Origin of the sequence: Meridianimarinicoccus marinus (assembly GCF_040689105.1) — a bacterium.
Classification (GTDB): Bacteria; Pseudomonadota; Alphaproteobacteria; order Rhodobacterales; family Rhodobacteraceae; genus Meridianimarinicoccus; species Meridianimarinicoccus marinus.
Window position 1 is genome coordinate 1 of record NZ_JBFBVU010000026.1, and the last position, 52,029, is coordinate 52,029.

The window sequence follows — 52,029 nt, forward strand, 5'->3', positions numbered from 1 at the left end:
CAGGCTCAAGACCCTCAGCGGGCTTACGCCTTACGAATACATCTGCAAGATCTGGACTTCAGAACCAGATCGATTCATCCCAAATCCGATCCACCAAATGCCGGGACTGAACACCTAGGAGGCGAAGTCGGGCACAAGGTACAGGCCCAGCAGCAGCAGGCAGTACAGCCCGAGCACCCAGTTGAACCCGGCCCGCCAGGTGGGCGCGCGCCACAGGCCCAGATAGCGCGACAGGATCACCCGCGCCTTCATCCAGCTCAGCAGCAGGATCAGCGCACCGACCACCACCGGCGCCACCGCCAGCGCATCCAGCGCGGCGATCAGGGTCGAGGCCGCGCAAAGCAGCAGCAGCACAACCCAGGCGCGGGTCAGCGGATCTGTGGGCAGGGGCGGTTTCATGAGATCAGGTAGATCACCGGGAACAGCAGCACCCAGACCAGATCGACCATATGCCAGAAGGCGGCGCCGACTTCGATGTTGTGGGGATCGTCCTTCCAGGCCACCAGCGCCAGAATGACCATTCCGGCCACCACATGGGCGGCATGGAACCCGGTCAGCAGGTAGTAGAAAGTGAAAAACGCATGGGATTCGATCCCGATCCCCTGCCCCGCCTTGTCGGCGTATTCCGCGATCTTCACGGCCAGGAACACCCCGCCAAGGGCGATGGCCGCCCCCAGATGCCAGCGCGCGGCGGTGCGGCGCGCGGCTTCGCGCAAGGCCAGCGCACGGGCGGCCAGAAACCCGCTGGTGACCAGCACCACGGTGTTCAGGGCCGCACTGGTGCGGTGCAGGTGGCTTTGGGCTTCGGCAAAGCCTGTCGGGTCGGTGATCCGCACCGCCAGAAAGGCCGCCAGCCCGGCGCCGAACACCAGCAGTTCGCTGATGATGAGCACCCACATCAGAAGCTCGCCGGGCAATTCGTCCAGCACGCTGGCAGGCATCTGGCCCCGCGCGTCCGCCATGCTCAGCCCCCCACGAGCTGGCGGTAGATCTGCGGCAGCGCCTGGGTCAGCTTGTCGGGCTCGGGGATGACCGCGAAGCCGCCCTGTCCGAACAGCCGGGGAAACCAGCTTTTGGCGCTGCGGTCGATGGTGACGCCGAACACCGACTGGCCTTGCCGCCGGGCCTCGCGCACTGCCATGCGGGTGTCCTCGATGCCGTGGCGGCCTTCGTAGTGATCCAGGTCGTTGGGCTTGCCATCGGTGATGACCAACAGCAGCTTACGCTGCCGTGTCTGCTTGGCCAGGTCCGCCGAGGCATGGCGCAGCGCCGCGCCGAGCCGAGTGTAGAACCCCGGCCGCAGCCCGCCGATGCGTTCCTCGACGGTGCGCGACATCGGCTCGCCGAACCGCTTGCAGTTCTGGATATAGACCCGGTGCCGCTTGAGCGAGGAAAACGCGTTGATGGCGAAGTCGTCGCCGCAGGCCTCCAGCCCCCAGGACATGGCGGCCAACGCCTCGCGCTCCACGTCGATGACGGCGCGGCCCGAGACGGCGCTTTCGGTCGACCGCGACACGTCCAGCAGGATCGACACCGCCAGATCGCGGGCCTCGGGGCGGGTCTGCAGCCAGATCCGCTCGCTGCCCTCGCCCGAGGCCAGCCGTTCGACCTGCGCGCGCACGGCGGCATCCATGTCCAGATCATCGCCTTCCAGATGGCCGCGCGTGGTGACACGGCCGGGGCGCAGCGCCTCGAACTGCCGCTTCACGGCGCGGATGCGCCTCGCGGTGCGGGGATCCCTGGTGAAATCGTCGAATTCCGCCCGCGCTTCGGCGACCGAGGCCAGAACGCAGACATGATCGGGCAGATAGGCGCCGGTGCGGGCATCCCATTCGGGATAGGTCAGTTTCGCCGACAGGCGTTCGCGGTCCACATCCTCGGGCGCCAGATCCAGATGCAGCTTCAGCCGGGTGGCAGGCGCTTTCGACACCTGCCCCAGCCCGATCTCGTCCTGATCGTCGGCGGCCTTCTTGGCGTCGTCATTGTCGTCGTCATCGACGCGGCGGTTGAGGTTCAGGAACTCGGCCCAGCTGAGGATGGCCTCGAACTTGTGCAGGATCAGGCTGTCCTGACGCTCGGCCAGATCGGCCTCGCGGCGGCGGGCGCGCACGGTCTTTTCCCCGGCTTCCTCGGGCGTGCCTTCGGTTTCGGGGTTCTCGACCTCGTCGCTGGCGGAAAACACCATGTCGCGCAGGTCGGGCCACAGCGGCACCGGGCGGAACTGGCGATAGCCGCGCGGCGCGGTGAGTGCAGACAGATCCTCCGCATCCAGCGCCGCCCGCATGTCCCGCGCCCGTGGCGACAGATCCGCCGGATCGCCCAGCATGTGCCGCAACAGCGCCTCGACATCGGCCTCGACCCCCGGCAGCTTGCCGCGCGGACGCTGATGCAGGGTGCCTTCGGACAAGGCCGTGTAAAGGTCCCGCAGCCCCGGCGCATTGTCCAGCGCCGCCGCCACCATCGCCTGTGCCGCCTGCAAGGCGCGCAGATCGGCGCGCAGCGGGTCATCCTCGGCTACCCGCGCGGGCGCATGGGCCACGGCAGCGGTCAGCCACAGGTACAGCGCGGCATTGGCCTCGCGCGTGGGAAAGACCGCCAGCCGCGACGGCAGGCGCAGGATTTCACCGTCGAAACTGGCGCGCGGCACAGTTTCCACCTCGGTGCCCAACCGGCGCCGAAAGCTCAGACGATGCGAAGAAAGTTCATCGGAGACCGAGCGGATTTCCACCGCGTGGCTGCCGCCCAGCCCCCGAAAAAGAACTGCCAGCCGCCCCACAACCTCAGAGAGGTCGACCGCGGCTCCATGATGCACCTGAGGCGCATCCAGACGGCTGGCAAACGCGTGCCACAGTTTCCCGACAGTTTCTTCGGGTTCCCATGGCTCGAAGTCGATCGTGCCCATATCGGCTGGCCTCACCCAAAGACAGCCGTGACAAGATCGAGGAGACCGCGTTTGACGTCCTCGTCATCCGTCAGCGGCTCGACCATCGCCGCCAGAATGGCCCGCTCCACGCTCATGCCCTGGGCGATCAGCGTCGCGGCATAAACCACAAGACGGGTCGAAACCCCTTCTTCCAGATCCTGGCCCTTCAGCGCGCGCAGCTTGCCCGCCAGACGCACCAGCGCCTTGACGCGATCGGCATCCAGCCCGCTTTCCTGGGCCACGACCCTGGCTTCCAGCTCGGGCTTGGGAAAGTCGAACTCGACCGAGATGAACCGCTGCCGGGTCGAGGGTTTCAGGGTTTTCAGGATGTTCTGATAGCCGGGGTTGTAGGAGGCCACCAGCATGAAGCCCGGTGCCGCCTCCAGCTCTTCGCCGGTGCGGTCGATGGGCAGGATGCGCCGGTCGTCGGTCAGCGGGTGCAGCACCACGGTCACATCCTTGCGCGCCTCGACCACCTCGTCGAGATAGCAGATCGCGCCCTCGCGCACCGCGCGGGTCAGCGGGCCATCCACCCAGACGGTTTCGCCGCCCTTCAGCAGATAGCGCCCGATCAGATCCGCCGCCGCCAGGTCGTCATGACAGGCGACGGTGTAAAGTTTCTTGCCCAGCCGTGCCGCCATATGGGACACGAATCGGGTCTTGCCGCAGCCGGTCGGCCCTTTCAGCAGGACCGGCAGACCGTTGGCATTGGCCGCCTCGAACACATCGCATTCATCGGCATGGGCCAGGTAGAAGGGGGCGTCCGCCGCCCCCTGCAGGTTTGTGGTTGTACCGTCCATCACGCTCACTCCGCCGCCACCGAGGCATCTTCCGAGATGACTTCGCGGCGCGGCACCCACATGGCGTAGATGAACAGCAGGGCGCCGATCACAACCGCCAGGCCCGAGCCGAAGCGCATCCAGTAGAACAGCGCCAGCTGGTCCTGAACGTCCATGAAGTATTCGCCGCCCACCCGTTGCAGGTGCGTCTGCAGCGTCCCTGCGAAGGTCAACACGAAGGTCATGAAGGTCATGCCCCCGGCCATCAGCCAGAACGAGGCCATGTTGAGCACCTGGTTGTACGGATCACGTCCGCGCAGGATCGGCATGGCATAGCTGAAGATGGCAAGGTTCAGCGAGACATAGGCGCCGAAGAAGGCCAGGTGACCGTGGGCCGCGGTGATCTGCGTGCCGTGGGTATAGAAGTTCACCCCGTGCAGCGTGTGCATGAAGCCCCAGACACCGGCGCCGAAGAAGGCCAGCGTGGCACAGCCCAGCGACCACAACAGCGCGGCCTTGTTGGGATGGTCCCGGCGGCCCTTCCAGACCATCACGAAGGCAAAGGCCATCATCGCGAAGAAGGGCACCACTTCCAGGGCCGAGAAGATCGATCCGATCCACTGCCAGTAGCCCGGCGTACCGATCCAGAAATAATGGTGACCGGTGCCAAGGATGCCCGAGAACAACGCGGCGGCGACAATGACATAGAGCCATTTCTCGACGACCTCGCGGTCCACGCCGGTCAGCTTCAGCATCAGGTAGGCCAGGATCGAGGCCATGATCAGTTCCCAGACGCCTTCCACCCACAGGTGCACGATGTACCACCAGTACATCTTGTCCAGCGACAGGTTGTCAGGATTGACGAAGCTGAACAGGAACAGCAGCGCCAGACCCCAAAGCCCCAGCAGCAGGATGTTGGTGATGGCGGTCTTCTTGCCCTTCAGCACCGTCATGGTGACGTTGAACAGGAAGATCAGCGCCGCAACGACGATGCCCGCCTTGACCCATTTGGGCTGTTCGATGAACTCGCGGCCTTCCTTGCCCAGCAGCCAGTTGCCTTCGAACAGGTTGAAGACATAGGTCAGCACCACGCCCAGCGTGCCAACCACGAGGATCAGCAGCTGAAGATAGGCCAGCTTGGTCGAGTACATCTCGCGTTCGGCCTCTTCCGGGATCAGGAAGTAGGCCGCGCCGAAGAAGCCGCACAGCAGCCAGACGATCAGCGAGTTGGTGTGCAGCATCCGCACGATGTTGAACGGCAGCAGCTCGGACAGGAAGTTGGGCGAGACGTAGATCCAGCCGGCCAGCAACCCGCCCAGCACCTGTACGGCGAACAGCGCCATGGCCACGGCAAAGTAGGCCAGGGCGATTTTCTGAGTTTTGTATTTCATTTTCTTTGTCCTCTCGTCCCTTAGCCCGCGTCGTTCGGCGGCCAGCCCTGGGCGTCGATATTGTCGGTCCAGATCAGGAAGTTGCTGAGGTCACGGATTTCTTCGTCGGTCAGATTGAACTGAGGCATCTGCCGACGACCTTCGATCCCGGTTGGCATGGCTTCCATCCACCCCTTGAGGGTCTCGAAAGCTGCGTCGGGATCGTCAAGAACGCCCCAGCGGGTCATCACGTTGCCGACCTCGGGGGCGAAGTACGCCCCTTCACCCAGGATCGTGTGACAGTTGATGCAGGCGTGGTGTTCCCACACACGTTTGCCTGCGGCCACGCTTTCATTCAGCGTGTTCGCATCCGTCGACTTGTTGACGATGTAATAGTGAGAGTGGACCGAAAGGCCCACAAAGATGAGGATGAAGAAAAGCGACCCGCCATAGAAGATATTGCGGGCCATGCTTTTGGTCATGACTTCGCGCATTGCGCGCTCCTTTGCGCCGCTTGATGATAGGGGGAACTTGCGGTGTGCCGGGCCGACTCGCCTTAACGAAAGTCAAGCGTTCGTGAACGCTATTGAAATCTGAATATGAAGAACTAGCAGCGGCCTGGCGGGCCGCCAAACCCGGTCTTGGCGCAAGGGCCACGGGTTCGAAAGGCTGCACGATTCCAGCTACTTGCGGGCGGATCGGGCGGGCCTGGCATGCCGCCCCGCCCCGGCCCGCCGGACCTCAGGCGCGGGACGGCAGCCTGACATTGGTCACCGCCGGCCAGATCGACACGGAATAAAGCAGAAAAACCGCCACCCACAGCACGCCCGACGCCAGCACCAGCGGAAAGTACCACTCCGCCGGCAGGGTCGAGGCCAGCCAGCGCAGCACCGCCGCCGCCGCCAGCATCAGATAGCCCGCCGCCACCGGGGCGGGCGCCACCAGCGGACGGCCGGTGTGCCCCAGCACCGCGCGGCTCATCACCGCCAGCGTCATGCCACCCACTGCGCCGATGCCCAGGATATGCAGGGCCGCGACCTCGCTGCCCGTGCCCAGCAGCGACAGCCCCCACAGGATCAGACCGGCCCCCAACATGGCCATGCCCAGGTGCAGCGCCAGCAGGATCGGCTGGTTCAGGGTCCAGCGCCATTTCCAGCGGGCGATCCGCAGCAGTTGCACCGCGCCCGCCAGAACCGCCAGCCCGCCGACCGCCGCCGCGGGCAGTCCGGTCAGCACCGCCAGCGGCAGCACGATGGCCAGGGCCAGCGCGGCCTTTTCCGCCAGCGGCACAACCACCGGCCAGCCGTCTTCGGACACGCCCGCGCGTTTCATGGCGTTGCGCGTGAACCCCGGCGTCACCCGTCCGCCCAGCACCGCGATCATCGCGCAAATCCCCAACAGCCCGCCGCGCATGCCGGCGTCCAGCGTCGCCTCGGTCAGCCCCAGCCATTGCAGGTGCACCATCAGGTTGGCGACCCAGATCATCGCGATGAACAGCAGGAACATCACGTTCTGCGGTTTGGGGCGGTGCCACAACTGGCTGCCGATCTTCACGGCAAGGATCGGCAGAAAGGCCAGGTCCAGCCCCGCCACCAGCCACAGCGGCAGCGTGCCCGAGCACCAGATCGCCAGCCGACCGGCCAGCCAGATCCCGGCCGAGGCGGTGATGAACCGGTGCCGCGCGGCCTGCGAGCCGGTCCAGTTCGGCACCGCCGTCAGCAGAAAGCCGCCAAGGGCGGCCCCGGCATAGCCGAAGATCATCTCGTGCGCGTGCCATTGGTGCGCCGGCATGGCGAAGGGCATCTCGCTGACCACCGGCCCAAGGTAATGCACCCCCAGCCACATCACCCAGACCAGCATCGACAGAAAGCCGAAGGCTCCCGCCGCGAAGAAAAAGACGCGAAACCCCTCGCCGAAGAACAGCGCCAGTCTGGAGGTCATGCTTCCTGCTCCTTTGCCGCGCGGGCGGCCCGCGCCTTTTCGATGGCCGCCTGCCGGGCGGCGTCACTGCGGGCCCGCTTCAGCAGCGTCGGGCAGGTCGTGTCGTCGTTGAAAATGACCTGGCAGCGCAGACAGAGCACGCATTCGTTGGGATTGATCCGGCCAAGGGCATCGATGGCGCCGACGGTGCATTTCTGTTCGCACAACCGGCATTCGCGGCCGCATTGCGACCGGCGGTGCAGCCAGTCGAAGATCTTCAGCTTCGCCGGAATCGCCAGCGCCGCGCCCAACGGACACAGGTAGCGGCAATAGAACCGCTCGATGAACAGCCCGGCGGTCAGGATCGCCAGCACCATCAGCACGAAGGGCCAGGCCCGGATCATCCGCAGCGAGATCGCGGTCTTGAACGGCTCCGCCTCGGCCAGAGTGATGGCGTGCGACATGGAATAGAAGGACAGCGCCAGGATCGACAGGAACAGCGTGTATTTCACCGTCCACAGCCGCTCATGGATGGCCTGCGGCACAACGATCTGCGGCACCTTCAGTTTCTGCGCGATGGCGTTGGTCAGTTCCTGCAGCGCGCCGAAGGGACACAGCCAGCCGCAATAGACGCCCCGGCCCCAGAACAGCAGCCCCAGCGCCACGAAGCTCCACAGGATGAAGATCACCGGCTCGATCAGGAAGGTTTCCCAGTGAAACCCGGTCAGCAGCGATTGCAGGAAGGCCACCACCTGCACCACCGACAGCTGACCGTTGACGCCCCAGCCCAGCCAGACCAGCGTCAACGTCAGAAAGCCATAGCGAAAGCTGCGCCACAGCCTGGGCCGGGCCACCAGCGCCTCTTGCGCGAAAAGCATCAGCGTCAGGGTGGCGATCATCAGGCCGACGCCGATCACCACGAAGCGTTTGTCGCGCCATGTCTTTTCCCACAGCGGCGTGGGCTCGGGCGGCGGGGCCAGAATGTACTGAGATGGCAGCGCGTAATCGACCGCGGTGACAAAGCGCAACTCGGTGCCATCGCTGGCCGGGCGCGTCGCCGCGACCTCGACCCGGAACGGCGCGATGGGATCGAAGCCGTCGCCCAGTTGGAACACGCTGCGTTCCTTCATCGGCGGCGCGTCCTGCAGCCCCAGACGATCGACGCGCAGATAGCCTTCGTCGGTCAGCGCGAAGCGCCGCTCGCCCTGCACCACGGTGATGCGGTCGAACACATGGCTGCGCCTCCAGCCGGTGCCGCGATGCGATTGCACCCCTTGCGAGCCGACGAACAGCGCCACCTGCCCGGCCCCCAGCCCACCCACTGCGCGAGTGTACAGGGTCTGGCCCAGCAGGTTCTGCCCGATGGTCGGCGAGTCCAGAAGCGCCACATACAGATCCAGGAACGGCGCGTCGCCGGGGCTGAGCGGCACCTTGGCCTCGGCAAAGGCGGCGGCGGCCTCGGTCTTGGTGGTGCCCGCATGGGCGATGGACCCATCGGCCAGCAGCGCGGCCCAGTCCTGTGGCGCAAACCCGGTGCGGTCGATCCGGCCCGCGTCGATCACCCCGCGATCCAACGCCAGCGCGCGGGCGCTGCGCAGGATGCCATCGCGGATCACCCCGGTCGACACCGTCGCGCGCGAGATCACGTCCGGCGCATTGGCCTCGGCGGCGGCGGCAGAGTCGCGCGGGGCGGTCAGATCAACACCGCCGAACCCGGCCACGAAGCGCGCGATATCGGCATCCGACAGGCCCAGCGTCAGGATCGGCTCGGAATGGCGCAGCAACTCGGCCCCGGCGATCGTGCCGTCGCGGCTGACCGCCACCAGCATCTCGATCGGGCGGCCGGAATAACCCACCGACCCGGCGATTTCCCAGGTCGAGCCGATGTAGCCCAGCGTTTCCCCCCCGGCGGTGGTGACCGCCCAGCCCGGTACCGCGCCCTCGTCGGCGCGCACCCGGATCGGCGCGCCCGGATCGAACAGCCGCTCGGCCATGGCTGTCAGAACCTGCAGCGAGGGCGCTTCGGCGCTTTCCCGCAGCAGCCCGGTCTGCGCCAGGGCCAGCCCGCCGTTCAGGACGAGGATCAGCAGGCAGGGCAGGAGAAGCGGGATGTGATGAAGCCGGATCATGATTTCCGGATACGAAGCGAAGAACTGTCCCACCTTAACCTAAGTCAAGGCGCTCACAGCAATGTGATTCCACCCTCGGCGTGCCTCACCAGCATAACGGAGACACCGTAATGACCTCGACACGAGCCATCTGCAGACCCGCGCTGTTTCTGAGCGCGGCGATGGCCCTTGGGCTCTCTGCCCTGGGAGCCGCTGCACAGGACAAGCCAAAGGACCACGCCGACGGCCCCGCCGCGGCGTATGAACCGTCCATGACCACCCTGGGACAGATCCAGGTGGAAATTCCCGGTCGCAAGGAAGGCGACCCGGTGATGACGGCAGAAGAGTATCAGGAAGCCAACCAGATCTATTTCGAGCGGTGCGCCGGCTGCCACGGCGTGCTGCGCAAGGGCGCCACCGGCAAGGCGCTGACCCCGGACATCACCCGTGCAAACGGCCATGAATACGTCCGCGACTTCATCAACTACGGCTCGCCGGCGGGCATGCCGAACTGGGGCACCTCGGGCGACCTGAGCGAAGAGCAGGTCGACATGATGGCCCGCTACCTGCTGCTCGATCCGGCCTCGCCGCCGGAATTCGGGATGCCGGAAATGCGCGAAAGCTGGAAGCTGATCGTCGCGCCGGAAGACCGCCCGAAAGAGAAGTTGAACGACATCGACATCGACAACCTGTTCTCGGTCACCCTGCGTGACTCGGGCCAGGTGGCGCTGATCGATGGCGCAACCTACGAGATCCACGCGATCATCGACACCGGCTATGCGGTTCACATCTCGCGCATTTCGGCCTCGGGCCGGTATCTGTTCGTGATCGGCCGCGACGCCCTGGTCAACATGATCGACCTGTGGATGGAAACCCCCGCAACGGTGGCCCAGATCAAGGTCGGCGCTGAAGCGCGGTCGATCGAGACCTCCAAGTTCGAAGGCTTCGAGGACAAATACGCCATTGCCGGGGCCTATTGGCCGCCGCAATACGTCATCATGGACGGCGACACGCTGGAACCGCTCAAGATCAAATCCACCCGTGGCATGATCTACGACGAGCAGACCTACCACCCCGAGCCCCGCGTGGCGGCCATTCTGGCCTCGCACTACAAGCCGGAGTTCATCGTCAACGTCAAGGAAACCGGCAAGATTCTGATGGTCGACTATTCGGACATCCAGAACCTGAAGGTGACCGAGATCGAAGCCGAACGCTTCCTGCATGACGGCGGTCTGGACAGCACCCACCGGTACTTCCTGACGGCGGCCAACGCCCGCGGCAAGGTCGTGGTCATCGACACCCAGACCAGTGCGCTGACGGCGATCCTTGAAACCGAAGGTGAAACGCCGCACCCCGGCCGTGGCGCCAACCTGATGCACCCGACGCTGGGCCCCGTCTGGGCAACCTCGCACCTGGGCGATGACACCATCGCGCTGATCGGCACCGACCCCGAAGGTCACCCCGACCAGGCGTGGAAGATGGTGCAGCAGCTTTACGGTCTGGGCGGCGGTTCGCTGTTCGTGAAGTCACACCCGACTTCGAACCACCTGTATGTGGACGCGCCGCTGAACCCGGATGCCGAAACCTCCGGTTCGATCGCGGTCTTCAAGGTCGACGAACTGGACCAGGAAGAGCCGGAATTCGTGACCCTGCCGATCGTGGAATGGGCCGAAATCTCGGAAGGCCAGCCGCGCGTCGTGCAGGGCGAGTTCAACCAGGCAGGAACCGAAATCTGGTTCTCGGTCTGGAACGCCAAGGACCTGGAATCGGCCATCGTGGTCGTCGACGACAAGACGCTTGAACTGAAGAAGGTCATCAAGGACCCGCGCCTGATCACACCGACCGGCAAGTTCAACGTCTTCAACACTCGGTCTGACGTTTACTGATCCTTTACGTCGTTCCCGGCAGGGGCGGTCCGCCGCCCCCGCCCTTTCTCACCAGCCAACCGCTTCATTTTACGGGGAAAGCGCAATGCCAAACCTGGGAAAAGTCTGTCTGATCGGCGCCGGTCCCGGCGACCCTGAGCTTCTGACCCTGCGCGCCCTGCGGATGCTGCAATCCGCGGATGTGGTGGTCTACGACCGTCTGGTTTCCGACGAAATTCTCGCGCTGGCGCCCGAAGGCGCGCGCCGGTTCTCGGTGGGCAAGGCCCCCAAGGATCACCCCGTCCCCCAGGACCGCATCAACGAGGTTCTGGCCGAATTCGCCCAGGCCGGCCTGTCCGTGGCCCGCCTGAAGGGCGGCGACCCGCTGATCTTCGGGCGCGGCTCGGAAGAGGCCGCCTATCTGACCGCCCTTGGCATCCCGGTGGACTATGCCCCCGGCATCACCGCCGCGCAGGGCGTGGCCGCCGCCACCGGCGTGCCGCTGACCCATCGCGGCCTGGCCACCGGTGTGCGCTATGTCACCGGCCACCGGCAGGCCGATGGCGCGCTGGATCTGGACTGGAAAGGCCTCGCCTGCATCGACACCACGCTGGTGGTCTACATGGGCGTGGCCAACATCGGCCAGATCGCCATGCACCTGATGGCCGAAGGCCTGCCCCATGACACCCCGGTGATGGCCATCGCCAATGCCACCACCCCGCGCGAACGCCGCCTGTTTTCCTGCCTTGGCCGGATCGCGCCCGACATCTGCGCCGCCGAGATGCAGGCCCCGGTCCTTTTCGTGATCGGCCGTGTCGTCTCCCTGTCCGAGGCCTATGCGGCCATCAGGCTGACGGCTGAAAGCGACGCGCCCACAACGGTTCGGGCGGCCCATGCGTAGCCTTGTTTTTCTGCTGGCCTCGACCCTCATGGTCTCGGCTTCCGACATTGCCGACCCCGACGCGCTGGAACATCTGGTGCGGCAGGATTGCGGGTCGTGCCACGGGCTGACCCTGAAGGGCGGGCTGGGTCCGGACATCCGCCCCGACGCCCTTTCCCACTACGATCCCGACACGCTGGCCATCGTGGTGCTCGACGGCATTCCCGGCACTGCCATGCCTCCGTGGCGGCCGCTGATTTCCGAGGCCGAAGCGCAATGGATCGCGGATTATCTTCTTTCAGGAACCCAACCATGAAACTGCTGATCGCCAGCCTGCTGGCCTCTGTCACCCTGACCGCCGCGCAGGCCGCAGACATCGTTGCCACCGGCGATCTGGGCCTCGTGGTCGAACGCGCCGATGGTTCACTGCTGCTGGTGGACCGTTCCGACCGCGCGGCCATTGGCCGGATCGAGGGGCTGGGCGACCTGTCGCACGCCAGCCTCGTCTATTCGCCCGACGAACGTTTCGCCTATGTGTTTGGCCGCGATGGCGGGCTCAGCAAGGTCGACATCGTCGAACAGGCCGTGGTGGCGCGCGTGATCCAAGCCGGCAATTCCATCGGCGGGGCGATCTCCGACGATGGCGCGCTGGTGGCGGTGTCGAACTATGACCCCGGCGGGGTGCGGATCTTCGACGCCGACACGCTGGAAATGGTCGCCGATATTCCCACCGGGTCGAAAACCATCGGGCTGGTCGACGCGCCGGGCCGCCGCTTCGTCTTCACCATGTGGGACAGCGGCGAAACCTGGATCGCCGACCTGTCCGGCGACACGCCCGAGATCAAAAAGATCCCCGACATGGGCGCCAACCCCTATGACGCGCTGATCACCAGCGACGGGCGCACCTATATCACCGGCCTGTTCGGCGAGGATGGAATGACCGCGCTGGACCTCTGGCAGGACGCCCCGGAACCGATCCGCGTGCTGCCAGGCTATGGCCGCGGCGCCGAGGAACTGCCGGTCTACAAGATGCCCCACCTGGAAGGCTGGGCGCTGGCGGGCGGTGAATTCGTCCTGCCTGCGGTCAAGCATCACCAGGTGCTGTGGGTCGATGCCACCACGCTGCAGGAAACCGGCCGCACCGAGACCTACGGCCAGCCGGTCTTTGCCATGGCGCGCCCCGATGGCCGGCATGTCTGGGTCAACTTCGCCCATCCGCTGAACGACACCATCCAGGTGATCGACACGCTGACCAAGCAGGTGGTGCATGAATTCAAGCCCGGCCCGGCGGTGCTGCACATGGAATTCAGCCCCCGCGGCAACGAGGTCTGGGTCTCGGTCCGCGACGCCGGCAAGGTCATGATCTACGACACCGCCAGCTTCGAAAAGCTGGGCGAGATCGACGCCGCCAGCCCTTCGGGCATCTTCTTCACCGCGCGCGCGCATCGGACGGGGCTGTAACCCATGGAGATGACCGTTGATCCCATCGACCTGCGGCTGCTGGACGACTGGCAGCGCGACCTGCCGCTGGTGCCGCGCCCCTTCGCCCGGATGGGCGACACGCTGGGTTGCGGTGAGGCCGAAGTGCTGAAACGGCTCGACCGCATGCAGGCGGTCGGGCGGATTTCGCGGGTGGGCGCGACCTTTGCCCCCAACACAATCTCGGCCAGCACCCTGGCCGCCGTCGCCGCCCCCCCCGACCGGATCGAATCGGTGGCCGAGATCATCGGCGCCCAGCCCGGCGTCAACCACAGTTACCTGCGCGAAAACGAATGGAACCTGTGGTTCGTAGCCACCGGGCCGGACCGCGCCCATGTGGACCGGGTTCTGCACGACATCGGCCGCAAGACCGGCCTGCGGGTGCTGGACCTGCGGCTGGTGCGGCCCTTCAACGTCGATCTCGGCTTTCGCCTGACCGGCACGCCGGGCCGGCCGGTGACCCCGCGCAAGGTGCGCCCCGAGGTGCTGGAACCCGGCGACCGCCGCCTGATGCAGGTGCTGTCGCAGGGGTTGGACATGGTGCCCTGCCCCTACCAGCGCGTCGCCGAACAACTGGGCCGGAGCGAGGCCGAAGTGCTGGACCGTCTGGCGGTGCTGCAAGAGGCCGGCATCCTGGGCCGGCTGGGCGTCATCGTGCGCCACCGCGCCCTTGGCTGGCGCGCCAATGCCATGGTGGTCTGGGACATCAGCTCGGACCGCATCGACCGGGCGGGACCGGTGCTGGCCGCGCACAGCGGCGTCACCCTGTGTTACGAGCGCCGCCCGGTGGCCGACGCCTGGCCCTACCGGCTGTATTGCATGATCCACGCCCGCAGCCGCGACGAGGCTCTGGGCGTTCTGAACAAGGCCGCCGCCTTGCCCGACTTAGAGGGCGTGAAGCATCTGGCGTTGTTTTCCAGCCGGTGTTTCAAGCAAACTGGCGCCCTGATCTCGACCAAAGGAACCGCTGCCGCATGACCGACGATCTTGACACCACAGACCGCGCGCTGCTGAACCGGTTGCAGGACGACCTGCCGCTGGACCCGCGCCCTTTCGCGGCGCTGGGGCAGGAACTTGACCTGACCGAGGCCGAGGTTCTGGCCCGCATCTCGCGGCTGCGCGACACCGGCTATCTGACCCGTTTCGGCCCGTTCTACGATGCCGCGGCCCTGGGCGGCGCCTTCTGCCTCTGCGCGATGGAAGTGCCCGAGGACCGCTATGCGGCGGTGACCGAACAGGTCAACGCCCATTCCGAAGTGGCCCATAACTATGCCCGCGACCACCGGCTGAACATGTGGTTCGTGATGGCCACCGAAAGCGCCGAGGGCATTCAGGCCACGGCGCGCCGGATCGAAGCGGAAACCGGCCTGCAAGTGCTGCTGTTTCCCAAGGAACGCGAATTCTTCATCGGCTTCCGGGTGGCGGCATGACCCTGGATGCCACCGACCGCCGGATCGTCGAGGCCACCCAGGCCGGGCTGCCGCTGGTGCCCGCGCCCTTTGCTGCCGTGGCCGAGGGGCTGGGCCTGACCGAACCCGAAGTCATCGACCGCATCACGGCCATGAAGGCGCGCGGCGTGATCCGCCGTATCGGCGGCGCACCCAATCACTACAAGCTGGGCATGACCGCCAACGGCATGTCGGTCTGGGACGTGGAGGACGCCCTCGTGGATCAACTGGGCGAGAAGATCGGCGCCCTGCCCTTCGTCACCCACAGCTATCGCCGCCCGCGCGCCCTGCCGGTCTGGCCCTACAACCTGTTTGCCATGGTGCACGGCTCGACCCGCGACGAGGTCGACGCCAAGCGCGCCGAAATCGCCGCCATTCTGGGCGACGCCTGCCGTGGCAGCGACATCCTGTTTTCCACTAAAATCCTGAAAAAAACCGGCCTGCGACTGCGCCGCAAGGAAGGATAGACCATGTTTCGCCTCACCGAGTACATGCACCAGCTGGTCACCCCCACGCCGGTCCGCACCCGCCGCGGCTCCGGCCCCGTGAAACCGGTGGTGATCTGGAACCTGACCCGCCGATGCAACCTGAAATGCCGGCACTGCTACACCGTCTCGGCGGATGTGGATTTCCCCGGAGAGCTGAGCCACCAGCAGGCGATGGACACGCTCGACGACCTTGACCGTTTCGGCATTCCGGCGCTGATCCTGTCGGGCGGTGAGCCGCTGGACCGCAAGGATCTGTTCGACCTGGCGGCCCGCGCCCGGCCGATGGTCAGGATGCTGGCGCTGTCCACCAATGGCACCAAGATCCACGGCGAAAACGCCGACCGCGTGGCCGAGGCCGGGTTCGACTATGTCGGCATCTCGATCGACGGCATCGGCGCGACGAACGACTGGTTCCGCGGCGTGGATGGCGCGTTTTCCGACGCCCTTCGCGGCGTGCGCGAATGCAAGAAACGCGGCATAAAGGTCGGGCTGCGCTTCACCCTGACCGACGGCAACCATGGCCACCTGCCGGACCTGCTGCAACTGTGCGACGACGAAGGGGTCGACAAGTTCTACCTGTCGCATCTGGTCTATGCCGGGCGCGGCGACAAGAACCGGGGCGAGGATGCCGCGCATAAACGCTCGCGCCGGGCCATGGATCTGCTGATCGAGCGCAGCTGGGCGGGCGCCGCCGACGGCTTCCCGCTGGACATCGTGACCGGCAACAACGATGCCGACGCGGTGCATTTCCTGAACTGGGTCGAACGCAATTTCGATGCTGCCGAACACGCAAATGTGCGCGACCATCTGGAAGCCTGGGGCGGCAACTCCTCGGGTCTGGGGGTCGCCAATATCGACACCCAGGGCAATGTGCACCCCGATACGTACTGGTCGGATTACACCATCGGCAACGTGAAAAACACCCCGTTTTCCGAGCTTTGGACAGGTCCCGACCCGATGCTGGCCAAGCTGCGCACCCGGCCCCGCCCGCTCAAGGGTCGCTGCGGCGCCTGCGCCCATCAGGCCGTCTGCGGCGGCAACACCCGCATCCGCGCCCTGCAATTGACCGGCGATCCCTGGGCCGAAGATCCGGCCTGCTACCTGTCCGACGCCGAGATCGGCGTGACCGAAAGCGACCGCCTGACCGTGACCCCCTTTCGAGGAAAACGACATGATCCGGTTCACCGTTTCCATTAGTGCGGCCCTGTTCGCGGCCACGTCTCTGGCCGCAGACCCCGCCCGGGACTATGCCGATCACTGCACCGACTGCCATGGCCCCAGCCGTCTGGGCGCCCTGGGTCCGGCGCTGATCCCGCAGACCCTGGGCCGGATGCGCGGCCCCAACCTTGAGGCGGTGATCCGCGACGGCCGCGCCGCCACCCAGATGCCAGGCTTTGCCGAGGTGCTGGACCCCGACCGCATCGCCGCGCTGGCAGACTACCTGAACACACCGCTCGACGATGTCCCGGCCTGGGGCGAGGCCGAGATCACCGCCAGCCGCACCCTGACCCCGGATTACACCCCCGCCCCGGCCCCGGTCTGGTCCTCGGATCCGATGAACATCACGTTGGTGGTGGAAACCGGCGACCATCACGTCAGCGTGCTGGACGGCGACACCTTCGAGCTACTCGACCGGTTTGAAACCCCCTTTGCCGTCCACGGCGGGCCGAAGTTCAGCCCCGACGGGCGCTATGTCTTCATCATGTCGCGCGACGGCTGGGTGCAGAAATACGACCTGTGGTCCCTGTCCGAAGTGGGCCGCGTCCGCGCCGGTCTGAACAGCCGCAACATCGCCATGAGCCACGATGGCAAATGGCTGGCCGTGGCCAACTACCTGCCGATGACACTGACCCTGCTGTCGACCGAGGATCTGTCGGTCGCCCGCGTGATGGAGGTGATCGGCAAGGATGGCACCTCCAGCCGGGTTTCAGCGGTCTATCAGGCGCCGCAGCGCAAAAGCTTCATCCTCGCCCTGAAGGACGCCCCCGAGATCTGGGAGGTCGCCACCGACCCCAACGCCGAGCCGGTCTACGAGGGCTTCGTGCACAGCCGCGAGAAAGGCATGGTCGAGGCCATCGCCTCCTCCGAAGGGCTGTTCGCCCGGCGCCGGATCGAGGTCACCGAGCCGCTGGACGATTTCTTCTTCGACGACGACTATCGCAACCTGATCGGCGCGGCCCGCGATGGGCGGCGCGGCGTGGTGGTCAACCTTAACGTCGGGCGCGAGATCGCCGAGCTGCCGCTGGACGGCATGCCGCATCTGGGCTCGGGCATCTCGTGGGATCGCGATGGCCGCCGTGTGATGGCCACGCCGCACCTGAAAGAGGCCAAGCTGTCGGTCATCGACACCGAAACCTGGGAACGGCTGACCACCATCGAAACCGAAGGCCCCGGCTTCTTCCTGCGCAGCCATGAAAACACGCCCTACTTCTGGGCCGATGTCTTCTTCGGTCCCAACCGCGACGCCATGCATGTGATCGACAAGCAGAGCCTTGAGATCGTCAAGACCCTGCGCCCGGTACCCGGCGCCACCGTCGCCCATGTGGAATTCACCCGCGACGGGCGCTATGCTCTGGTGTCGGTCTGGGAAGACGACGGCGCGGTCATCGTCTATGACGCCGCCACGCTGGAAGAGGTCCGCCGCCTGCCGATGCGCAAACCATCCGGGAAGTACAATGTCTGGAACAAGATCACCTTCTCTGAAGGCACCAGCCACTGAGGCCATCCTGGTCTCGCACGGCCAGCCTTCGGACCCGGCCCCGGCCGAGGCCCGGCTGGCCGAACTGGCCGCCAAGGTCGCCGCCCGGATGCCGGGGCGCCGCATTGGCTCGGCCACGCTGGCGGCCATGGGGTCCGTCGAGCGCGCGCTGGACGGCGCGCGCAACGATGTGCTGATCTATCCGCTGTTCATGACCGAAGGCTGGTTCACCAACACCGCCCTGCCCGCCCGTCTTGGCCTGCCCGCCGCGCGCGTCCTGCCGCCGCTGGGCAGCGATCCCGCCCTGCCGGGCCTCACCCTGCGGATGCTGGCAGACACGGCCTCCAGCGCCGGTTGGCGCGCGTCAGAGACAGAAGTTCTGGTCGCGGCCCACGGATCGGCGCAGGGCAAGGTGCCTGCCGCCTGCACCCGGCGCTTTGCCAAGGCCTTGCGGCAGGCCAAAACCTTCGCCCGGATCGAGGTCGCCTTCCTGGAAGAACCGCCCCATATCCACAGGGTGGCGGCGGGATTCGGGCCGAAATCGATCTGCCTGTCCTATTTCGCCGCCGACGGTGGCCATGTCACCGACGACCTGCCCGCCGCCCTGAGCGCGGGCGGCTTCCTTGGCCCCACCTTGCCGCCGCTGGCCCTGTGGCCCGCCATCCCTGCCCTGATCGCCAACGCCCTGTGCGCCGCTGCCCGCCTGGAACACGCCTCATGACCGACACCGACGAGAAATGGACCCGCAAGCGGCTGGCCTTCGTGCTCTACCCCTTCGCGGCGGGGGCTGTGGCCATCAACTTGTTCATGCTCAGCCTGATGGGACAGGCCATCGGTCTGCCGGCGCTGTCGCCGATGCTGACCCTTGGGCTCAGCATTCCGCTGGGCATCCCGGCAACCTGGTGGTCTGCCAAATGGGTGCGCGGGCTGATGGATGAGGCCGAGGGCAAATAACCGGACGGCGGGTCTTGCGGCCCGCCGCCCCTGCCCCGTCGTCACCATCTTCAAGGTCTTGCCTTGGCAATCTGGCCGCATCAGATCCGTTGACAAACTGATTAACCAACTGTTTTTAAACGATAAATCCGACTTCTTGCCAGTTGGCAATCTCACTTTCCGAAGCGATCCGCCATGTATCGGGCAAAGGCTTCCTCCAACGCATTGCGGCTCAGGCTGTCCGAGAACTCCATGACCACGCTGCGGCCCTTCTTGCGCACCGTGATGCCGCTTTCCCCCGGCCCCCGACGATACAGCGTGCCGCCCTGCCCTTTCGGTTTCGCCGGTTTGACCGCCGCCTTCAGCGCCGCCAGAACCTGCGCGCCATCGCTGACCCGCCCCTGCCCTTTCGCCGCCGCCAGATCCGCCGCCGCGGCCAGAACTCTGGCCCGGTCCGACGGCCGCGCCAGAAGCGGCTTCAGCTGTCGGGCGTGCAGTTCCTTGATGTCAGTGATGGCACCATAGGCGGCGACAATCTCGGGCGGCAGTTTGGCCAGTTGCAGATAGCGCGACAGCCAGCCTTCCGAGACCTCCAGCCGCGCCGCCATCGCCTTCTGCTTGCCGCCGTAATAGCGCTCCAATGCGGCGGCATAATCGCGGGCGCGTTCGAAGTCGCTGATATCCTCGCGATCGCGGTTCTCGATATCGGCCAGCCGGAAAGCCTCTTCGTCCGACAGGTCGCGCACATCCACCAGATACTTGAACTGCGGATAGTTGTTGGCGCGTAGCCAGCTGACGGCGAAATGCCGCCGCGCGCCGCAGATCACCTCATAGGCCTGCGCGCCGCCATCGCTGACGCGGCGCACGATGGCCGGAAACTCCTGCCGCCCCTGCGCGCGGATGCCGTCGATCAGGTCCCGGCAGCTGTCCTCGGTCAGAAGGTCGTAGGCGCGGTTGTGATGCGCCCACATGCGGCACTCGGCCGGGTCCACCCATTTCAGGGTCTTCTCTTCGATCTCGCCCGACAGCCGGTCGCCGATGGTGGTGGACCGCTTCAGGAAGCGCGCGCCGCCCCGGTCTTTCGGCGCCGCCGATTCGGGCGTCGGCGCCGCGTCCGTGGGCTGGGCGTCCAGCCCGCTGAGAATGTCGTCAAACAGTGCGTCGTGCTTCTTGCTCACAGGATCCCCTCCTTGCGCAGGTCCGAATGGTGGCTGGGCCAGGTCTTGCGGATCAGCGTCTCCACCTCGCGCCCGACCGCATCCAGATAGGTGCGGCAGCGCTTGTGGGTCTCGGTCCGCCGGGCTGGCCCCGTCAACTCGTATACCGTCTTCAGGTTGGCCGTTGCGTTGTCGATCTCGGCACTGTCCTTGAGCACCGATTGCAGAACGTCATGTGGAAACACCGCATCCATCATCCGCTTGATCGCCACATGCGCCGACTTCTGGTCGTCCATCTTGGTCGCCACGATCTTGACGAAGGAATAGGACCGCGCGCCGCCATGTTCCGAAATCTCGCCCAGCGTCGCCGCCATCATCTTCAGGAAATGCGCGGTCGAGGCGAAGTCGATGTTGTTGGGCGGCGCCGGGATCAGCAGCGCGTTGGCGGCCCGCAGCACCGACAGCGACAGCATCCCCAGCGCCGGCGGCGGGTCCAGCAGCACGATGTCGAACTGGTCCTGGATCGACTCGACCCCGTCGCGCAGTTTGTCCAGCACGAAGGTGTGGTCACGGGCCATGCGCGCGGCGAATTCATACTCGGCGTCATACAAGCCCAGATTGGCCGGGATCAGCGCGATGCCCGGCCAATAGGTGGCGCGCAGCGCGTAGTGCAGCGTCGCCGGGCCGCCATGGCGGAAGAACGGATACAGCGTGTCTTCATCCTCGTCGACATCCACGTCCGGGTTCAGCCCGAAGACGGCGGTGGTCGAGGCCTGGCTGTCGCAATCGATCACGCAGACCCGGTAGCCTTTCAGCGCGAAGTACTGCGCCAGATGGGTCACCAGCGTGGACTTTCCGACCCCGCCCTTGAAGTTCTGCACCGCCATGACCAGCGGCGGGTCGCCGGGCGCGCGGTGCGGCAGCGTGCCGAAGACCTCGCGCATCCGGTTGACCTCGGCCAGTGAATAGCCTGTGCGGCGGCCGGTTTCGGGATCCTTCTGCGGCTCAGGCAGGCGGCCATCGGCCTCGGCATCCCGGATCAGTTTTTCCGACCGGCCGACCATCTCGGCGGCGGAGCGGACGTTGAAACTGAGCTCGAGCTGCTTTTCACTGCCGGGCGCATAAACGCGGTCGCGCAGGCGGTTCATGACCGTGTCGGCGCGGGTCGAGAGGTTTTGCAATTCAGAAAGCGTAACGGGGGGGAGAACCTGGTTGTCCATGGTATCCTCGAATAGTGACGCTCGAATCATGCGGGACAGGGGGCACCGCCGCAAGTGCGATAATTTTCGGAAATCAACGAAAAAAGCGGAAGTTGCAGATGTATCCCGGAATGAGTGGAATTTCTGGGCAACAGCGGCCCGGTTCGGAGATTTTCGGGTGAAACAGGTGCAATCCTTCCAATTTGTAAGGCGACCCGCGCCGATCCGGGAGTTATCCCCAAAACCCCAACAAAAAACACCGGCACCCGCAGGGATTCTAGATTCTAAGTGTTCCATGTTCAGGATGGGTAAGTTGTTGTCTTTAAGGATATCTTTCGGCCAATCCCTACTTCATGGGTGACTACGGCCTACGTTTGGGGTGAGTAAAGCTTACGGATGGGGTTGGCTGCGCCTACGTCTTGGGTGCGGATTCTCGCTTACATTTCGGGTGCCCGCAGACCCCTGTAAAACAAGCATTTTCTGGTTGATCTTGGCCGATTTCCGAGTCCGGGGGCGAGTCGGGTCCATTCGCAAACCTTACGGATTGGGTGAGCCGGGACGGGCGGTCTTTCTGTTTATACGTTACATAGGGCCGATATTCGATGTAAGGTTTGGCGGGGCGGGTCCGGGCGTTGCCACCTGACCCATGGGATCCGCCGCCGGATCGGCACAACGCCCGCGCAAATGCTTTACCGGGGCAGAGCGCCTTGGTAGCTTACATCCAACAAACTACAAACGTAAGAGAATCGAGTAGCGCGCGTGGCAGCCGACCGTTCCTATCGCACCCTGGACGCCCGACCCAATGCTGAAAGCCTCGTCAAACCGGGGGAATTGGTGGATCTGGTCGAGGTGACCCCGCTGACTTTGGCAGATCGGCGGATCTATAACCAGCTTCTGGAAAACGCCTGGGACGGGATCGAGAAACCCGTGACCCATGTGATCGCCAAGGCGGAGTTGCGCGGCTCGCACAATGCCAACGATCGCATCGGCGAAAGCCTGGAACGGCTGATGTCAGCCATCGTCAAGGTGCAGGTGAATTGGGACGGCGAAGAGGCGATCGAGCGGGTGCAGCTTCTGGGCGGCAACATCGAAACCCTGCGTCGCGACGGGCTGATCGAATACGAGATCCCGGCGCGGCTGCGCAAGATCATCAAGCATTCGTCGGTCTTCGCACGGTTGCAGCGCGAGGTGATGTTCGCGCTGACCTCGAAATACGCGCTGACGCTGTACGAGATGGTGCAGAAGCGCGGCAACCTGAAGTACCGCGCGTCCGAGAAGTTCTCGCTGGAGGCGCTGCGCGGCGTGCTGGGCGTGCCCAAGGGCAAGCTGACCAGTTGGTCGAACCTGAACCTGCGCGCCATCAAGCCCGCGGTGGCCGAGGTCAACGCGCTGAGCGACTATGTGGTGCAGATCGAACCGATCAAGACCGGGCGCCGGGTCACCCATGTGGAGTTGCGGTGGTGGCGCAAGGATCGCGACGGGGTGGACGCGGCCGAGCGCGAAGTCAGTTTCTCGAAGGTCGGGCGCAAGGCGCGGGTGGCCGGGGACGTGGAGCCGGAGGTGTCGACGCTGAAGCCGCGTCCGGCCTGGCTGGACGGGCAGGGCAGGGCGCTGCGCACCGAGACCTATGAGACTGCCAAGCTGCGCCATCCCGGCTATGACATCTACTTCGTGGAAAGCGAATGGCGGGCTTGGTCCACGGGCCGCGAACCGCCGCGCGATCCCGACAAGGCGTTCCTGGCCTTTTTCAGAAAGTTTGCGGAAAACAACCCGTTGTAGGGAAATTGCCAATTGGCAATTTTCGGGCGGGCGGGGCGCGCAATCGTGGGGTCCGGGTTGTGGTCGTTTTGGCCGATAAATGACCATAAGAATCAGCAAGACTCTGGTCTGCCCGCAAACTACCCGACTCGGCGGAAAGCGGTATCCGCGAAAAAATCCCGGCAGCCGGTCGGGCTGCAAGGGCGGTGTCCGGGATCGTCTTGACGGAGCCCCAGCGGGCGTCAGTTCGTCAGCGCGTCGAAGTTCGAGGTGTCCACATCCGCGACGGCCTCGCGCCCGATGGCATCGAAGTCGGTCGAGCGCTTGACCTCGTCCGAGATCTCTTCGGCCTCGGCGGCATTGACGCCCGCTTGCGCCGCGGCGTTGACCTGGCTGTCGCTCAGGCCGCAGGCGGTCAACAGGGGCAGCGCCAGCAGTGGCACCAGCAGGGATTTCATCGCGATCTCCTTTATCCGGGGACAATGGTGTCCGGGGCACGATCTAGGGCTGGCGCTGCCGGGTCAATGCCGCGAGTACGAAAATATATGCGGGCGGGGCAGGCTCGGGAGAATCGGCGAAACCGGCATCTACGGGATGCCCTGCGAATTCTCACCGATTGCCGGGATGGCGGCGTGTCGATCTAGGACCGGCGTTTCCCCCTTTGCCTTCCCTTTTGTCGTGGGCACGGTGATCCTGGTTGCGATATATGCCTGTACCCTTGCCAACCGAAGCACCGCCTGAGGAGAAGCCGACATGCTGGGAGTGACCAAGCGGAGCGAAGCGTATGGCGATGTCGGTCTGGTCGACCGGCCGGATCCTGTGGCAAAGCCCGGAACGGTGGTGCTGAAAACCGCCGGGGCGGGGATCTGCGGCACCGATCTTCACATCTTCAGGAACGAGTACGCCGTGGCTCCGCCGGTCGTCATGGGGCATGAGGTTTGCGGCCATGTGGTCGCGGTGGGCGAGGGCGTTGACAGTGGCCTGATCGGCCAGCGTTTTGTGGCCGAAAGCTTCTATTCCACCTGCGGCACTTGCCGCCATTGCCGGACCGGGCGCACCAATCTGTGTCACGCCCGCATGTCCATTGGCAGCCATGTCGACGGGGCGATGGCGCCTTTGGTCGAGGTGCCGCTGGTCAACCTGCACCCGGCGCCGGGGTTCATGTCCGATGCCGCCGCATCGCTGGCGGAACCGGTGGCCTGTGTGACCAACTCGCTGTACGGCGACGCGGCTTATGTGGAGCCCGGCGACGACGTGCTTGTGATCGGGCCGGGCGCCATTGGTCTGATCGCGGGACAGGTCGCGCGCCTGATGGGCGGCAATGTCACCCTGCGCGGCACCGAAAACGACACACCGCGGCTTGACGCCGCCGGGGCGCTGGGGTTCGCGGTCTCGGTCGTGGGCGAGGATCTGGCGCCGGACCGTTTCGACGTGGCGGTGGAGTGCTCGGGCAACCAGTTCGGCTATGCCGACGCCCTGCGCTTCCTGACAAAGGGCGGGCATCTGGCCCAGATGGGGTTGTCGGGCAAGGACAGCAGCCTTCCCACCGACCTGATCTGCTACAAGGAATTGACCCTCACCTCGGGGTTTGCCTCGAACCCCAGAAGCTGGAGGCGGGCGATGACACTGATGCACTCGGGCAAGCTTGACCTGGAAAGCCTTGTTTCCGAGGTCGTGCCGCTTTCGCAATGGAAACGCGCCTTCGATCGCAGCTTTGCCGCGGACGGCATCAAGTTCGTGATCGACCCGCGGCTGGACGAGGCCTGAGAATGAAAGCCGAGGCCGGGCTGGACACCGGCGCAGGTCCGATCCGGGACACGGCCAGCCAGACGGCCTGACGGGTGGACAGTTCCAATCCGTTGCTTTGGCGGTTTGTGGCGTGCAGCAGGTCGCTGGATCACGTGGCCCTGTCCGAACGGCCCTGGTCCCGATCCTGACGGCGACCGCCCTATCGCCTTCGACGCGGGGCAGCCTTGGTGCCGCCCCGTCCCATGCCCGGTGATAGATCGAGTCCAGCGGAAACGACCCGAGGTCCAGCGCCATGGCATCCAGGGTCAGCCCGCTATCGGTGAGCCGGTCGCGATAGGCTTTCAGCCGGGCCGGACCCCACCATCCGCTGTTGCCATTGAACCGGGTGTCGGGGCGGTCGTCGCGCGCGGCAAGTCTGCGGGGCAGGGGTCGGGGTCGTCGCGGCAGATCAGGGCAAACTGCATCAGTCCCGCCCCGCGACCACAGGCGACTGCAAGGCATAGCTGCGGTCCGCATCGCCGAAATCGTGCAACGCGTTGATGGGTGCGGATTTGTCCACCGGACTGGCGTAACAGGCGCGGATCTCTTCGATCCCGGGATAGCCGGCCACTTTGGCGCAGCCGATGGGCTGCTGCATGTCCACGGCGCGGTGATAGGCCGGACGGGTCGAGGCCGTGCTGGCCCGGCAATAGGCCGGGAAATCCATTGCCGAGATCGCGTTGCCATCACGGATGGCGCCATCGAGATCAAGCTCTATCCGAACGGCCAACCGGGTGCGACCCGGGCATGATGGCTCAGGCGCTGGCCGGGGCCAATGTGGCCTCGTTCACCGATGCGGCGCGGCTGGCGACCTATGCGCCGAAGCTGGGGATCATCGGTGCGCCCATGTCTTTGCCGGCCATGAAGAAGCGGATGCCTCACCACCTCGGAAACCTTCGACCAATGGGCCGAGGATCCGGGCAAGGACAGCGGTCAGGCGCACCGACGGAAACCGCCGCTGACCGGGTTCCGCCATTCCTGGGTCGCCGCCGCCTTGCCTGCTCATGGCCGCCCATATCGTCGAATGGTTCTGACGGAACTTCGTCACCTCAAGTCGGAGGCCTGAGCCATGCTGATGCTCGAAGTGCTCCTCTTCTACGATGCGGTCGTCATCGGGCTGCCCATCGCCTTTGCCCTGAGCCTCGCCAGTGTGCCAACCTTTCTGTCCGGAGAATTCCTGCCCACGTCCGTCGCGGTGGCCTTCTTCGTGATGGCCGGCAACATCATGTCCGCCTCGGGCATCGCGGCCCGGCTTGTCACCCCTTCCAACGCTCTTGTCGGAAGGATGGTGGGAAGGGTTGCGCAGATATCTATCGTGCTGTCGCTGCTGAGGGGCGGCATCGCCTGGACCTGCGCGGCAACGGTGTTGCCACCAATCCCGGACCGGTCACGCCCCGTGCAAGCGCGGGTTCGGGCGGCATCCCAGGATGCCGCCCGATACAGGATCAGTTCAGCGCGTTCTTGTAGATCACGCCGTCTTTCATGATGAGGTCGAAGTTGGTGTCGGGATCGCCCACCAGGTCGAGATCTTCCAGCGGGTTGCCATCCACGAGGATCAGGTCGGCATAGGCGCCTTCCTCGACCACGCCCAGCGGGCCCATCGGATAGGGGGTGAGCTTGCCCGACAGCGCCAGCAGCTGTGCGTTGTCACAGGTGGCCATCTTCAGCGCCTCGTAGGGCGTGAACCAGTTCTGCAGTTTGGCCAGCTGCGCGCCCTGCCGCTTGGCAAGATCGGCGCTGAACAGCGTGTCGGTGCCGAAGGCGATCTTCACGCCCAGCTCCTTGGCCGTCTTGTAGACGAAATCGGTGCCATCGGTGACGAACTTGTACTTCGCCTTCTGGAAATCGTTCAGGGCCGGGGCGTCCTGGTCGTCCAGGAAGGGTTGCATGCTGAGCCAGACGTCGTTCTCGACGAAGCGTTGCAGGGTTTCGCGTGTCGCCATATGGCCGTGTTCGATGCTCTTGACGCCGGCATCGATGGAATGGTTGACGGCCTCGTCGTTGATGGCGTGGGTCAGGATGTAGGTGCCCCAGTTTGCCGCCTGTTCGACCGCCGCTGCCAGTTCGGCCTTGGTGTACTGCATGGTGTGAATGGGATCGTAGCTGGAGGTGACGCCGCCGCCGGCCATCAGCTTGATCTGCGTCGCGCCCTGCATCAGGTTTTCACGCACGCGCTTGAGCACCTCGGGCACACCGTCCGCGATGTAGAACATGTCCGAGGTTTCGAAGGAACTGAGCTTGTCCGGCGTGGATGGCACTTCACGCGTCATCCGAAAATCCATGTGACCGGAGGTTTGCGAGATGGCGGGGCCAGAGGGAAACACCCGCGGCCCTTCGATCAGGCCTTCATTGGTGGCACGGGCGATGTCGAACATCGGGCCCGCGGTATCGCGCACCGTGGTGAAGCCGCGATAAAGCGTGTCGCGCTGCGCGACCGAGGTCAGAAGGTTCCAGTAGCCCTCGTTGGTGGTCATGAGCTGGCCGATCGTCGCTGTCGCGAACACGCCGTGCCAATGGGCGTCGATCAGGCCGGGCATCAGCACGTGGCCGTCGGCATCGATGACGGTGGCGAATTCGGGCGGTTCCAGATCCGCGCCGATCCGGGAGATCATGTTTCCGGCGATATAGACGTCCTGACCTTCCACAAGATCGGGCGAACAGCCGGTGAAGATGCTGGCGCCGCGGATCAGCACGGCATTGGGGGTGTCCGATCCGGTGTCTTGCGCGATTGCGCTGGTGGCGGTGAGGGTTGCGGCGGTGCAAAGCAGGCTTGCCAAGTGACGCATGAAATTCTCCGGCGGTGGCGATAGTTGAATGTTTTCTGCAAAATATCCCGTTGCGATCGAGAGGCAAGCCCTTGGCCTGCCATGCCCGGCCCAACGGGACACTGTGGTCTCGCCGTATTGGTAAGACATGCGGCGAGACCTGTAAACGGCTGTATCGGGCCAACGGTCCCCCGATGTGGACGGGGTTTCACCGGGCAGAACCCGGATCCGGTGGACCGCTGTGCCCCTCAGGTCCGCGACCGTCAGTTGGTCGTGATGGGCCGCGACCGCATGCGGGCCACGGTTGCCCGTTCGGCCCGTTTGCAGCGCAGCGGTGGAAGGTCGCGGTCCATCAGCGCCATGTCGTCAAGGACCATGCTGCCCATCTGCCTGAACGCCACGTCCAGCGCGCCGGCGCGATGGGCCGACCGGAGGAATCCGGGCAGGCGGCGCACCGGATGGTCGGCGGCCAAAGGTTCTTCGGGAAAGACATCGCTGGCCGCAAGGATATGGCCCGAGGCGACCGCCGCCATGAGATCGTCGAAATTGACCACATCGGCGCGGCTCAGCAGGATCAGCCCCGCGCCCGGCTTCATGCGCGCAAAGGCGTCCCGATCCAGAAACCCCTGATTTTCCGAGGTCACGGCGGCCACGACAAAGACCATGTCCGAGGTTTCCAGCACCTCCTGCAATCCACAGGGCGTCACCCCATGATCGTGCAGCAAGGCGTCGGGCAGCCACGGATCATGCACCACGATCTGGCAGCGAAACCCGCTGAGCAGCCCGCACAGGGCGCGCCCCAACTCTCCAAAGCCGATGATGCCGATGCGGCCCCCGGACAGCAGCCGCGCGGCGGCGTTGCCTTCGACCCCCCAAAGCTCGCGCCCCTCGCGGAAGGCGGTGTCGGCGTCGATGATCCCGCGCGCCAGGCACAGGGCGAAGCCCAGCCCGATTTCGGCCACGGGCCGGGCGAAGACGGCGCCGGTGGTGACCACGTGAACGCCGCGCTGGAACAGACCCTCTTAGGGCATGTTGTTCAGCAGGTTGCCTTCCACGTTGAAAATGCAGCGCAAGGAGGTCATTCGGGCCAGAACCCCGGCCGACAGCGCCGGCTGGCCCACAAGGTACCGGCAGGCCGCAAGGGTCGCGTCCGGCAGGGCGGCGATGGCCCGGGCCGTGGTTTCATGGACATCATAGCCGGCAAACAGCCGCGCTTTGCTTTCGGGCGTGAAGATCAGGTCCAGTGTGCGCGGCTCGGGCGCGGAAATGACAAGCGGACGGCTGGGGAGGGTCATCGCGGCAGGGTCACCTTTCCTGGGAATTCAGGTTTCCCGGCATCTATGGCACGGGTGCGGCTGGAACCGGCCGCGACCGCTGCGCGGCGGCTGGGGTTTTCCGGCCCGCCCGGCTTAGCGCCCGGCGTTCAACCCCAGCGCGCGGATCTGTTGCGACATCTGCACGAAAGAGCCGTCCACATGCTTGCGGATCACCGTGTCGGCCCGCGAGGTGTCATTGGCACGGAACGCGGCGATCAGCTCGTCATGCTCCTCCTTGATCATCTCGTAGCGCGCGGGCGTGATGCGCAGCCGCGCGGCCTGTACGTTCAGCGAGGTGCGCAGGTTGCGCCAGATCTCGGCGGCGGTCTGGTTGTAGTGGCCCCGGCAGAACATCTCGTGAAACTGGAAGTCCAGCCGCCGGAACTGACGCTGTTCGCTGTGCGGGGTCTCGCGGATCCGCGCCTGGATCTCCTCCAGCTCGTCGAGCTGTTCGGGCAGGGCGTAATCGGCGAACCACATCACGAAATAGGGCTCCAGCATCTGCAGGATTTCAAAGATGTTCTGGATCGATCCCGCATCGGTGGCCTTCACCGTCGCGCCGCGGTTTGTGTGGATCTCGACAAAGCCCTCGCCCTGCATTCTCCGCAGGATCTCGCGGATCGGGCTGGTGCTGACGCCGAAGCGTTCGGCAAGTTCCGACACCTTCAGCCGCTGGCCGCCGACCAGCTTGCCGTCGTAGATGTCATCGAGGATGGCATCGTAGAGCGATGTGTCTTCGGTGTCGGGATGTGTTTTCATGGTGTTGAACCGGTTTTCCAGGGCGCGCTACAGCATAGCGGGTCAGATGCGCCTTCGCCAGACGGACGGCTGCGGCATCAGATGTCCCCCGCGAAATGGCAGCGCACATCGGCACCGGCGACCGTCCGGGTCGGCGGGCGAGTCGCGCGGCACAGATCGGTGGCATGGGGGCAGCGCGGCGCGAAATTGCAGCCCCCCGAACCGGCGCCGATATCCACCGGCTCGGACAGGTCCGACCGCTTGCGGCGGGCGCGGGGGTCGGCCACGGGCACGGCCTGCAGCAATGCGCGGGTATAAGGGTGCTGCGGGGCGCGAAACAGCGTGTCAGTGTCAGCGACTTCGACGAACTGCCCCCTATACATCACCGCCACCCGGTCGCAGATGTGTTCGACCACCGCCAGATCATGGGCGATGAACAGGAAGGTCAGCGAGAACTCCTCCTGCAGATCCTGCAACAGGTTCAGGGTCTGGGCCTGAATCGACACGTCCAGCGCCGAAACGGCCTCGTCGGCGACCACCAGTTCCGGCCCGGTCGACAGGGCGCGGGCGATGCCGAGACGCTGACGCTGGCCACCGGAGAAGGCGTTGGGATAGCGGTGCAGGAACTCACGCCGCAGGCCGACGTTTTCCAGCAGCGTGCCGACACGATCGGCCAGCGCCTTGCCCTTCAGCCCTTCGGATTTCTGCAGGGCCTGCCCGACGATGTCGATCACCCGCAGGCGGGGATTCAGCGAGGCCTGCGGATCCTGAAACACCATGCGCAGCTTGCGCCAGACCTTGCGCAGTTGCGCGGTCGGTGCCCCGACCAGTTCGACCGGTGTTTCGGATTGCGGATGAAAGCGGATGCTGCCCGCGCTTGGGTCCAGCACCCGCAGGATGCAGCGCCCCAGCGTGGTCTTGCCGCTGCCGCTTTCGCCGACGATGCCGAAGGTTTCGCCCCGACGGACGTCGAAGGACACGTCATCGACGGCGACAAAGCCGGCGGTCCGTTTCGACAGCGGCCCGCGCTTGCCGCCGCCGAAGGTCATGGTCAGGTCGCGGACCTGCAGAATGGCCTCAGACATCCGTGGTCTCCTTGTCGTGCAGGAAGCAGGCCACCTCGCCGCCGGGTACCGGTTTCAGGCGCGGCTCGCGCCGGTCGCAAATCCCCGGCATGACGTGGTCGCAGCGGGTGCGGAAGGTGCAGCCCGAGGGCCGCGCCAGCGGATGCGGAACCATGCCCCGGATCGCGGGCAGCCGTTCGTGGGTGGTCATGCCGATGCGCGGCACCGAGTTCAGCAGGGCGCGCGTATAGGGGTGGGAGGGGGTTTCGAACAGGCCGAAGACGTCGGACTTTTCGACGATCTTGCCCATGTACATGACGGCGACGTCATCGGCGACCTCGGCCACGACGCCAAGATCATGGGTGATCAGCATGACCGCCATCTGGAACTCGTCCTTGAGCTCGGCGATCAGGTCCAGGATCTGCGCCTGTGTGGTGACATCCAGCGCGGTGGTCGGCTCGTCCGCGATCAGCAGCCGGGGCTGGCACGACAGGGCCATCGCGATCATCGCGCGCTGGCGCATGCCGCCGGACAGTTCGAACGGATAGGCCTCGAACCGTTCCGCCGGGCGCGGAATGCCGACGCGGGCCAGCATGTCGATGGCCTCTTCCTTCGCCTCGGCCTTGGTCACCTGCCGGTGCAGCCGGATGGTTTCGGTGATCTGGCGACCGATCTTCTGGATCGGTCCCAGCGAGGACATCGGCTCCTGAAAGATCATCGAGATGTCGCTGCCCCGGATCGACCGCAATTGTCGCGAGCCGGGCCGGGCGGCGGCCAGATCCACGGTGCGCCCGTCGGCGGCATGGTACAGGATGCTGCCGCCGGTGATCCGCCCCGGCGCATCGACGATGCGCAGGATGGACCGCGCCAGGATCGACTTGCCGCAGCCGCTTTCGCCCAGCAGGCACAGGGTGCGGTTGGCCCGGATGTCCAGATCGACGCCCTCGACCGCTTTCACCAGACCGTCATCGGTGAAGAAATGGGTCCGCAGACCGCGGATCTGGATCATCGGCTGTTCTGTGGGGTCAGTTTGCATAGGGATCTGCGGCATCGCGAAGGCCGTCTCCGAGGAAGTTCAGGGCAAGGACAACGATCACGATCGTCGTTCCGGGGGCGATCAGCAGCCAGGGGGCTTCGATGATCGTGCGGATGTTCTGGGCCTCCTTCAGCAGGGTGCCCCAGGACACGATGGGCGGCTGCAACCCGATGCCAAGGAACGACAGTGAGGTTTCGGCCAGGATCATCAGCGGCACCGCAAGGGTCAGCGAGGCGATGATGTGGCTGGCAAAGCTGGGCACCAGGTGCTTGCGGATGATCTCCCAGTCCGACAGTCCGTCCAGCCGGGCGGCGACCACGAAATCCTCCTTGCGCAGCGACAGGAACTTGCCGCGCACCTCGCGCGCCAGGGTGGTCCAGCCGATCATCGAGACGATGATGGTCACCACGAAATAGGTGCGCAGTGGTGGCCAATCCAAGGGGATCGCGGCAGCCAGCCCCATCCACAGCGGGATCGTCGGCACCGAGCGCAGGAATTCGATCAGGCGCTGGATCAGGTTGTCGATCCAGCCGCCGTAGTAGCCCGAGATGCCGCCCAGGCTGACCCCCACCACCAGCGAGACCGCAACGCCGACCAGACCGATGGACATGGAAATCCGTGTGCCCATGATGATCCGGCTGAGAATGTCCCGGCCAAGGCGATCGGCGCCCAGGAAATAGACCTTCTGCTTGGGATCAATGGGGCCGAACAGATGCCGGTCGGTCGGGATCAGCCACAGCAGCTTGTAGGGGTGGCCCTTGACGAAGAAGCCCAGCGGGATCGGTTTTTCGGGATCTTCCACGAAATGCCGGCGCATCGCCTCGCGGTCGACCTCGACCTTCAGGGCGCGGGCGTGCAGTAGGAACTCGCGGCTGCCATCGCCGTTCTCGACGAACAGATGGATGCCCTGCGGCGGCGCAAAGGGCGCGCGGGTGTTGGTCGCCAGATGATCGGCGGGGGCGAAGAACTCTCCCAGCAGGGCGACCAGATACACCAGCCCGACGACATACAGGCTGAAATGGGCGATCTTGTGGCGGCGGAACTGGCGCCACATCAGGGCCCAGGGGCCCAGCAGGGCAGGGGCCTTGACGGCCTCGGGGACAATCACGTCGGAAGCGGGATCAATGGCTGTCATTGGTAACGTATCCTCGGGTCGACCCAGGCAAGCAGGACATCGGACAGAAGCGTGCCGATCACCGTCAGCAGGCTGACGATCAGGATCAGCGATCCGGCAAGATACATGTCCTGCACCAGCAGCGCGCGCAGCAGAAGCGGGCCGGTGGTGGGCAGGTTCATCACCACGGCGACGATGATTTCACCCGACACCAGCGTCGGCAGGATCCATCCGATGGTCGAAATGAAGGGGTTCAGCGCCACCCGCACCGGATAGCGCAGCAGAAGCTGAAACTCGGACATGCCCTTGGCGCGGGCGGTCACCACATAGGGCCGGTACAATTCGTCCAGCAGGTTGGCGCGCATGATGCGGATCAGCGCCGCCGCGCCCGAAGTGCCGACGACGAAAACCGGCATCCAGATGTGTTTAAGAAGATCGACGAATTTCGCACCGCTCCACGGCTGGTCAAGGTACTCGGGGCTGACCAGCCCGCCGACCGACTGGCCGAAATAGCGGAAGGCGACATACATCATCACCAGCGCCAGCAGGAAGTTGGGCACTGCCAGACCGACGAAGCCGAAGAAGGTGGCGACATAGTCGCCGACGGAATACTTGCGCACGGCGGAATAGATGCCGATGGGCAGGGCCACCATCCAGATGAACAGAAGCGTCAGCAGCGAGATCGCGAAGGTCCAGCCCAGCCGGTCCCAGATCACATCCGTCACCGGCAGGTTCTTTTCGAAGGAGATGCCGAAATCGCCTTCCAGCAGGATCCCGGTCATCCATTTCCAGTATTGCAGGTACATGGGCTGACCCAGCCCGTATTGCTCGCGCAGCTGTTCGACGACGGCGGTGTTGTCCACACCGGATTCGCCCATCTCGGCGGCAAGGGAGTCCAGATAGTCGCCGGGGGGCAGCTGGATGATGATGAAGGTCACGATCGAGACCAGGAAGACGGTCGGGATCATGTAGAGTGCCCGCCGCAGGATGAAGCCGCCCATGTCGTCTCCGTTCGGTTGGGTGGGATGACCGGGGCGCCCGCCGGGAGGATTAGCGGGCGCCCCATGCGTCCTTCGAATTAGGGCAGGTTGGCGCCGCCTTCGAAGTACATTTGTGCCGTATACGGGGCCGGGAACCAGAGCTGGCCGGCAATCGGCAGCGGGTCAGGCACGTTGCGCACGTTGTTCCGCGCGATGCCGAAGACCGGATCGTTCTGCACCATGCCGACGGTGAAGAATTCTTCGGCGGCCATGTCCAGCACCTGCTGCATCAGCGCCTTCTGCTCTTCCGGTGTTCCGGCGGAACGCACCTTGGCATAGGTGGCGAAGATGTCCTTGACCGCTTGCGGCGGCTCTTCTCCGGTCGAAGGATCGACACCCCAGGCCGCCCATTCGCGGGCCCAGCTGACCGAGTTCGAGATTGTCGGAACATAGCAGATCGGCGTCAGATAGGCATCTGCCTGACCGCCCGAGCAGTTCCACAGGTAGGCGTCGAAATCGTTCGAGGTGTGCAGCTCGATCAGGCGCGACCGGTCGGTGGTGCGGATCTGGAAATCCAGCCCCACGTCACGGGCATAGCCGGCGATCAGCTCCATCGCGTCGGGGTATTGCAGCCCGAACACATCGGCCACAAGGAAGACCAGCGTGAAGCGTTCGCCATCCGGTCCCAGGCGGAAGCCTTCGGCATCCTTTTCGGGCAGCACCTTGTCCAGGTACTCATTGGCCAGATCGGTGTCATACTCGGTGAACTGCTTGGCGTATTCCTCCTTGTACAGATCCGAGCCTTCGCGTGGCGCGGTCTGCGCCGGGCTGCCAGCGCCGAAATACAGAAGGTCGATGACTTCCTGCCGGTTCATCGCGTGGCTGACCCCGATGCGGAAATCCTTGTTGCCGATCACGTCGCGCTTCATCGGGTCGGTGTGGTTCAGGTTCATCATCAGGATCATGATGTTGGCCGGAAGATCACCCACATCGAAGAACCCGTATTTGCCGCGTTCCGCGTTGTCGGTCAGGGCCGCCTTGTTGGACGGGCGCCCGATGTGGCGCAGCATATAGTCGATCTCGCCGTTGAAGGCCTTCAGCAGGATCGTCTCGACATCCTCGACCTGGTCATAGGTGACGCGGTCGATATAGGGCAGTTGCTGGCCCTGGCTGTCGACCTTGTAGTAATAGGGGTTGCGCTCGGCCACCACGCGATCGGTGGCGCCATAGGCATTGGTCAGATGCCAGGCGTGCAGGGTCGGGCGGTCCGGGTTCTGCCAGAACAGCGGGGTGTCCATCGGTCCCGCCTTCAGGTTGAACAACTGCTTCCAGTCGCCCGCCGCCGGTTCGGCATCGACCAGCGCCTGGATGTCGGCGTTGTATGTCTCGTGGAACTGGCTGAGGTAATGCTTGGGATAGGCCGTCGGATGATAGCCGAAGCCATAGGCCAGCGCCTGCAGGAACAGACCGTTCGGCGCGCCGAAGTCGAACTCGACCGTGACATCGTCGATTTTGGTGACCTTGACCGGCCCCGCGGGTCCGATGAACGTGGAATCCTTGTTCGGGGTCAGCTCCGTGTTGGTGAAGATGTCCTCGTACCAGAACATGATGTCATCGGCGGTGAAAGGCGCACCGTCCGACCATTTCATGCCCTCGCGCAGATGAAAGGTGAACTTCGAGGCGTCGTCGGACACATCCCAGGATTTGGCGATGTTGGGGCGCACCTCTTTCCAGTCCGGGGACCAGCGCACCATGTTGTCGCTGCCGATGGTGCGCACCATGTTGTGCTGGTCGCCGCCGCCAAGGATCGCGCGGCGCAGGGTGCCGCCGTATTCGCCCGGCCCGTCGATCACATCCATGACCAGAGGCTCGGCGGGCAGCCGCTCCTCGAGCGGTGGCAGGGTGCCGGCCGACACCTGTTGGGCCAGTTGCGGGGCCTCTTCATAGGCAAACGCCTGCCCGGCCATCGCGATCGCGATGACACTGGCCAGCGAGGTCAGTTTTCTTGAATGCAGCATCAGGTCTCCTCCTCCTTGCTGTCGTCTCTTACCAGTTGGTGACAGAGCCATCGGGCCGCATCAGATGCGGCGGCTCCACATGCTCCGGCTGGGTTGCACGGATCTTGTCTTCGTCCACTTCGACGCCCAGGCCGGGCCCGTCGGGCACTTTGTAGGTGATCCCCTCAAGGTCGATCTGGACCGGGAACAGCTCCGGGTCGTGAAACCCAAGGCTCTCGGTCGGGCCTTGCCGGGTCTCGACCCAGCTGAAATTCGGAACCGCCGCAGCCATATGGACCGTGGCCGCGGTGCAGACCGGACCCAGCGGGTTGTGCGGCATCAGGTCGATGTAATGCTGCTCGCACCAGCCCGCGACTTTCATCGCCTCGGTGAAGCCGCCGATGTTGCAGATGTCCATCCGCATGTACTGGGTCAGCCCTTCCTCGATGTAAGGCGCGGCTTCCCATTTCGACGAGAACTCCTCGCCGACGGCGAAGGGGATATTGGTCATGCTGCGCAGGGTGCGATAGGCCTGCGGGGTCTGGCAGCGGATCGGTTCTTCCAGGAAATCCAGCGTCCCCGGCGGCAGCCGATTGCAGAAATCGGCGGTCTCGGCTATGGACAGGCGGTGGTGCAGGTCGATCCCGAGGCACAGGTCGGGACCAAAGGCCTCGCGCAGGGCGATCAGCTCTTTCGCGGCGCGGTTCAGGTTCTGGCGCGGATCGAAGACGCCGTCGCCCTGAAAGTCGCCGGTATAGATGCGCAGACAGTCCCAGCCCGCATCCACCAGCACACGCGCCTTGGCCAGCAATTCATCGATGGTGGGCGCCTGGCAGCTGGGAAAGGTCGGAATCTCGTCGCGCTGCTTGCCACCCAGCAACTGGTAGACCGGCACGCCCAGCCGCTTTCCCAACAGGTCATACAGCGCGATGTCGATGGCCGAGATGGCGGCGGTAAACACCCGCCCGCCTTCGAAATACTGGCTGCGATAGGACTCCTGCCAGATGCGGCCGATCTGGTTGCTGTCCTTGCCGATCAGGAATTCTGCGAAATGCGCGATGGTGGCCGAAACGGCGCCTTCGCGGCTCGACAGTCCGGATTCGCCCCAGCCAAAAAGGCCGTCGTCGGTGGTGACCTTGACCAGAAGCTGGTTGCGGATACCGACGCGGGCATGAAGCGGTTCAATGGAAACAATCTTGGACATGTTCAAACCTTTCAGTGCCAGCCGGCGCAAGAAAATGGCGGGATCGGTTCGGGGCGGTTCTCGGCATGCCATGCCGTCAGCACCGAGACAGCAGCACCGCTCAGGAAGGTCATGTCTTGGGTATCCGGCTTGTGGGTCACGTCTTGACCCCCACCAGGAATACCCTCGGAAGTACCGGTCTGCCGCATGTCGTGCCCCGCTTGTCTGTCGGTTACAGCAAGATTATTATAGCAAATTATGAAAATAATCGACGATTTATTTTGTTTGACCGTTTTTTCCGCGCGAAGTACGCCAGAGCGCTGAATTCATTTGAGATATCAAGATAGCCTTGGGAGGTGACCCGCGCGCCGCAGGGGGTGCATCGGCGGTAGGGGCAAATCTATCGAATCAATGCACGCAGGGGGGTGCGCCCCGGATCGCGCCCTCTTGTCAGGGCAGCGGTGTGACGTTTCGATCATGCCTTTCGGCCGCAGATCTGCCGGTCGAGCGCTTGTTGTGGTTTCGTCGCCTGATTTCAGGCATGCCCCCACAGGACACCACCACGCGGGCGCGCGGGTCGGCATCGCCGGGACCGGTCACGGCGCGGTTCGCGGATCACAGCGGCGCGCCGGGAAACTGTGCCAGCCCGACACCGTTTTCCAGCAATGCCCGGCGGACCTCGGCGGCGATGCTGACTGCCGTTGGCGTATCGCCATGCAGGCAGATGGTGTCGATCCGGGTCTCGATCCGCTTGCCGCTTTCGGTGAGGATCGCGCCTTCGCGCACCATTTGCGCCATCCGCTGCCCGGCCTTCGCCGGGTCATGGATCACAGCACCCGGCAAGCTGCGATCGACCAGCGTTGCATCATCATTGTAGGCGCGATCCGCGAAGATCTCGCAGGCCATCGGACAGCTAAGCGCCTGGGCCGCGCGCTGCTGCGCGGTGCCGGCCAGGACCATGATGATGATCTCGGGCGCGACGGACAGAGCGGCCTCGTAACAGGCCGTGGCCATCGCTTCGTCTTCCGAGGCCATGTTGGCCAGCGCGCCGTGCAGCTTCAGGTGCCGCACCGTGCCGCCCGCCGCCCGCGCCATCGCCTGAGCTGCGCCAACCTGATAGCGCACGAGGTTCTGCAAGGACGCCAGCGGCAGCGTCATGCGTTGGCGGCCGAAGCCGTGCAGGTCGGGAAATCCGGGATGGGCGCCGATGCCGACGCCCTTGGCGACAGCGCGCTGCATGGTCTTGGCCATCACGTCCCAATCCCCGGCGTGCAGGCCGCAGGCGACATTGGCCGAGGTCACGATCTCCAGCAGCGCGGCATCGTCGCCCATGGTCCATGCGCCGAAGCTTTCGCCCATGTCGGCATTGAGATCCACGAAATGTGTCATGTTCCCTCCCCGGGGTTGTCTTCATTGCCCGTGACGACGCCGCTGATCAGTTGATAGGACAGCAGATCGGTCATCCGGTGCGGGTCTCGGATCAACGGGCGGCGGGCGCGGGCCAGCGTCGCGCGCCGTTGCGCATCGGCGCGTTCCAGCGCCACGGCTTTCTCGAGATCGACGAACTGGAAGCGCAGCAGGGCGCCGACCGGGGCCTGCGCGACCTTCGGCAGATCGCAGGGCAGCACCGTGGCGATCCGAGGATAGCCGCCGGTGGTCTGGCATTCGGCCATCAGCACGAAGGGCGTGCCATCGCCGGTGATCTGGATGTCGCCGGGCACGATGACTTCGGACACCACGTTGCGCCCGCCTTCGACGTGAAACCCGCCACCTTCGGGATCCAGCCCGACGCCCATGCGGTTGGCGCGGGCATCGCGGCGCATCGGTACGGATTGGAACCGCTGGCGTTCGGCTTCGGCAAACCGATCCGTCTGGAAGCTGGCGACCACGCGCACCAACCCGCCGTCAAAGCGGTTGTCGGGGTCCAGCAGCAGGCCGGTCTCGCTGCCCTTGTCCTTGCCGATGGTCAGCACATCCCCCGCCGACAGGGCCGCACCGATCCCGGCGGACAGATGCGTCGCGCGCGCGCCCAGACAGACCGGCGCGTCAATACCGCCGCCGACATGCAGGTAGCCGTAGCACCCCGATTGCACCGGCCCGATCGACAGCCGTTCACCGGCCTGCAGAAGATGCGAGGCGTGCCAGGCCAGTTTCGCTCCGTCTCGCGTGGCCCGCATCGGGGCGCCGGTCAGGGCGATCCGCATGTCCGCGCTGGCCTCGAAATCGCCACCCGTGCCGGCCATCTCGATCACTGCGCAGTCCGGCGATTGCCCCAGCAGGGCCGCGCCCTCGTCCAGTGCCAGCCGATCCATCGCGCCGCCGCGCGACAGGCCCACATCCAGATAGCCGCTGCGCCCCCGGTCCTGCATGGTCATGCCGGGTCCGGCGCGCAGGATCTTCATCCGGGCGGTCATGGGATCGCCTCGCATTCGGCGCCGCCGTGCGGGTCGTCGCGCATGGCGGTCAGGGTTTCGGCATCGGTGGGCACGAATTGCACCTCGTCGCCGGGGCGCAGCAGGAAGGGCTCCGCCGCTTCGGGCTGAAACAGCCGGATCGCAGTTTGGCCCACGTGCTGCCAGCCGGTCGGCGTTTCGACCGAAAACAGCACCAATTGGCGGATGGCCACCGCCAGCGCGCCCACGGGGATGCGTTTGGTCAGGGCGGTCTGGCGCGGAATGTCCCAGTCTTTCGGCAACTCGCCAAGATAGGGCTGGCCCGCGGCAAAACCGATGGTCTGGACCCGCACCCGTGCTTGCGTCAGCGAGGCGATGGCCTCGGCCTCGCTCAACCCCGCGGCCTGCGCCGCCTGACCCAGCTGCGGTGCAAGATCGGTTCCGAACACCGTGGGTATGCGCCAGAACCGACGGCCAGTGGGCAGATCGGCAGCGTACCAGTCCTGGCGGCGCAGCAACGCCTCCAGCTGTTGGCGCAGGTGCGTGTGGGACAGATGCAAAGGATCGAACCGCACATAGGCGGACACCAGCGAAGACGAGGTTTCCTCAACCCCGTCCCAGCCTTCGCCCTCGACCGCCGCGCGAAAGGCCAGCGCCGCGCGGTTGGCCGCTTCGCTCAACCGGTCGCCGAAGCTGACCAGCATCCCGGCGGTGCCGACGGTGCGCACCACGGGCGCGCGGGGAAGGGGAGGCTGCGGGTCGGTCACATCTGCTCCGGCAAAAACGTTGCGCTCCCAGGGAAGACGACGATCACACAAAGCGCCAGGATCACCAGGAAAAAGAACGGCAGCGCCGCGTGCGCGACCGTCAGGATGTCGCGTCCGGTCAACGATTGCAATACGAACAGGTTGAACCGCCCCAGCGGTGCCATCGGGGACATCTCGACGACGACCATAGGGAAGATGCCGAACCACAGCGGGTCGATCCCGGCCTGCAGCACCATTGGCATGATGATCGATTTATGCGGCGACGGGGTGCGCGAACGGGCCCGCAACCTACGCGCCTTGTCGGGGTATTGCAATCAGACCTGCCGGGCGGCGGCCACGCTGCAGAGAATGGTCTCCGGGTCGGGCCGGGCGTTCCGCCCTTGCCCGAAGCAGGTCCGCTACAGGCCGCGCACGACGTGTGTGGGCGCCGCCTTGAACCGGACCTTCTGCGCCAGCAACCCCCCGGCGGCGGGCTGTGCCTCCAGTTCGTCAGCGGTCAGGAACCGGCGTTGGCTTGTCAGGAACAGGGTGTCGCCCGCGGGTCCGCCCGTGGGAAAATCCGCAAACCACAACCCGCTGCCGTCAGCCAGCGGGGCGATGGCATTGGGCACGGTGATGCCGTCGCGCAGCACTTGGATTGCGCCATCGGGGGTTCGGCAATACAGCCGTCCGGTCGCCTGACCGGTGCCGGTCATGTCCATGGAGCCGAAGAACAGCCGCCCATGGCAATCCGGCTTGCCGTCGTTCAGGCAGAGGGTGGGGTGGTTGGCCTCGGTGTCCGAGACCTGCCGCCAGTCGCCGGTTTCGGGCGCATAGGTCCACAGCCCGGTTTCCAGCCACTCCACCAGCGCCCCGCTTTCCGCCAGCGCCACAAGGCCCGGCTGCCAGGGGCAGGGCGTGGCCTGGGTCTTGCCATTCATGTCGGTGCGCAGCAGGCGCTGCGCCTGGATGTCGAGCCACCACAGACATTACCGTGCGGGATCCCAAAGGGGCGCTTCGCCGGTGATGGCCATCGGCTGACTGAGAAGTGTGAAGCTCATGATCAGATCCCGAATCTTGGCATTGGATTGCCCCGCACCCCGGCGTCGATGACGATCAGGTTGCCGGCTTGCGGGGCGAAACTGGAATACCCGCCGGGCATCCGGATGTAGGTCGAGGTCACGAACAGTTGGTCGAGGTCCGGGCCGCCGAAAGCCAGTGCTGTGGGCATTGGCAGGGGCAGCGCGATGCGGCGCAGCAATTCGCCCTCGGGCGTGTAGCGGTTGCCGTCGAACCTGACGTTCCGCTGGTCGGGCGGCCCGATCATGGCGCCGCTGTCCTACCACAACTCGCTGACCGACGAGATCATCCCGTGGCTTGCCGAAAGCTTCGACTCCAACGACGACTTCGCCGAGGTCGCCGTAGAGCTGCGCGACGGGGCCACCTGGTCCGACGGGCAGGCTTTCGATGCCGAGGATGTGGTCTATACCTGTGAAATGCTGCTGGAAAACGGCAAGGGGCTGTACTGGCTGCCCGAACATGTCTGGGCCGATCAGGATCCACTGACCTTCGCCAATTATCCCGAAGACGGCGGCCTGCCGGGGTCACCGGCGCGTGGCAGGTGGTGCGGTCCTGCGGTCAGCAGATCATCCTGGACCGCCGCGACGACTGGTGGGGCGCGGCGACGGGCTTTCGCGACCTGCCGGATGTCGAACGCGTCGTCAACATTCCCAAGACCGGCCATGACCGCGCCGCCCAGCTGATCGTGTCCGGCGACGTGGACATGACCGGCGACCTGGTGTCGGCGCCGCTGATGAAGAGCGTGGTGGAAAGCGCCGATCACGTCACCAGCTTCTCGGGCGACGAGGCACCCCATGGCAACCTCGACTGGTGGCCGAACTGGCTTTACATGAACCATCAGACCGGCACCTGGGATGACGTGCGCCTGCGCCGCGCCCTGAACCACTATGTCAACGCCCAGCAGCTGGTGGACATCGCCTATCTGGGCGCCAACCCGGTCAGCCGCACGCCGTTTCCCGCTTTCGGCTCGATGGGGCCCTATATCGAGGACAGCATCCCGCTGGCCGACGAACATGGCGTCGGTGTCTTCGACCCGGCCAAGGGCGACGCGCTGATGCAGGAAATGGGCTATGCCAAGAACAGCGATGGCATGTGGGATAAGGATGGCGAAACCGTCACCGCCTCGTTCCATGGGCTGGCCCTGTTCGAGGCCGTCGGCCCGATCATCGCTCAGCAACTGCGCGCTGTGGCATCGATGTGGAGTTTGTGACCAACACCGACAGCCGCGCGCTGATGGTCGAGGGCAAGACCGAACTGTCGATCTTCGGCCACAGGGGCGGCGTCGCCGATCCCCATGATACGCTGGACCTGTACCACTGCAAGAACGCGCTGCCGGTGGGCGAGCCGGTGCTGATCCTGGATCGCTGGTGCGACGAGGAGTATTCCGCCATCGTGGACCAGATCGGCCTGATCGCGCCGGACGATCCGCAGATGCGGCCGCTGGTCAAGCAGGCCATGGAAATCTGGTACGAGAACTCGGTCGAAGTGCCGCTGAACCAGTGGGTGCACCGGATCCCCTATAACACCACCTATTGGGACAACTACCCCTCGACCGAAAACCCCTACATGCAGCCGGCGTTCTGGTTTGCCTCGGGCCAGTTCGGGAATGTTCTGCACAACCTTGAAGCCAAGCAATAAGGACACGCGCCCCGGCTGTATGCAGCCGGGGCCATCCTGAAAGGGCGGACCCATGTACCTGATCTATCTGGCCAAGCGCTTCTTGATGCTGTTTCTCGTGGTGGTCACGGCGGCCACGCTGAACTTCTTCGTGCCGCGCATGACGGATCGCAACCCGATCCTCGAAAAGATCACCGAGATGTCGGAAAGCTCGGCCCCCGGCAGCGTTGACATGCAAGGCCTGCTCGAAGTCTTCAACGAACGTTTCGGCCTGAACCGGCCGCTGTTTGAGCAGTACCTGGACTATCTGACCGACATGCTGGTGCTGGATCTGAACTATTCGATCACCAGCTATCCGACACGGGTGTCGGACATGATCGCCCAGGCGCTGCCGTGGACGCTGGGGCTGATGGTGACGGCGACGCTGATCGCCTTCGTGCTGGGCACGATCCTTGGCGCGCTGACGGTTTGGCGCAAATCCAGTCGCCTGCTGCAGATCACGGTGCCCGTCATCATGGTGTTTTCCGCCATTCCCTTCTACCTGATCGGCCTTCTGCTGATCTGTTTCCTGGCCTATCGCGCGGGCTGGTTCCCCATCGGCGGCGGCCATTCCATCACCGCCCTTCCGGGTTGGGACTGGGAGTTTGCCCGCGACGTGATCCGCCATTCGATCTTGCCCGCGGCCTCCATCGTCATTGCCTTTGTCGGGATCTGGGCGCTGGGGATGCGTGGGATGATGTGACGGTGCAGGGCGAGGACTACATGAACTTCGCCGAGGCCAAGGGCCTGAAAATTCGCCGGATGTTCCTGCGGTACGCGGTGCGCAACGCGATCCTGCCGCAGATCACCCAGCTCGTGCTGTTCATGGGGCAGCTTGTGACCGGCGCGATGCTGGTCGAGATCGTCTTCGGTTATCCCGGCATGGGCAGCCTGCTGCTGCAGGCGGTGGACTACCTCGACTACTCCACGATCTATGGCATCGTCTTCGTGTTGATCCTTGCGGTGGCCGTGTCGAGACCTTGTCTATCCGCTCCTTGATCCCTGGACACGGGCGCACAGCAAATGAGTGAGACCATGACCAATGCAATGCCCCAGCCGCGCCCCCGGAAACTGTCCCGGACCACGACGACGCGGATGTATTTCATGCGCAACCCGTCGCTGCTGGTCGGGCTGCTGCTGGTTGGCAGCTTGCTGGCGTTTTCCTTCATCGGCAGTTTCTTCGTCGATGAACGGATGGCGCGACCGCTCTCGGCGCCGCCCTCCCAGGCGCCGGGGGCGTCGCTGCTGTTCGGCAGCGACAGCCAGGTCCGGGATCTGTTCGCGGTGCTGGTCTATGGCACCTGGCTGACGGTGCGGCTGGGGCTGATCGCCGGGGCCATCGGCATCCTTGTCGGCGGCTCGCTGGGCTTAATCGCGGCCTATTTCCACGGCTGAACGGATCGCATCATCAATTTCGTCACCGACGTTCTGCTGTCGGTTCCGGCGCTGCCGATTCTCGTCATCATCGCCGGGCTGGCCTGGCGGCGTCCGACCCGGCAAATCCGGTCACAGGTGCTGGTCACGCGCAACGCGGGTTACGTCAACACGGCGCTGATCTCGCGCGCGGGACCGTTCGAGATCATCATCGCCGAACTTGTATCGAACCTGCTGCCCTATCTGGTGGCCTCGATCAGGCCGGAAGCCATGAGCCTTGGTCCCAAGAACGCGCCGACGCTGGGCATGACGATCTACTACATGATGAGCTTCTCGGCCTTCCTGCTGAAGCTCTGGTGGTGGATCGTGCCACCGATCGCCGCGTTGGTGATCCTGTTCGTCGGTCTCTACCTGATCAACACCGGCCTTGATGAACTGGCCAAACCGCGTCTCAGAAAGAGGGTGTGAGCGATGCTGAACGTCAAGGATCTTTCGGTTGAATTCCCGACCCTGTCGGGCGTGGTGCATGCGGGCGCCGATGTCAGCATCGACCTGGCACCGGGGCGGCGCGTGGGCTTCGTCGGCGAAAGCGGCTCGGGCAAGACCACGACGGCGCTGGCGATCATGCGGATGATCAAGCGACCGGGCCGGATCGCCAAGGGGCAAATCCTGCTGGGCGACACCGACCTTCTGTCGCTGGGCGCCGAGGAGATGCGGCAATCGCGGCTCAAGCGGGTCAGCTATATCCCGCAGGGGGCCATGAACTCGCTGAACACCGTGATGCGGATCGAGAACCAGATCCGGGACGGGATCACCGATCACGAGGGCAAGCGTCCCCGTGCCGAGTTGAAGCGCCGCTCCAAGGAAGCGCTGGAGGGCGTCGGCCTGCCGGCCGAGGTCGGGCGCATGTACCCGCACGAATTGTCCGGCGGCATGAAACAACGCGCCTGTATCGCCATCGGCACGGCGCTGTCGCCGGAGCTTATCATCGCGGACGAGCCGACTTCGGCGCTGGATGTGATTATCCAGCGGCAGCTCATTTCCTCGGTCCCGACCATCGGCGGCACCAGCTTTCTGTCGGTGGACAAGCACCCCGCGCCCTCGGGGTATTCGGCCGATACCGCGCCGCTGCTGGAATTCCGCGGCGTGTCCAAGGTCAATGGCGGCGGCCTGTTGAAGGGGCCGGGCAACACCGTGCTGGCGCCCATGTCCTTCAGGCTGGACGGCGACACGCCGATGATCGTGTCGGTGGTCGGCCAGTCCGGCTCGGGCAAGTCCACCATGGGCGGGCTGATGCTGGGGTTTACCCAGCCGACCACCGGGCAGGTGCTGTTCGAAGGCCAAGACATGGCCCGGCTGCGCGGCAAGGCGGGCCATGCGCTGCGCCGGAACGTGCAGGCGGTTTTCAAGGGTCCCCATGGCTCGTTCAACCCGTTCTACCGCGTGGACCGGGCGCTGTCGCTGCCGCTGAAACGCTTTGGCATTACCCGCGACCCGGCCGAGATAAAACGCCGCATGACCCAGGCTTGCGAGGCCGTCGGCCTGAACCCGCACCTGATCCCTGGCCGCTTCGCACATGAACTTCCGGGCAGCCAGCGGCAGCGGCTGATGGTGGCGCGCGCGCTGATGCTGTCGCCCAAGTTGTTGATCGCGGACGAACCGGTCAGCATGGTCGATGCCTCGCTGCAGGCCTCGATCCTGAAGAACCTCCATGACCTGAAGGACCGCTTCGGATTCTCGATCGTCCATATCACCCGTGATCTGGCCACGGCCTATCACGTCAGCGATTTCGTGATCGTGCTGCATGCGGGCCATGTGGCCGAGGCCGGCCCGCCCGCGCAGGTGATCGGCGATCCGCAGCATCCCCATACGCGGCTGATGATCGATTCGATCCCCTGGCCGGATGTAGACCGCAGTTGGGGCACGCAATACACCTCGCGCGAGGATATGAAGGCGCAGCTTTCCAAGGTCCGGTCGGTGCCGGTCCAGACCCGCGGCGCGGTGCCCGGATTCGCGTTGACCGCCGCATGAAACAGCCCAACATCCTGTTCCGGATGCCCGATCAACTGCGGGCGGATTTCCTGGGCTGCTATGGTGCCGATTTCGCCCGCACCCCGCATCTGGATGCATTCGCGGCTGAAAGCACCGTCTTTGACCGCTGCATCGCGCCCACGCCGATCTGCGTGCCGTCGCGCGCCAGCCTGCTGACCGGGCAAAGCAGCGTCGAAAGCGGGGTGATGGCCAATGATGTCTGGCTGCGCCCCGACCGCCGTGCCTGCGGCATCGGCAGTTGGCCGGACCTACCGGGGCAGGCGGATCATAGGGGCAATGCGGCGAGGGAAAGCCCGCCATCAGCGTGAAGGGCCGATCAGGATCATGGGCGCGCAGCAGTTCGATCCCGCCAACATGCCCCCGGCTTTCACGCCGACCGAGGCCAACGCGGCCCTGCGCCCCTGGTTGGTGCAGAACATGAAGCGATCCTGGGCGGACATCGACTATTCCGAGTTCACGCCGGGTTGGACGCCGACGCGCCGCTCCGATACGGTCGCGCTGCCGGACCTCTACCCGACCTTTCTGGGGGCCGCCGGGATCGCGCCGCGCGCCTGATCTGCGGGGTCACCCATCGCGGAATGATGGCGGAATGTGACGGGCTGAAACTGGCGCGCTATGTGGACGGGCCGGAGACCCTGCACGATATCCGAACCGATCCGCAGGAGCAGACCAACTTTCCCGCCATCCCGATCTGGCCGAACGGCAAGCCGCGCTGGAACTCGGCCTGACCCGCTTCGTGGTTTCGCAGGGTCTAGCCGCCAAAGCCGAAAAACGCGCGCAGGTCACAATCCCGGATGGCGCGCCGACAGGCCGCGGCGGCCACCGCATCCATCCCGTCAATGCCAACTCCGAGGCCGCGACATGACCGATTTCAACGTTCAGGGCATCCATCCGGTGCTTTACGCCCTTTTCGATCAGAACGGAGGGCTGCGACAGGACGGTTTCCGCCACCAGCTGGCCCATAGCATTGAAAACGGCGCGCAAGGCGTGGTGCTGTTCGGTTTCGTGACCCAGTTCTATCGCCTGAGCTTTGCCGAGAAGATCGAAACCCTGCGCACCACGGTCGCCGCCATGCAAGTCCGGGGTCAGGTCGGGGTCACGGTGATGGAGCCGCCCCCCGAAGGCCAGATCCTGCTCGGCAAGGCCGCCTAAGGCTGGCGCACCGGGTTCGACCCCGGCGGCAACGGCCGTCCCGGCCTGCAGCACAACGACCCGGCGATCACGGCGCATGCGCATCACCTGTGGACACAGCTTTCTCAAGGGGCCACGACGCCCGCCGCAAGCGCGCAGGTGCCGTAGACCACGGCACCGCCTGCGTCATGTGACCGGCCGGGAAAGGGGCCTTGATGTCGCCCCCTGATTGCGCCCAAGCCCCATGTCGTGACACTTAGGCAGCATGACCCGACCCGTGAAACTCGATCCCTTCGACATGGCCATCCTGCGCGAGTTGCAGGTCAATGGCCGGATCACCAAGACCGCGCTGGCCGCGAAGGTGAACCTGTCGCCCAGCCCCTGCTGGGAGCGCCTGCGCAAGCTTGAGGACGGCGGGCTGATCACCGCCTATCGCGCCATGGTCGAGATCCGGCGCATCGTCCCGGTGACCGAGGTCATCGTCGAGGTCACCCTGTCGGGCCACAAGGCCGAGGATTTCCGGCATTTCGAAACCCTCGTGCAGGATCTGCCGCAGGTTCAGGCGTGCTGGGCCACCGGCGGCGGGATCGACTATATCCTGCGGGTGGTGGTGGCGGATGTGGACGCCTACCAAGGGCTGATGGATCGCCTGCTGGACACCGGCGCGGGGATCGAACGCTATTTCGGCTATATCGTGACCAAGCCGGTCAAGGATGCGCCCGCGCCGCTGCCACCGGCGGCCGGATAAATCCTCTGCCCGACGCCATTGGGCTGCAAGGATCTTCTGATTTCCCGCGCAAGAACAGGCATTTCTCCGGCTGGAATCTAACCAGCCGTCCGGTGCATCATTGCGCCGAAACAGGACCGGGCCTGCCGGGAAGCGAAGGATCACTCAGATGCTGCACAACGATCAACTGGAACAGTGGGATCGCGAGAATTTCTTCCATCCTTCGACCCATCTGGCCGAATTCGCGCGTGGAAACCTGCCGCAGCGGGTCATCACCGGCGGTTCGGGCTGTCATATTGAAGACCGCGACGGCAACCGGCTGCTGGACGGATTTGCCGGGCTCTACTGCGTGAACGTTGGCTATGGCCGCGCCGAGATTGCCGAGGCCATTGCCGAACAGGCGCGCGAGCTGGCCTATTACCACGCCTATGTGGGCCATGGCACCGAAGCCTCGATCACCCTGTCGAAGATGATCCTCGACCGCGCGCCAGACCACATGTCGAAGGTCTATTTCGGGCTCAGCGGGTCGGACGCCAACGAGACCAACATCAAGCTGGTCTGGTACTACAACAACGTGAAGGGCCGGCCCAAGAAGAAGAAGATCATCTCGCGCTGGCGCGGCTATCACGGCTCGGGGCTGATGACCGGCTCGCTCACCGGGCTGGAGGTGTTTCACAAGAAATTCGACCTGCCGCTGACACAGGTGATCCACACCGAAGCGCCCTATTACTTCCGCCGCGCGGACCGCGCGCAAAGCGAGGCCGCCTTCGTGGCCCATTGCGTCGCCGAACTGGAAGCCCTGATCGACCGGGAAGGCGCTGACACCATCGCCGCCTTCATCGGCGAGCCTGCGCTTGGCACCGGCGGGATTGTGCCGCCCCCCGAGGGCTATTGGCCCGCCATTCAGGCGGTGCTGCAAAAGCACGACATCCTGCTGATCGCCGATGAGGTCGTCACCGGCTTCGGCCGTCTGGGCAGCATGTTCGGATCTGAGCACTACGGCATCCGCCCCGACATCATCACCATCGCCAAGGGCCTGACCTCGGCCTATGCGCCGCTGTCGGGGTCTATCGTGTCGGAAGGGGTCTGGAAGGTGCTGGAAGAGGGCACCGACCGCTTCGGCCCCATCGGCCACGGCTGGACCTATTCGGCGCATCCCATCGGCGCAGCGGCAGGGGTGGCCAACCTGAAGCTGCTGGACGAGCTGGATCTGGTGTCCAACGCGGGCGCGGTGGGGGCGTATTTCAAGCAGGGGCTGATCGACGCGCTGGGGGACCACCCGCATGTGGGCGAGATCCGGGGCGAAGGGCTGCTCTGCGCCGTCGAGTTTGTCGAGGATCGCGACAGCCGCCGCTACTTCGATCCGACCAGGGGCATCGGCGCGGCGCTGAACGGTGCGCTGCTGCGCCGGGGGGTCATCAGCCGGGCCATGCCGCAGGGCGACATACTGGGCTTTGCGCCGCCGTTCTGCCTGACCCGCGCCGAGGCTGATGAGATCACTGGCAAGCTGGCGGAGTCCGTCAAGGAAGTTCTGGGTTGATCGCTGACCCACAACGGCGGGGCAGGGGGTCGCGATGATTGTAGGTCTGTGCCCGGCCTAGGCCGGCCAGACCACCCGGAACCCCTGATGCGTCGTCGTGCTGTCTGGCGCATTGCCCGAGCGCGCGGCGATGCGGTAGCGATAGCAGTAGGAGGCATGGCACAGAAACGAGCCGCCCTTGGCCAGCTTGTAGCCCTTCATGGACTCCAGCCGCTGACGGACGCTCTTCTTCAGGGACTTGATGCGGAAATCGTCCGCCGTCCATTCCCAGACATTGCCGACGAGGTTGTACAGGCCATAGCCGTTCGGCGCAAAATGCTTCGCCGGGGCCGTGGTCAGAAACCCGTCCGCCCCGGTGTTGCGGTTCGGAAACGCGCCCTGCCAGATGTTGCAGGGCAGGAAATCCGTGTCATCGGGTTCTTCATCGCCCCAGGGAAAGCGCACATCGCCCAGGCCGCCGCGCGCGGCGTGCTCCCATTCCACTTCCGTGGGCAAGCGGCCCCCGACCCAGGCGGCATAGTCCATAGCATCGTGCCACGAGATGTGCACCACCGGATGATCGGGAAACCAGGTCTCGGCCTGCGTGCCCGGCCCGTTGATGTCGCGCCAGTTTGCGCCATCGACCCGCCGCCACCATTCAACGCCCTGAATGCCCTGCGTCGGTCCCAGCCGCTGCGGCACCTGCGCCCAGAACACGAAGGACCAGCCAAAACGCTCGGCCTCGGTGACATAACCGGTGGCCTTTACGAAAGCCTCGAACTGGGCATTGGTGACGGTGGTCGATGCGATGCGGAAAGGCTTCACCCGCGCGTTGCGCAACGGATCCTCGCCGTCATTGCGGATGATGGGCCGGCCCGTGCCGACCAGCGTGCGCCCGCCGGGAACCAGAACGGCGTCGTCCGACGGCGCGGGCGGGTTGGGGGCCAGGCGCGGGCTTGCGGGTGTCGCGACCGTGTTCCGCCCGCCGGTTCCGGAACAGCAGCCACCTGTCGTTTCTTGGCTCATGCAAGAGGCCTAGGCGGTGATCGCGGGTTTGTCCAGAAGGCCGGTTTCCGAGCGGTTGATCCGGGGCATGGGGAACGCCGACGGCTTGTGCGGGTAATGCAAAAGAACTATATGTAATGCATATGCGGATCTTGAATTGGAGGGCCTCATGCAGGAATCCACCGTCACATCGCGGGGTCAGACGACCCTGCCGCGCCAGGTGCGCGATGCGCTGGGGCTAAAGCCGGGCGACCGGATCCGCTATCTGGTGCTGGACGACGGCGAGGTTCGGATCCTGAAACCGCGCCCGCTGAGCAGTCTCAGCGGCCTGTTGCATCGTCCGGGCCAGCCCGCCCGCAGCCAGGAAGAAATCGATGCGGCCATCGCCGCCGGGGCCACGGGCGAGGACTGAGTGATCGGGCTCGACACCAATGTGCTGGTGCGGTTCCTGACGCGCGACGACCCGGCGCAATGGGCCGTGGCAGAGCACCTGATGTCCGGCCTCAGCGCGACGCATCAAGGGTTCGTCTGCCGCGAGGTCGTGGTCGAACTGGTCTGGGTTCTGGAACGCGCCTATGGGCTGAAGCGCGCGGCCATCGCGCAGGTGCTGATCGGCCTGCTGGAAGCCCCGGAGTTGCGTGTCGAGGCCGCTGACCGCGTCGGTCTGGCGGTGTCACGCTACGCCCGGGGCGGCGCGGGATTTGCCGACCAGATGATCCGACTGGCCGCCGAGGCCGAAGGCGGACGACTGGTCACCTTTGACCAGCGACTGGCCCGCGAAGACCTTGTCGATCTGCCCGGGCAGGACGGACGACCGCCCCGATCCTGATCTCGGCAAGGGCACTTTGCGACGGCGGGTGTCCTTGCAGCTGGCATTGGTGTCGGCGCGGGACGCGGCCAGTCCTTGGTCCGGGCGGTGCCTTTGGTGATGCCGAAATGTAGCCGCAAGGCGATAGTGTCAGCCATGAGCGATTCAGGAATGTCACTCTCCTCGCATACCGAAGTGTGGATGAACCGCACGATCAAGCACGCGACCGTTAAACGCTTCCTTTACGACAGCCACAATCAACCGCGCACGCACCTTGCCGACTTCATAGCGGCTTACAACTTCGCCCGCAGGCTCAAGACCCTCAGCGGGCTCACACCTTACGAATACATCTGCAAGATCTCGACTTCAGAGCCAGATCGATTCAACCCAAATCCGATCCACCAGATGCCGGGACTGAACACTAGAAAGAGCAGCAGAAATCAAAGCGGTGGCTATCGTCCAGCCAGACAACATCCTTCACAACATGATCATGCGTGAAGCCTGCGAAATTCACCAAGCCCCGCAAGGCGTTTCAGTCTTATGAACTACGAG

The 52,029-nt window shown here is 65.1% G+C and carries 60 protein-coding genes and 2 pseudogenes; 32 read left to right on the forward strand and 30 right to left on the reverse strand.

Annotated elements, in window-relative coordinates; genetic code table 11:
- A pseudogene (locus AB0T83_RS16115) lies at positions 1 to 118 on the forward strand (IS481 family transposase); the annotation flags it as partial.
- On the opposite strand, the gene AB0T83_RS16120 reads toward AB0T83_RS16115, so the two are convergent.
- The 8 genes from AB0T83_RS16120 to AB0T83_RS16155 form a co-directional block, all read right to left on the reverse strand.
- Positions 115 to 399: a nitric oxide reductase F protein gene (locus tag AB0T83_RS16120; protein WP_366194248.1), complete on the reverse strand. Its 285-nt coding sequence runs from the start codon at positions 397 to 399 to the stop codon at positions 115 to 117. The pseudogene AB0T83_RS16115 and the gene AB0T83_RS16120 sit on opposite strands and share 4 nt — an antisense overlap.
- The gene (locus tag AB0T83_RS16125; protein WP_366194249.1) at positions 396 to 962 is read right to left on the reverse strand and encodes a cytochrome c oxidase subunit 3; all 567 of its coding nucleotides are present in this window, start codon (positions 960 to 962) and stop codon (positions 396 to 398) included. Before AB0T83_RS16125 ends, AB0T83_RS16120 begins: the two co-directional genes overlap by 4 nt.
- Before the next feature lie 2 nt (positions 963 to 964).
- Positions 965 to 2,902 (reverse strand): nitric oxide reductase activation protein NorD, encoded by a 1,938-nt coding sequence (locus tag AB0T83_RS16130; RefSeq protein ID WP_366194250.1) that lies wholly within the window; start codon positions 2,900 to 2,902, stop codon positions 965 to 967.
- Between the two features lie 11 nt (positions 2,903 to 2,913).
- On the reverse strand, positions 2,914 to 3,723 hold the full coding sequence (locus tag AB0T83_RS16135; protein ID WP_366194251.1) for a CbbQ/NirQ/NorQ/GpvN family protein: 810 nt from the start codon (positions 3,721 to 3,723) through the stop codon (positions 2,914 to 2,916).
- Between the two features lie 5 nt (positions 3,724 to 3,728).
- Positions 3,729 to 5,093, reverse strand: a complete 1,365-nt coding sequence (locus tag AB0T83_RS16140; RefSeq protein WP_366194252.1) for a cbb3-type cytochrome c oxidase subunit I — start codon at positions 5,091 to 5,093, stop codon at positions 3,729 to 3,731.
- 20 nt (positions 5,094 to 5,113) lie between these two features.
- Entirely contained in the window at positions 5,114 to 5,566 is a 453-nt protein-coding gene (locus AB0T83_RS16145) for a c-type cytochrome (RefSeq protein ID WP_366194253.1), read from the reverse strand.
- A 247-nt stretch (positions 5,567 to 5,813) separates the two neighbouring features.
- Complete coding sequence (locus AB0T83_RS16150; RefSeq protein WP_366194254.1) at positions 5,814 to 7,013, reverse strand: NnrS family protein; 1,200 nt, start codon at positions 7,011 to 7,013, stop codon at positions 5,814 to 5,816.
- Positions 7,010 to 9,121: a 4Fe-4S binding protein gene (locus tag AB0T83_RS16155; RefSeq protein ID WP_366194255.1), complete on the reverse strand. Its 2,112-nt coding sequence runs from the start codon at positions 9,119 to 9,121 to the stop codon at positions 7,010 to 7,012. The genes AB0T83_RS16150 and AB0T83_RS16155 overlap by 4 nt, the downstream gene beginning before the upstream one ends.
- 110 nt (positions 9,122 to 9,231) lie before the next feature.
- Here AB0T83_RS16155 and AB0T83_RS16160 point away from each other — a divergent pair, with 110 nt between their 5' ends.
- From AB0T83_RS16160 to AB0T83_RS16210, 11 genes are all read left to right on the forward strand, one after another.
- Complete coding sequence (locus AB0T83_RS16160) at positions 9,232 to 10,986, forward strand: cytochrome D1 domain-containing protein (protein WP_366194256.1); 1,755 nt, start codon at positions 9,232 to 9,234, stop codon at positions 10,984 to 10,986.
- Positions 10,987 to 11,071: 85 nt separating this feature from the next.
- Entirely contained in the window at positions 11,072 to 11,866 is a 795-nt protein-coding gene (gene cobA, locus AB0T83_RS16165; RefSeq protein ID WP_366194257.1) for a uroporphyrinogen-III C-methyltransferase, read from the forward strand.
- Positions 11,859 to 12,161 (forward strand): c-type cytochrome, encoded by a 303-nt coding sequence (locus AB0T83_RS16170; RefSeq protein WP_435891185.1) that lies wholly within the window; start codon positions 11,859 to 11,861, stop codon positions 12,159 to 12,161. Before cobA ends, AB0T83_RS16170 begins: the two co-directional genes overlap by 8 nt.
- A complete protein-coding gene (locus tag AB0T83_RS16175) occupies positions 12,158 to 13,306 on the forward strand; it encodes a cytochrome D1 domain-containing protein (RefSeq protein WP_366194258.1) in 1,149 nt (382 codons plus the stop codon). Before AB0T83_RS16170 ends, AB0T83_RS16175 begins: the two co-directional genes overlap by 4 nt.
- Positions 13,307 to 13,309: 3 nt before the next feature.
- A complete protein-coding gene (ahbB, locus tag AB0T83_RS16180; RefSeq protein ID WP_366194259.1) occupies positions 13,310 to 14,302 on the forward strand; it encodes a siroheme decarboxylase subunit beta in 993 nt (330 codons plus the stop codon).
- On the forward strand, positions 14,299 to 14,754 hold the full coding sequence (locus AB0T83_RS16185; RefSeq protein WP_366194260.1) for an Lrp/AsnC family transcriptional regulator: 456 nt from the start codon (positions 14,299 to 14,301) through the stop codon (positions 14,752 to 14,754). The genes ahbB (AB0T83_RS16180) and AB0T83_RS16185 overlap by 4 nt, the downstream gene beginning before the upstream one ends.
- Entirely contained in the window at positions 14,751 to 15,239 is a 489-nt protein-coding gene (ahbB, locus tag AB0T83_RS16190) for a siroheme decarboxylase subunit beta (protein WP_366194261.1), read from the forward strand. Before AB0T83_RS16185 ends, ahbB (AB0T83_RS16190) begins: the two co-directional genes overlap by 4 nt.
- Positions 15,240 to 15,242: 3 nt before the next feature.
- Positions 15,243 to 16,457 (forward strand): heme d1 biosynthesis radical SAM protein NirJ, encoded by a 1,215-nt coding sequence (gene nirJ, locus AB0T83_RS16195; RefSeq protein WP_366194262.1) that lies wholly within the window; start codon positions 15,243 to 15,245, stop codon positions 16,455 to 16,457.
- Positions 16,432 to 17,979, forward strand: a complete 1,548-nt coding sequence (locus AB0T83_RS16200) for a cytochrome D1 domain-containing protein (RefSeq protein WP_366194263.1) — start codon at positions 16,432 to 16,434, stop codon at positions 17,977 to 17,979. Before nirJ ends, AB0T83_RS16200 begins: the two co-directional genes overlap by 26 nt.
- Positions 17,936 to 18,679 (forward strand): CbiX/SirB N-terminal domain-containing protein, encoded by a 744-nt coding sequence (locus tag AB0T83_RS16205; RefSeq protein ID WP_366194264.1) that lies wholly within the window; start codon positions 17,936 to 17,938, stop codon positions 18,677 to 18,679. The genes AB0T83_RS16200 and AB0T83_RS16205 overlap by 44 nt, the downstream gene beginning before the upstream one ends.
- Complete coding sequence (locus AB0T83_RS16210; protein ID WP_366194265.1) at positions 18,676 to 18,912, forward strand: hypothetical protein; 237 nt, start codon at positions 18,676 to 18,678, stop codon at positions 18,910 to 18,912. The genes AB0T83_RS16205 and AB0T83_RS16210 overlap by 4 nt, the downstream gene beginning before the upstream one ends.
- A 152-nt stretch (positions 18,913 to 19,064) precedes the next feature.
- On the opposite strand, the gene AB0T83_RS16215 is transcribed toward AB0T83_RS16210, so the two are convergent.
- Together AB0T83_RS16215 and AB0T83_RS16220 are read right to left on the reverse strand one after the other, a co-directional pair.
- The gene (locus AB0T83_RS16215; RefSeq protein ID WP_366194266.1) at positions 19,065 to 20,069 is read right to left on the reverse strand and encodes a ParB/RepB/Spo0J family partition protein; all 1,005 of its coding nucleotides are present in this window, start codon (positions 20,067 to 20,069) and stop codon (positions 19,065 to 19,067) included.
- Positions 20,066 to 21,196 (reverse strand): AAA family ATPase, encoded by a 1,131-nt coding sequence (locus AB0T83_RS16220; protein ID WP_366194267.1) that lies wholly within the window; start codon positions 21,194 to 21,196, stop codon positions 20,066 to 20,068. The genes AB0T83_RS16215 and AB0T83_RS16220 overlap by 4 nt, the downstream gene beginning before the upstream one ends.
- An 810-nt stretch (positions 21,197 to 22,006) precedes the next feature.
- Here AB0T83_RS16220 and AB0T83_RS16225 point away from each other — a divergent pair.
- Entirely contained in the window at positions 22,007 to 23,026 is a 1,020-nt protein-coding gene (locus AB0T83_RS16225; RefSeq protein ID WP_366194268.1) for a replication initiation protein, read from the forward strand.
- A 221-nt stretch (positions 23,027 to 23,247) separates the two neighbouring features.
- Here AB0T83_RS16225 and AB0T83_RS16230 read toward each other — a convergent pair whose 3' ends face one another.
- Entirely contained in the window at positions 23,248 to 23,463 is a 216-nt protein-coding gene (locus AB0T83_RS16230; RefSeq protein WP_366194269.1) for a hypothetical protein, read from the reverse strand.
- Between the two features lie 295 nt (positions 23,464 to 23,758).
- On the opposite strand from AB0T83_RS16230, the gene AB0T83_RS16235 reads away from it, so the two are divergent.
- Positions 23,759 to 24,772 carry a zinc-dependent alcohol dehydrogenase gene (locus AB0T83_RS16235; RefSeq protein WP_366194270.1) on the forward strand — a complete coding sequence of 338 codons (1,014 nt, stop codon included), beginning with the start codon at positions 23,759 to 23,761 and terminating at the stop codon, positions 24,770 to 24,772.
- A gap of 445 nt (positions 24,773 to 25,217) precedes the next feature.
- Here the strand turns inward: AB0T83_RS16235 and AB0T83_RS16240 are convergent, their stop codons facing one another.
- A complete protein-coding gene (locus AB0T83_RS16240) occupies positions 25,218 to 25,523 on the reverse strand; it encodes an RraA family protein (RefSeq protein ID WP_366194271.1) in 306 nt (101 codons plus the stop codon).
- Positions 25,524 to 25,862: 339 nt separating this feature from the next.
- Here AB0T83_RS16240 and AB0T83_RS16245 point away from each other — a divergent pair, with 339 nt between their 5' ends.
- A complete protein-coding gene (locus AB0T83_RS16245; RefSeq protein ID WP_366194272.1) occupies positions 25,863 to 26,279 on the forward strand; it encodes a TRAP transporter large permease subunit in 417 nt (138 codons plus the stop codon).
- Here the strand turns inward: AB0T83_RS16245 and AB0T83_RS16250 are convergent.
- From AB0T83_RS16250 to AB0T83_RS16330, 17 genes are all read right to left on the reverse strand, one after another.
- Positions 26,239 to 27,579, reverse strand: a complete 1,341-nt coding sequence (locus AB0T83_RS16250; RefSeq protein WP_366194273.1) for a metal-dependent hydrolase family protein — start codon at positions 27,577 to 27,579, stop codon at positions 26,239 to 26,241. The genes AB0T83_RS16245 and AB0T83_RS16250 overlap by 41 nt on opposite strands.
- 242 nt (positions 27,580 to 27,821) lie before the next feature.
- Positions 27,822 to 28,553, reverse strand: a complete 732-nt coding sequence (locus tag AB0T83_RS16255) for an NAD(P)-dependent oxidoreductase (RefSeq protein ID WP_366194274.1) — start codon at positions 28,551 to 28,553, stop codon at positions 27,822 to 27,824.
- A gap of 27 nt (positions 28,554 to 28,580) precedes the next feature.
- Positions 28,581 to 28,853 (reverse strand): Rossmann-fold NAD(P)-binding domain-containing protein, encoded by a 273-nt coding sequence (locus tag AB0T83_RS16260; RefSeq protein ID WP_366194275.1) that lies wholly within the window; start codon positions 28,851 to 28,853, stop codon positions 28,581 to 28,583.
- Positions 28,854 to 28,967: 114 nt separating this feature from the next.
- Positions 28,968 to 29,633 (reverse strand): GntR family transcriptional regulator, encoded by a 666-nt coding sequence (locus AB0T83_RS16265; RefSeq protein ID WP_366194276.1) that lies wholly within the window; start codon positions 29,631 to 29,633, stop codon positions 28,968 to 28,970.
- 77 nt (positions 29,634 to 29,710) lie between these two features.
- On the reverse strand, positions 29,711 to 30,697 hold the full coding sequence (locus AB0T83_RS16270) for an ABC transporter ATP-binding protein (RefSeq protein ID WP_366194277.1): 987 nt from the start codon (positions 30,695 to 30,697) through the stop codon (positions 29,711 to 29,713).
- Complete coding sequence (locus AB0T83_RS16275; protein WP_366194278.1) at positions 30,690 to 31,685, reverse strand: ABC transporter ATP-binding protein; 996 nt, start codon at positions 31,683 to 31,685, stop codon at positions 30,690 to 30,692. Before AB0T83_RS16275 ends, AB0T83_RS16270 begins: the two co-directional genes overlap by 8 nt.
- Before the next feature lie 16 nt (positions 31,686 to 31,701).
- Positions 31,702 to 32,847: an ABC transporter permease gene (locus AB0T83_RS16280; protein WP_366194279.1), complete on the reverse strand. Its 1,146-nt coding sequence runs from the start codon at positions 32,845 to 32,847 to the stop codon at positions 31,702 to 31,704.
- The gene (locus AB0T83_RS16285; protein ID WP_366194280.1) at positions 32,844 to 33,827 is read right to left on the reverse strand and encodes an ABC transporter permease; all 984 of its coding nucleotides are present in this window, start codon (positions 33,825 to 33,827) and stop codon (positions 32,844 to 32,846) included. Before AB0T83_RS16285 ends, AB0T83_RS16280 begins: the two co-directional genes overlap by 4 nt.
- A gap of 77 nt (positions 33,828 to 33,904) precedes the next feature.
- Positions 33,905 to 35,824, reverse strand: coding sequence for an ABC transporter substrate-binding protein (locus AB0T83_RS16290; RefSeq protein ID WP_366194281.1), 1,920 nt, complete (start codon positions 35,822 to 35,824; stop codon positions 33,905 to 33,907).
- A 28-nt stretch (positions 35,825 to 35,852) separates the two neighbouring features.
- Complete coding sequence (locus AB0T83_RS16295; protein WP_366194282.1) at positions 35,853 to 37,007, reverse strand: mandelate racemase/muconate lactonizing enzyme family protein; 1,155 nt, start codon at positions 37,005 to 37,007, stop codon at positions 35,853 to 35,855.
- 11 nt (positions 37,008 to 37,018) lie between these two features.
- The gene (locus AB0T83_RS16300; RefSeq protein WP_366194283.1) at positions 37,019 to 37,147 is read right to left on the reverse strand and encodes a hypothetical protein; all 129 of its coding nucleotides are present in this window, start codon (positions 37,145 to 37,147) and stop codon (positions 37,019 to 37,021) included.
- 454 nt (positions 37,148 to 37,601) lie between these two features.
- Positions 37,602 to 38,375 carry a LamB/YcsF family protein gene (locus tag AB0T83_RS16305; protein WP_366194284.1) on the reverse strand — a complete coding sequence of 258 codons (774 nt, stop codon included), beginning with the start codon at positions 38,373 to 38,375 and terminating at the stop codon, positions 37,602 to 37,604.
- Positions 38,372 to 39,400, reverse strand: coding sequence for a 5-oxoprolinase subunit C family protein (locus AB0T83_RS16310; RefSeq protein ID WP_366194305.1), 1,029 nt, complete (start codon positions 39,398 to 39,400; stop codon positions 38,372 to 38,374). Before AB0T83_RS16310 ends, AB0T83_RS16305 begins: the two co-directional genes overlap by 4 nt.
- Positions 39,397 to 40,146, reverse strand: coding sequence for a 5-oxoprolinase subunit B family protein (locus tag AB0T83_RS16315; RefSeq protein ID WP_366194285.1), 750 nt, complete (start codon positions 40,144 to 40,146; stop codon positions 39,397 to 39,399). The genes AB0T83_RS16310 and AB0T83_RS16315 overlap by 4 nt, the downstream gene beginning before the upstream one ends.
- Positions 40,143 to 40,460 (reverse strand): TRAP transporter large permease subunit, encoded by a 318-nt coding sequence (locus AB0T83_RS16320; RefSeq protein WP_366194286.1) that lies wholly within the window; start codon positions 40,458 to 40,460, stop codon positions 40,143 to 40,145. Before AB0T83_RS16320 ends, AB0T83_RS16315 begins: the two co-directional genes overlap by 4 nt.
- Positions 40,461 to 40,544: 84 nt before the next feature.
- Positions 40,545 to 41,111, reverse strand: a complete 567-nt coding sequence (locus tag AB0T83_RS16325) for an SMP-30/gluconolactonase/LRE family protein (protein ID WP_366194306.1) — start codon at positions 41,109 to 41,111, stop codon at positions 40,545 to 40,547.
- A 77-nt stretch (positions 41,112 to 41,188) separates the two neighbouring features.
- The gene (locus AB0T83_RS16330) at positions 41,189 to 41,452 is read right to left on the reverse strand and encodes an SMP-30/gluconolactonase/LRE family protein (RefSeq protein WP_366194287.1); all 264 of its coding nucleotides are present in this window, start codon (positions 41,450 to 41,452) and stop codon (positions 41,189 to 41,191) included.
- Between AB0T83_RS16330 and AB0T83_RS16335 the strand changes: the two genes are divergently transcribed.
- The 14 genes from AB0T83_RS16335 (at position 41,451) to AB0T83_RS16400 (ending at position 49,685) form a co-directional block, all read left to right on the forward strand.
- Positions 41,451 to 41,888: an ABC transporter substrate-binding protein gene (locus AB0T83_RS16335; RefSeq protein WP_366194288.1), complete on the forward strand. Its 438-nt coding sequence runs from the start codon at positions 41,451 to 41,453 to the stop codon at positions 41,886 to 41,888. The two genes, AB0T83_RS16330 and AB0T83_RS16335, sit on opposite strands and share 2 nt — an antisense overlap.
- Positions 41,774 to 42,415 (forward strand): ABC transporter substrate-binding protein, encoded by a 642-nt coding sequence (locus tag AB0T83_RS16340; RefSeq protein WP_366194307.1) that lies wholly within the window; start codon positions 41,774 to 41,776, stop codon positions 42,413 to 42,415. Before AB0T83_RS16335 ends, AB0T83_RS16340 begins: the two co-directional genes overlap by 115 nt.
- On the forward strand, positions 42,412 to 42,843 hold the full coding sequence (locus AB0T83_RS16345; protein ID WP_366194289.1) for a hypothetical protein: 432 nt from the start codon (positions 42,412 to 42,414) through the stop codon (positions 42,841 to 42,843). Before AB0T83_RS16340 ends, AB0T83_RS16345 begins: the two co-directional genes overlap by 4 nt.
- 52 nt (positions 42,844 to 42,895) lie before the next feature.
- Complete coding sequence (locus AB0T83_RS16350) at positions 42,896 to 43,564, forward strand: ABC transporter permease (RefSeq protein ID WP_366194290.1); 669 nt, start codon at positions 42,896 to 42,898, stop codon at positions 43,562 to 43,564.
- 2 nt (positions 43,565 to 43,566) lie between these two features.
- Positions 43,567 to 43,860: an ABC transporter permease subunit gene (locus AB0T83_RS16355; protein WP_366194291.1), complete on the forward strand. Its 294-nt coding sequence runs from the start codon at positions 43,567 to 43,569 to the stop codon at positions 43,858 to 43,860.
- A gap of 36 nt (positions 43,861 to 43,896) precedes the next feature.
- Positions 43,897 to 44,256 carry a hypothetical protein gene (locus tag AB0T83_RS16360; RefSeq protein ID WP_366194292.1) on the forward strand — a complete coding sequence of 120 codons (360 nt, stop codon included), beginning with the start codon at positions 43,897 to 43,899 and terminating at the stop codon, positions 44,254 to 44,256.
- Between the two features lie 117 nt (positions 44,257 to 44,373).
- Positions 44,374 to 44,703 carry a hypothetical protein gene (locus AB0T83_RS16365; RefSeq protein WP_366194293.1) on the forward strand — a complete coding sequence of 110 codons (330 nt, stop codon included), beginning with the start codon at positions 44,374 to 44,376 and terminating at the stop codon, positions 44,701 to 44,703.
- A gap of 3 nt (positions 44,704 to 44,706) precedes the next feature.
- On the forward strand, positions 44,707 to 46,266 hold the full coding sequence (locus tag AB0T83_RS16370; protein ID WP_366194294.1) for an ABC transporter ATP-binding protein: 1,560 nt from the start codon (positions 44,707 to 44,709) through the stop codon (positions 46,264 to 46,266).
- Entirely contained in the window at positions 46,263 to 46,595 is a 333-nt protein-coding gene (locus tag AB0T83_RS16375) for a sulfatase-like hydrolase/transferase (RefSeq protein ID WP_366194295.1), read from the forward strand. Before AB0T83_RS16370 ends, AB0T83_RS16375 begins: the two co-directional genes overlap by 4 nt.
- A gap of 16 nt (positions 46,596 to 46,611) precedes the next feature.
- Positions 46,612 to 46,842, forward strand: coding sequence for a hypothetical protein (locus AB0T83_RS16380; RefSeq protein ID WP_366194296.1), 231 nt, complete (start codon positions 46,612 to 46,614; stop codon positions 46,840 to 46,842).
- Between the two features lie 23 nt (positions 46,843 to 46,865).
- Positions 46,866 to 47,015: a hypothetical protein gene (locus tag AB0T83_RS16385; RefSeq protein WP_366194297.1), complete on the forward strand. Its 150-nt coding sequence runs from the start codon at positions 46,866 to 46,868 to the stop codon at positions 47,013 to 47,015.
- Positions 47,016 to 47,148: 133 nt separating this feature from the next.
- Entirely contained in the window at positions 47,149 to 47,439 is a 291-nt protein-coding gene (locus AB0T83_RS16390; RefSeq protein ID WP_366194298.1) for a dihydrodipicolinate synthase family protein, read from the forward strand.
- A 256-nt stretch (positions 47,440 to 47,695) separates the two neighbouring features.
- Entirely contained in the window at positions 47,696 to 48,166 is a 471-nt protein-coding gene (locus AB0T83_RS16395; protein WP_366194299.1) for an Lrp/AsnC family transcriptional regulator, read from the forward strand.
- A gap of 148 nt (positions 48,167 to 48,314) precedes the next feature.
- Entirely contained in the window at positions 48,315 to 49,685 is a 1,371-nt protein-coding gene (locus AB0T83_RS16400; RefSeq protein WP_366194300.1) for an aspartate aminotransferase family protein, read from the forward strand.
- A 57-nt stretch (positions 49,686 to 49,742) separates the two neighbouring features.
- Here AB0T83_RS16400 and AB0T83_RS16405 read toward each other — a convergent pair whose 3' ends face one another.
- Entirely contained in the window at positions 49,743 to 50,690 is a 948-nt protein-coding gene (locus tag AB0T83_RS16405; protein ID WP_366194301.1) for a formylglycine-generating enzyme family protein, read from the reverse strand.
- A 148-nt stretch (positions 50,691 to 50,838) separates the two neighbouring features.
- Here AB0T83_RS16405 and AB0T83_RS16410 point away from each other — a divergent pair, with 148 nt between their 5' ends.
- The 3 genes and pseudogenes from AB0T83_RS16410 to AB0T83_RS16420 form a co-directional block, all read left to right on the forward strand.
- The gene (locus tag AB0T83_RS16410; RefSeq protein ID WP_366194302.1) at positions 50,839 to 51,081 is read left to right on the forward strand and encodes an AbrB/MazE/SpoVT family DNA-binding domain-containing protein; all 243 of its coding nucleotides are present in this window, start codon (positions 50,839 to 50,841) and stop codon (positions 51,079 to 51,081) included.
- On the forward strand, positions 51,082 to 51,498 hold the full coding sequence (locus AB0T83_RS16415; protein WP_366194303.1) for a type II toxin-antitoxin system VapC family toxin: 417 nt from the start codon (positions 51,082 to 51,084) through the stop codon (positions 51,496 to 51,498). It begins immediately after the preceding gene.
- 180 nt (positions 51,499 to 51,678) lie between these two features.
- Positions 51,679 to 51,975, forward strand: a pseudogene (locus tag AB0T83_RS16420) (hypothetical protein); the annotation flags it as partial.
- Positions 51,976 to 52,029 lie beyond the last annotated feature (54 nt).

Excerpts from the sequence above, each read along its gene's own strand:
- AB0T83_RS16120 (WP_366194248.1), bottom strand. The coding sequence starts at position 399 with ATGAAACCGCCCCTGCCCACAGATCCGCTGACCCGCGCCTGGGTTGTG.
- AB0T83_RS16125 (WP_366194249.1), bottom strand. The coding sequence starts at position 962 with ATGGCGGACGCGCGGGGCCAGATGCCTGCCAGCGTGCTGGACGAATTG.
- AB0T83_RS16130 (WP_366194250.1), bottom strand. The coding sequence starts at position 2,902 with ATGGGCACGATCGACTTCGAGCCATGGGAACCCGAAGAAACTGTCGGG.
- AB0T83_RS16135 (WP_366194251.1), bottom strand. The coding sequence starts at position 3,723 with ATGGACGGTACAACCACAAACCTGCAGGGGGCGGCGGACGCCCCCTTC.
- AB0T83_RS16140 (WP_366194252.1), bottom strand. The coding sequence starts at position 5,093 with ATGAAATACAAAACTCAGAAAATCGCCCTGGCCTACTTTGCCGTGGCC.
- AB0T83_RS16145 (WP_366194253.1), bottom strand. The coding sequence starts at position 5,566 with ATGCGCGAAGTCATGACCAAAAGCATGGCCCGCAATATCTTCTATGGC.
- AB0T83_RS16150 (WP_366194254.1), bottom strand. The coding sequence starts at position 7,013 with ATGACCTCCAGACTGGCGCTGTTCTTCGGCGAGGGGTTTCGCGTCTTT.
- AB0T83_RS16155 (WP_366194255.1), bottom strand. The coding sequence starts at position 9,121 with ATGATCCGGCTTCATCACATCCCGCTTCTCCTGCCCTGCCTGCTGATC.
- AB0T83_RS16160 (WP_366194256.1), top strand. The coding sequence starts at position 9,232 with ATGACCTCGACACGAGCCATCTGCAGACCCGCGCTGTTTCTGAGCGCG.
- cobA (WP_366194257.1), top strand. The coding sequence starts at position 11,072 with ATGCCAAACCTGGGAAAAGTCTGTCTGATCGGCGCCGGTCCCGGCGAC.
- AB0T83_RS16170 (WP_435891185.1), top strand. The coding sequence starts at position 11,859 with ATGCGTAGCCTTGTTTTTCTGCTGGCCTCGACCCTCATGGTCTCGGCT.
- AB0T83_RS16175 (WP_366194258.1), top strand. The coding sequence starts at position 12,158 with ATGAAACTGCTGATCGCCAGCCTGCTGGCCTCTGTCACCCTGACCGCC.
- ahbB (WP_366194259.1), top strand. The coding sequence starts at position 13,310 with ATGGAGATGACCGTTGATCCCATCGACCTGCGGCTGCTGGACGACTGG.
- AB0T83_RS16185 (WP_366194260.1), top strand. The coding sequence starts at position 14,299 with ATGACCGACGATCTTGACACCACAGACCGCGCGCTGCTGAACCGGTTG.
- ahbB (WP_366194261.1), top strand. The coding sequence starts at position 14,751 with ATGACCCTGGATGCCACCGACCGCCGGATCGTCGAGGCCACCCAGGCC.
- nirJ (WP_366194262.1), top strand. The coding sequence starts at position 15,243 with ATGTTTCGCCTCACCGAGTACATGCACCAGCTGGTCACCCCCACGCCG.
- AB0T83_RS16200 (WP_366194263.1), top strand. The coding sequence starts at position 16,432 with ATGATCCGGTTCACCGTTTCCATTAGTGCGGCCCTGTTCGCGGCCACG.
- AB0T83_RS16205 (WP_366194264.1), top strand. The coding sequence starts at position 17,936 with ATGTCTGGAACAAGATCACCTTCTCTGAAGGCACCAGCCACTGAGGCC.
- AB0T83_RS16210 (WP_366194265.1), top strand. The coding sequence starts at position 18,676 with ATGACCGACACCGACGAGAAATGGACCCGCAAGCGGCTGGCCTTCGTG.
- AB0T83_RS16220 (WP_366194267.1), bottom strand. The coding sequence starts at position 21,196 with ATGAACCGCCTGCGCGACCGCGTTTATGCGCCCGGCAGTGAAAAGCAG.
- AB0T83_RS16230 (WP_366194269.1), bottom strand. The coding sequence starts at position 23,463 with ATGAAATCCCTGCTGGTGCCACTGCTGGCGCTGCCCCTGTTGACCGCC.
- AB0T83_RS16235 (WP_366194270.1), top strand. The coding sequence starts at position 23,759 with ATGCTGGGAGTGACCAAGCGGAGCGAAGCGTATGGCGATGTCGGTCTG.
- AB0T83_RS16245 (WP_366194272.1), top strand. The coding sequence starts at position 25,863 with ATGCTGATGCTCGAAGTGCTCCTCTTCTACGATGCGGTCGTCATCGGG.
- AB0T83_RS16250 (WP_366194273.1), bottom strand. The coding sequence starts at position 27,579 with ATGCGTCACTTGGCAAGCCTGCTTTGCACCGCCGCAACCCTCACCGCC.
- AB0T83_RS16260 (WP_366194275.1), bottom strand. The coding sequence starts at position 28,853 with ATGACCCTCCCCAGCCGTCCGCTTGTCATTTCCGCGCCCGAGCCGCGC.
- AB0T83_RS16265 (WP_366194276.1), bottom strand. The coding sequence starts at position 29,633 with ATGAAAACACATCCCGACACCGAAGACACATCGCTCTACGATGCCATC.
- AB0T83_RS16270 (WP_366194277.1), bottom strand. The coding sequence starts at position 30,697 with ATGTCTGAGGCCATTCTGCAGGTCCGCGACCTGACCATGACCTTCGGC.
- AB0T83_RS16275 (WP_366194278.1), bottom strand. The coding sequence starts at position 31,685 with ATGATCCAGATCCGCGGTCTGCGGACCCATTTCTTCACCGATGACGGT.
- AB0T83_RS16280 (WP_366194279.1), bottom strand. The coding sequence starts at position 32,847 with ATGACAGCCATTGATCCCGCTTCCGACGTGATTGTCCCCGAGGCCGTC.
- AB0T83_RS16285 (WP_366194280.1), bottom strand. The coding sequence starts at position 33,827 with ATGGGCGGCTTCATCCTGCGGCGGGCACTCTACATGATCCCGACCGTC.
- AB0T83_RS16290 (WP_366194281.1), bottom strand. The coding sequence starts at position 35,824 with ATGCTGCATTCAAGAAAACTGACCTCGCTGGCCAGTGTCATCGCGATC.
- AB0T83_RS16295 (WP_366194282.1), bottom strand. The coding sequence starts at position 37,007 with ATGTCCAAGATTGTTTCCATTGAACCGCTTCATGCCCGCGTCGGTATC.
- AB0T83_RS16305 (WP_366194284.1), bottom strand. The coding sequence starts at position 38,375 with ATGACACATTTCGTGGATCTCAATGCCGACATGGGCGAAAGCTTCGGC.
- AB0T83_RS16310 (WP_366194305.1), bottom strand. The coding sequence starts at position 39,400 with ATGACCGCCCGGATGAAGATCCTGCGCGCCGGACCCGGCATGACCATG.
- AB0T83_RS16335 (WP_366194288.1), top strand. The coding sequence starts at position 41,451 with ATGGCGCCGCTGTCCTACCACAACTCGCTGACCGACGAGATCATCCCG.
- AB0T83_RS16330 (WP_366194287.1), bottom strand. The coding sequence starts at position 41,452 with ATGATCGGGCCGCCCGACCAGCGGAACGTCAGGTTCGACGGCAACCGC.
- AB0T83_RS16350 (WP_366194290.1), top strand. The coding sequence starts at position 42,896 with ATGTACCTGATCTATCTGGCCAAGCGCTTCTTGATGCTGTTTCTCGTG.
- AB0T83_RS16360 (WP_366194292.1), top strand. The coding sequence starts at position 43,897 with ATGACCAATGCAATGCCCCAGCCGCGCCCCCGGAAACTGTCCCGGACC.
- AB0T83_RS16370 (WP_366194294.1), top strand. The coding sequence starts at position 44,707 with ATGCTGAACGTCAAGGATCTTTCGGTTGAATTCCCGACCCTGTCGGGC.
- AB0T83_RS16375 (WP_366194295.1), top strand. The coding sequence starts at position 46,263 with ATGAAACAGCCCAACATCCTGTTCCGGATGCCCGATCAACTGCGGGCG.
- AB0T83_RS16380 (WP_366194296.1), top strand. The coding sequence starts at position 46,612 with ATGGGCGCGCAGCAGTTCGATCCCGCCAACATGCCCCCGGCTTTCACG.
- AB0T83_RS16385 (WP_366194297.1), top strand. The coding sequence starts at position 46,866 with ATGATGGCGGAATGTGACGGGCTGAAACTGGCGCGCTATGTGGACGGG.
- AB0T83_RS16390 (WP_366194298.1), top strand. The coding sequence starts at position 47,149 with ATGACCGATTTCAACGTTCAGGGCATCCATCCGGTGCTTTACGCCCTT.
- AB0T83_RS16400 (WP_366194300.1), top strand. The coding sequence starts at position 48,315 with ATGCTGCACAACGATCAACTGGAACAGTGGGATCGCGAGAATTTCTTC.
- AB0T83_RS16405 (WP_366194301.1), bottom strand. The coding sequence starts at position 50,690 with ATGAGCCAAGAAACGACAGGTGGCTGCTGTTCCGGAACCGGCGGGCGG.
- AB0T83_RS16410 (WP_366194302.1), top strand. The coding sequence starts at position 50,839 with ATGCAGGAATCCACCGTCACATCGCGGGGTCAGACGACCCTGCCGCGC.